Here is a 57381-nt window from a genome sequence, read left to right as displayed (position 1 = left end):
TACCGCGCGTGCTCTGGCTCGAAGAGGACCCCGAACCGCTCGGCGCCCCCTTCTTCGTGATGGCCCGGGCCGAGGGCCGGGTCCCGCCGGACGTCATGCCCTATACGTACGAGGGGAACTGGCTGCACGACGCGGACGACGCCGAACGCGCCCTGCTCGAATCCGGATCCGTCTCCGTGCTCGCCCGGCTCCACGACCAGTTCCCGGCGAAGGAGGCCGCGTTCCTGCTGCCGGACGGCGTGGGGACACCCCTGCGCCGCCACGTCGACGCCCAGCGTGCCTACTACGCCTGGGTGGTGGAGGGACTCGCCCCCTCGCCGCTCATCGAGTCGGCCTTCGACTGGCTGGAGACGCACTGGCCGGCCGACGAGGGCCCGGCCGTGCTCGGCTGGGGCGACGCGCGCATCGGGAACATCGTCTACGACGGATTCACCCCCGCCGCGGTCCTGGACTGGGAGATGGCGGCCTGTGTCCCGCGCGAGGTCGACCTCGGCTGGACGGTCTACCTCCACCGCTTCTTCCAGGACCTCACCGTCGGCTTCGGGCAGCCCGGGCTGCCCGGCTTCCTGCGGCGCGAGTCGGTCGAACGGCGCTACGCGGAACTGACCGGGCACACCCCGCGCGACATGGAGTTCCACACCCTCTACGCGGCGCTGCGGCACGCGATCGTCATGCTCAGGATCGCGTACCGGCAGGCCCACTTCGGCGAGGTCGAGGTGCCCGCGGACCCCGACGGCCTGATCCTGCACCACGCCACGCTCGCGGCGATGGTGCGGGGAAGCTACTGGTGAACGGAGGGGCCCGGAGGCCCCGCCCGGAAGGAACCTAGGCCGCGCGCCGCATCTGCGGCACCCGCAGCGGACGCGAGCCCGGACCGCCGACGTGCGAGAAGGGCTGCGTGCGCCAGTCGAGACCCTGGGGGAGCGTCAGGAGCAGCGCGGTGTCCTGCTCCTGGACCTCCAGGGTGTCGTCGGCCGGGCGGGCCCCGGTCGCCGACAGGCCCGTACCCGGGCAGACCGTCAGGACGAAGGGGTTCCACGGCGTCGGGCAGAGCGCGTGCTCCGGCAGCACGTCCTCGTCCGCGAGCAGCGCGATGGGCTGCACGCACTCCGGGCAGACGACCCGGAACATCTCAAAGGTGTCGTACGCGTCGAGCTCGTCGGACGTGTCGACCGAATCAACAGGCTCCTGCATGGAGAATCTCCCCCTCGGGTGGGTCGGCCGGATCTGTACGGCCTCGACCACAGCAAGCACTTCCCATACGGCCGTCCGCATAATCGTGTGGCACTACCTCAGGCCGGACGCAAACCTGTGGCGTTCATCACATGCCCTTCGCAGGTGCCCCGTGGCGGCCCATACCGCCTGATATTGGTCGACCTCGGCAGTGCCCCGTTCCTCCGGGAGCAATAGGGTCACCGCATGGAGGAGCTGGATCGTCAGATTGTCGAGTTGCTCGTCAAGGACGGGCGCATGAGCTACACCGACCTGGGCAAGGCCACGGGCCTGTCCACGTCGGCGGTGCATCAGCGCGTCCGCCGTCTGGAGCAGCGCGGAGTCATCCGTGGTTACGCCGCCGTCGTCGACCCGGAGGCCGTGGGTCTGCCGCTGACCGCCTTCATCTCGGTCAAACCCTTCGACCCCAGCGCCCCCGACGACACCCCCGACCGGCTCGCCGACATCCCGGAGATCGAGGCGTGCCACAGCGTCGCCGGTGACGAGAACTACATCCTCAAGGTCCGGGTCGCCACCCCGCTGGAGCTGGAGCACCTGCTCAGCCGCATCCGCTCCCAGGCTGGTGTCTCCAGTCGCACCACCGTCGTCCTCTCCACCCCGTACGAGGCCAGGCCGCCGCGCGTCTGACCCGCCGGCGGGGGGGGTCCGAGGCGCCCGGCGGGGAGTGCCGGGCCGCATCAAGGGGGACCTGCCGGACAAACCGGGTCCGGCCAGGTCCTAGCCTGGTCGCATGAGTGAGTCCATGTCTGCCGCGTCTCCCGCCGAACACTCCACCGTGCTGCTGCGCGGTGGAGAGGTCCACAGCCCCGCCGACCCCTTCGCCACCGCCATGGTGGTGGAACGCGGGCACGTCGCCTGGGTGGGTTCGGAAGGCGCGGCCGACGCCTTCGCCTCCGGCGTGGACGAGGTGGTCGACCTGGAGGGCGCGCTCGTCACCCCGGCGTTCGTCGACGCCCATGTGCACACCACCGCCACCGGGTTCGCCCTCACCGGGCTCGACCTGTCCACCGCCGCCTCGCTCACCGGGGCGGCGGAGCTGATCCGCGCCCATGCCGCCGCCCGCCCCGAGGACCGCATCCTCATCGGTCACGGCTGGGACGCCGCCCGCTGGCCGGAGCGCAGGCCGCTCACCCGCGCCGAGCTCGACGAACTCGCCGGCGGCCGCCCGCTCTACCTGACCCGGATCGACGTGCACTCCGCCGTCGTCACCACCGCCCTCCTCGACCTGGTCCCCGGCATCCGGGACCTGGACGGCTTCCACGACGGGCAGCGGCCCCTCACGGGCGACGCCCATCACGCCGTGCGCGCCGCCGCCTTCGGCGCCGTCTCCGCGCGCCAGCGCACCGAGGCGCAGCGCGCCGCCCGGAGCCGGGCCGCCTCCCTCGGCATCGGCACCCTGCACGAGTGCGGCGGGCCCCGGATCTCCTCCGAGGAGGACTTCACCGGCCTCCTGGACCTGGCCCGCGACGAGGCCGGGCCCCGGGTCGTCGGCTACTGGGCGGACCTCGACATCGAGCGGGCCCGCGCCCTCGGCGCCCTCGGTGCGGCCGGCGACCTGTTCGCCGACGGCTCCCTCGGCTCCCACACGGCCTGCCTCCACGAGCCCTATGCCGACCACGCCGACGCCGCCCACACGGGGGCCGTCCATCTGGACGCGGCCACCGTCGCCCTCCATGTCGTGGCCTGCACCGAGGCGGGCCTCCAGGCCGGTTTCCACGCCATCGGGGACGCCGCCGTGACGGCCGTCGTCGAGGGGGTCAGGGCCGCCGCCGAGAAGCTCGGCCTGGCCAGGATCCGGGCCGCGCGGCACCGCGTCGAGCACGTCGAGATGCTCACGCCGGAGACGATCGCCGCCTTCGCGGAGCTCGGCCTCACGGCCTCGGTCCAGCCCGCCTTCGACGCGTTCTGGGGCGGCGAGGAGGGGATGTACGCCGACCGGCTCGGTGCCGGGCGTGCCCGCACCCTCAACCCGTACGCGGCGCTGCTGCGCGCAGGCGTGCCGCTGGCCTTCGGCTCCGACAGCCCGGTCACGCCGCTCGATCCGTGGGGCACCGTCCGGGCCGCCGCCTTCCACCGCACCCCGGAGCACCGGATCTCCGTCCGGGCCGCCTTCACCGCCCACACCCGGGGCGGCTGGCGGGCCGTGGGCCGCGACGACGCCGGGACGCTGGTGCCCGGCGCACCCGCCGACTACGCGGTCTGGCGCACCGAGGAGCTCGTCGTCCAGGCGCCCGACGACCGGGTGGCCCGCTGGTCCACCGACCCGCGCTCCGGGACGCCCGGTCTGCCCGATCTGTCCCCCGGTGTCGCTCTCCCCGTCTGTCTGCGCACGGTCGTGCACGGGCAGCCGGTGTTCGTACGGCCGAACGAGTGATGTAGGGATATGTCCCCCTGGGACACCTGTTCCGTACGCTTGTCCCCGACCTGCGGATCTTCCCCTCCGGCCTGGCCTTTTGGGAAGTCTCCGCAGGTCAAGCGGGTGTTGACAGTCGCCGGTCACGGGCGGGTAGGTTCTCCGCGTCCACCACAGGACGTCCGACCGGACCGCACCCCCACGCTTTCGCCGAACGCCGCCCGCGCCTCGGCCGCGAGGGAAGGTTTCTCCGGCGGAAGGTGCGACCCGGGTGGGGCCCGGACGTTCAGTAGACAACGGCTCTCGGTCGATCCGCAGCCAGCGGATCCCAGGTCGGACCGAAGGACGACGGGCCCCGCACCGCACGTCCGCCCCTCACAGTCGACCCGCCGCGCCGGAGCACTCCGAGGACCTCGCTATGGTGGGGTCCTGCGTTTGTATCCGAAGGGGCAGTAGTGAACGACGGTGGCCAGAGGCGTTACGGCCCGCTCGGCAAGGCCTTGGTGATCATTCCGACCTACAACGAGGCGGAGAACATCAAGCCGATCGTCGCGCGGGTGCGGGAAGCCGTACCCGAGGCGCACATTCTCGTCGCCGACGACAACAGCCCTGACGGCACGGGCAAGTTCGCGGACGAGATCGCGTCCGAGGACGACCATGTGCACGTCCTGCACCGCAAGGGCAAGGAGGGGCTCGGCGCCGCCTACCTCGCCGGCTTCCGGTGGGGCATCGAGCACGGGTACGACGTCCTCGTCGAGATGGACGCCGACGGCTCCCACCAGCCCGAGGAGCTCCCGCGGCTGCTCACCGCCCTCAAGGGCGCGGACCTGGTCCTCGGCTCCCGCTGGGTGCCCGGCGGCCGCATCGTGAACTGGCCGAAGTCCCGCGAGTTCATCTCCCGCGGCGGCAGCCTCTACTCGCGCGTGATGCTCGACGTGCCGATCCGCGACGTCACCGGCGGCTACCGGGCCTTCCGCAAGGAGACCCTGGAGGGCCTGGGCCTGGAGGACGTGGCCTCGGCCGGGTACTGCTTCCAGGTCGACCTGGCCCGGCGCGCCGTCGCCGCCGGCTTCCATGTCGTCGAGGTCCCGATCACCTTCGTGGAGCGTGAGATCGGCGACTCCAAGATGAGCCGCAACATCGTCGTCGAGGCGCTGTGGCGGGTCACCGGCTGGGGCCTGTCGGCGCGGGCGGAGAAGGTCGGCAAGCTGCTCGGCCGGAAGTCCTCCTGACCCGTTCCCGCCCTTCCGTCTCCTGATCTCTCCTTTACGACGTTCCGGCGGGGCTCCAGGCACACTGGGGTCCATGACGACCGGCGCAACGCCTCCCCTCGCCCCGAAGCGCTCACGCGCGCGTACGTTCCTTCCGCTCGCCGTCGCCGCCTGGCTGGTCCTGGAGATCTGGCTGCTCACGGTGGTGGCGAACGCGGCGGGCGGACTGACCGTCTTCGCCCTGCTCGTCGGCGGCGCCGTGCTCGGTGCCGCCGTCGTCAAGCGGGCGGGCCGACGTGCCTTCCGCAACCTCACCTCGACCTTCCAGCAGGCCCAGGCCGCGGCGCAGGCCGGCGCGACGCCCCCGGCGCCCGACCGGACCGGCACGGAGGACCGCAACGGCTTCCTGATGCTCGGCGGTCTGCTCCTGATGATCCCCGGCCTCGTCTCGGACGCGGTCGGTCTGCTGCTGCTGATCCCCCCGGTCCGCTCCCTCCTCGGGCGGTACGCGGACAGGGCCGCCGCGCGCCGGATGGCCGCCGCGCCTCCCGGAAGCCTCCAGGACGCCTTCCAGCAGGCCCGTATCCACCGCCCCGACGGCAAGGTCGTCCAGGGTGAGGTCATCCGCGAGGACGCCGCTCAGGGCCCGCGTCGGGCCGATGGGCCCCGCCCGCCCCTGACGCCCTGATCGTTCCTCGTTCCTTCGTGCCCCGCCTCCCGGTGAACGGGAGGCGGGGCACGTCGTTCGGCCGGGTGACCCGAGCGCACGGTGGGAGACCCGCGCACGCTCGACGGTGGACCCCCGGGCACGGAAAACGCCGCGGGGCCCGGTACACAGTTCGTGTACCGGGCCCCGCGGCGTCGTGCGTCCGGTGGGTCCGCTAGGCGGACTTGCGGCTGTCGCGCGGATGCACGGCGATGTTCATGGCGCCGGAACGCAGGACGGCCAGCCTTTCGGCGAGGACCTCCTCCAGCTCCTCGCGGGTGCGTCGCTCCATGAGCATGTCCCAGTGCGTTCGCGCAGGCTTGCCCTTCTTCTCCTCAGGTCCGTCCCCATCCACGAGGAGTGCCTGGATTCCGCAGACCTTGCACTCCCACTCCGGCGGAATTTCCGCTTCCACCGAGAAGGGCATCTCAAAACGATGGCCCTTCTCGCATGCGTACTCCACGGCCTGGCGCGGGGCCAGATCGATGCCGCGGTCGGTCTCGTAGCTCGTCACCACGAGGCGCGTGCCGCGAAGAGCTCGCTCACTCATGAATCGTGCCTCCCGGGCTTGTCGCCCACAGGACAGGTGTCGCTGTCGTCGTTATCCGGTCAACGTCCGGTCGGCGGTAAAGATTCCCGTGCCGGGTCATGCGTCGCCCGTCGTGCCGCCCCTTGTTGTACCCACCAGTGCCCGTTTTGTCACATCTGACGGCAGATGTAACCCGGTGTCTTCACCAAAGCAGCACGCAGTAACGGTCCGCCTGGCAGGCCAAACGCGTACACTACCGCCCTTTCACTGCCACGTCTAAATTCGGTCCGGTATGGGGTTCCCCGCGGCTTCCACCGCGCGCCGCACCGGGACCCGGGCGAGGAGGATGAAGCCGACCACGAAGAAGATCACCAGGGAGATGATGGCATCCCGGTAGCTCCCGGTCAGCTGATACGCGAGACCGAACACGAGTGGACCCAGCCAACTGAGCCCCCGGTCGCTCATCTCGTAGGCCGAGAAGTACTCCGCCTCCTTGCCGCGCGGCACCAGATGCGAGAACAGGGAGCGCGACAGAGCCTGGCTCCCGCCGAGGACAAGGCCGATCGCGGCCGCCAGGGAGTAGAAGAAAACCGGCGCGTCGGCCGGCAGGAAATAGGCCGCCGCGAGGATCGCGGTCCACACCGCGAGCGAGCCGAGAATCGTCCGCTTGGCGCCGTGCGTCCGGGCGAGTCGCCCCATGCCGAGCGCGCCCGCCACGGCGAGCACCTGGACCAGGAGGACCGCCGTGATGAGCGTGGTCTGGTCGAGGCCCAGCTCCTCCGAACCGAACAGCGAGGCCTGGGAGATCACCGTCTGCACGCCGTCGTTGTAGATCAGGTAGGCGAGGAGGAAGGAGAGCGTCAGCGGATGCCGGCGCATGTCCTTGAGGGTCTCCCGCAGCTGACGCCAGCCGCTGCCGACCGGTTCCTCCCCGGCCGGGTCCCGGCCCTCCGCGGCGAGGCGCCGGTCGCGCAGCCGTCGCAGCGGTACGAGGGTGAAGGCGCCCCACCAGACACCGGCCGAGGCCAGGCAGATCCGGACCGCCTCGCCCTCCGTGAGGCCGAACGAGTCGTGGCCCGAGTACAGGACCAGGTTCAGGACCAGGACGAGCGCGCCCGAGGTGTAGCCGAAGGCCCAGCCGCGCGACGAGACCGCGTCCCGCTCGTCCGGCTCCGCGATCTGCGGCAGATAGGCGTTGTAGAGCACCATCGAGACCGAGAGCGAGGCGTTCGCCACGATCAGCAGGAACGCGCCGAGCAGATACCGGTCGCCCGCCAGGAAGAACATGCAGGCGGTCGCCGTCGCGCCCACGTAGGCCGAGGCCGCGAGCAGCGGCTTCTTCCGGCCCGTGCGGTCGGCGATCGCGCCCACCAGGGGCATCACCAGGACCGCGACCACGATCGATGCGGACACGGCGTACGCGAAGAGCGAGCCGGCCCGCACCGGTATCCCGAGCGGGTGCACGAAGCCCTCGGCGTCGGCGGCCGCTCGTGCCACCGAGGTCAGATAGGGGCCGAGGAACACGGTGACCACGCTCGTCGAGTACACCGAGCACGCGAAGTCGTAGAAGTACCAGCCCCGCTGTTCCCGTCTGCGCTCCGCGGGATCGGCGGCGTACTCCTCCGGTTCGGTGGTTTCAGCGGTCAAGGCCGCGCCCCCTCGTTCGTCCCCGTGATCGGGCTCGGTGATCCGGGCCCGACGGCACCGGGACGCGCGCTCAGACCCACTCACCCCGCTCGGTCAGCACCGAGCGCAGCGTCTCCAGTTGATCGGTCATGATGCCATCCACCCCGAGGTCGAGGAGAGCGTTCATCCGGGCCGGATCGTTCACCGTCCACACATGGACCTGGAGCCCGCGCGCGTGCGCCTCCCGCACGAAGCGGTGGTCGACCACCGGGACACCGCCCTGGCGCTCCGGAACCTGTGCGGCGATCGCACCGGCCCGTACCGCCGCCGGGATGCCGAACGAGCGCAGTCGCAGCCCGACCACCCCGCTCACCCCGTACGAGGTGGCCAGCTCGGGACCGGCCAGGCGCTGGGCCCGTGCCACGCGGGCCTCGGTGAAGGAGCCCACGCAGACCCGGTCCCAGGCGCGCCGCTCGCGGATCAGGTCCACCAGCGGGTGGAGGGCCGACTCGGCCTTGATGTCCACGTTCCAGCGGGCCTCCGGGAACTCGTCCAGGAGGTCGGCGAAGAGCGGCAGGGGTTCCTTGCCCGCCACCCGGGCCTCGCGGACCGCCGCCCAGGGCAGGTCGCGGATCCGGCCGGCGGTGTCCGTCACCCGGTCGAGGGTCGCGTCGTGGAAGGCGACGAGAGCGCCGTCGGCCGTCGTGTGCACATCGGTCTCGAAATAGCGGTAGCCCGCCGCGGCGGCCCGGCGGAAGGCCTCGGCGGTGTTCTCCAGGCCGTTGGCCGTGCCGCCGCGATGGGCGAACGGGAGGGGCGACGGGTGGTCGAGATAAGGGTGGCGTACGCGAGTCACCGCCGCAGTATGGCGTCTTCCGGTGGCGCGGGGGCGACCGAGGTGCTTCCGGAGTCCGGCTCCGGAACGGCGAACCGTCGGAGGAAGAACTGGGCGAGGGGTCCGATGGCCAGCGCGTACAGCACCGTGCCGACGCCGACCGAGCCGCCCAGCACGAAGCCGGTGGCGACCACCGCCACCTCGATCGCCGTCCGCACCAGCCGGATCGACCGGCCGGTGAGCCGGTGCAGACCGGTCATCAGGCCGTCCCGCGGGCCGGGGCCGAAGCGCGCCGCGATGTACAGGCCGGTCGCGACCCCGTTCAGGACGATCCCCGCCACGAGCAGCGGGATGCGCCCGGCCAGGCCGTGGACGTCCGGGACGAGCGCCAGGGTGCCGTCCATCGCCAGACCGATCGCGAACACGTTGGACACGGTGCCGAGCCCCGGCCGCTGCCGGATCGGGATCCACAGCAGCAGCACCACGGCCCCGACGATGATCGACACCACGCCGATGGTCAGACCGGTCTTCTCGGCGAGACCCTGGTGGAGGACTCCCCAGGGCTCCAGACCGAGACCGCTGCGCACCAGCAGGGCCGAGCTGACCCCGTACAGCGTCAGGCCCACATACAGCTGGACGAGCCGACGGGTGAGGTGCCGGCCGTGGCGGCCGGAGGCGATGGACAAGGGACTTCCCCCCAGGGTGGTGGTAGTGGACTGGCTCATGACACTCTGTGGCGGGAGAACGGGTGCCAACCATGGCCAATTCGAGGAAGGTGGACTGATTTCGATGGCCCAGTGGACTTCGGCGGTGGGGCCGGCGCAGCTCGCCCGGCAACTCCAGGCGCAGCAGCCGCGACCCGCCGGACCCGGCGCCAGGAAGCCGCCCGCCTACCGCGCCCTGGCCGACGGCATCCGTCTGCTCGTCCTGGAGGGGCGCGTCCCGGTCGCCGCCCGGCTGCCCGCCGAGCGGGAACTCGCCCTCGCCCTCACCGTCAGCCGTACGACCGTGGCGGCGGCCTACGAGGCGCTCCGCGCCGAGGGCTTCCTGGAATCGCGGCGCGGGGCCGGCAGCTGGACTGCCGTACCGGCCGGGAACCCGCTGCCCGCCCGTGGCCTCGAACCGCTGCCCCCCGAGGCCCTCGGTTCGATGATCGACCTCGGCTGCGCGGCGCTGCCCGCGCCCGAGCCCTGGCTCACCCGCGGCGTCCAGGGCGCCCTGGAGGAACTGCCGCCCTACGCCCACACCCACGGGGACTACCCGGCGGGACTGCCCGCGCTGCGGCAGATGCTCGCCGACCGGTACACCGCGCGCGGCATCCCCACGATGCCCGAGCAGATCATGGTCACGACCGGCGCCATGGGTGCCATCGACGCCATCTGCCACCTCTTCGCGGGGCGCGGCGAGCGGATCGCCGTCGAGTCCCCCTCGTACGCCAACATCCTCCAGCTGATGCGGGCGGCCGGCGCCCGGCTCGTGCCCGTCGCCATGTCCGAGGGCCTCGGGAGCTGGGACCTGGGCCGCTGGCGCCAGGTGCTGCGCGACGCGGCGCCCCGCCTCGCGTACGTGGTGGCCGATTTCCACAACCCGACCGGCGCGCTGGCCGACGAGGACCAGCGGCGGCAGCTCGTGGACGCCGCCCGCTCGGCCGGCACCGTCCTCGTCGTCGACGAGACCATGGCCGAACTGCGTCTGGACGACGACCTTGAGATGCCCCGGCCGGTCTGCGCCTTCGACCCGGCCGGTTCCACCGTCCTGACGGTCGGCTCCGCCAGCAAGGCCTTCTGGGCGGGCATGCGCATCGGCTGGGTCCGGGCGGCGCCCGACGTCATCCGCTCCCTGGTGGCCGCGCGCGCGTACGCCGACCTCGGCACCCCCGTCCTGGAGCAGCTCGGTGTGCACTGGCTCATGCGGACGGGCGGGTGGGAGGAGGCCGTGGCCCTCCGCCGCGACCAGGCCCGGGAGAACCGGGACGCGCTCGTCGCCGCGGTCCGCAGGGAGCTCCCCGAGTGGGAGTTCTCGGTGCCGCGCGGCGGCCTGACCCTCTGGGTCCGCACCGGCGGCCTCTCCGGCTCGCGGCTCGCCGAGGCGGGGGAGCGGGTCGGCGTCCGCGTCCCGTCCGGGCCGCGATTCGGTGTCGACGGGGCCTTCGAGGGCTTCGTCAGGCTGCCCTTCACGGTCGGCGGGCCGGTCGCCGACGAGGCGGCCGCCCGGCTCGCCGCCGCGGCCCGGCTGGTGGAGTCGGGCGCGGGCGGGGGCACGGAGCCGCCGCGGTCGTTCGTGGCCTAGCCGTCGCACACGGAAGAGGCCGGTACGGACCCGGGGGTCCGTACCGGCCTCCTCGCATGCGCGGTGTGCTCAGCCCTCCGCGGGGACGGGGGCGTGCAGCGGGGCGGGGCCGGGGTCCGGCTCTGCGCGGGGTGCCGGGGCCGGTTCGGGGCTCTTCACGGTGATCGTCTCGATCGCCATGGTCGTCGCCGCGTCGCGGCGCTCCGGGAGGAGTTCGAGAACCGCCTGCCGGTGCGCCTCGCTCGTCGCGTCGTCGTACGGGTCGGGCGTCGCCGGCACCTGGAGGCGCAGGACCGGTCCGGTGCCCAGGCGCGCGTAGCCGCGGCCGGCCGGGACCTGGGGCGTCGGGGTGGTGTGCGGCTCGGTACCGAGGACGGCCGCGATCTCCTCAGGGGCGGCGGGACCGAGCACGATCCGCGCCCTCGTGTGCGTCCGTACGGCCTCGCTCAGCGTGTCCGCGCTGTCGAACTGCTCGGCGACCACCACCGTGACCTGGGCCGCGCGCCCGTGCCGCAGCGGCACCTGGAGCAGCTCCTGCGGGTCGGGACGGCCGTCGGCGGCGGCCAGGTGGCCCAGGACGCTCGGCCGGTCCAGCAGGATCCACAGCGGCCGCCGGGTGTCCTCCGGCGCCGCGTGGCCGGCCTGCCGGGCTCGGTTGGCGGCGATCAGACGGCGCTCCGTCTCGTGCGCCGCCCACTCCAGGCTGGTCAGCGAGCCGGAGAGCCCGCACTCGACGGCCAGGACCCCGTCGCGGCCGGTGAGGCAGGCGTACTCGCCGGTGCCGCCGCCGTCGACGATCAGCACGTCGCCGTGCGGGAGGGCCTGGAGCGCGATCGAGCGCAGCAGGGAGGTGGTGCCGCTGCCCGGCTGGCCGACGGCCAGCAGATGCGGCTCGGCGGAGCGGGGGCCGGTGCGCCAGACCACGGCCGGCGCGTCCTCCGTACCGTCCGTCCCGACCACGGGCACGGTCCGCTGCACGGCGTCCGCGTCGGTGAAGCCGAGGACGGTCTCGCCCGGCACGGTGACGAAGCGCTGGGCGGCGATGGTGGTGGGCAGGGCGGGCAGCACGCTCATGACGAGCCGGTTGCCCTCCTCGTCCCAGTCGAAGCGGTACTCGCGGCCGCGCCCCGACTTGGCGTGCAGCAGCTGCTCGATCCGGGCGCGTGCCGCCGGCTCGCCGTCGGTGAAGTACGGGGGGTACGCGATCCTCAGGCGGGTGAGACGCCCGTCCTCGTCGAAGGCGTACTCCGCGAAGGCTCCGCTCCAGTCGCCGCCGTGGGCGAAGAGCGGGGAGGGGTCGTCGGGGACGGAGAAGTACGGCACGAGGGCCTCGTACAGGCCCTTGAGCCGGGCGACCTCCGCGTCGTCGGGCCCGGTCTTCACGACCGGGCGTTCGCGCCCCTTCCACGCGGCCGCGCCCATGAGCGTCACGAGCGCGAGGAGCGGCCCGTACGGCATGAGGGCGACGACGAGCACGCAGGCCGCGACCAGGAGCAGCGTGGGACCACGCCGCTCCTTGGGGGTCGCGGCCCACTTGGCGCGCGCGGTCGCGGCCAGCTTCCGCAGACCACGGGAGACCGTGATCAGCGGATGGAGCACGTCGGTGGCACTGTCGGCGGCCGTGCGCGCGATCTCTCGACTACGAGCGATCTGTGCGCTGCCGCTGCTCAGAATGCGGGGGAGTGGTCGCCGGGCCACGAAGTACTCCTGAAGTGGTGGAAGGGACGGAAGGGCGTCAGAACTTGATCCCGCCCAGGAGGCCGGCGAGGCTCTGCCCGCCCGCCGTGATGCTCGGGGCGATGGCGGTGCCCGCGAGGTAGAAGCCGAACAGCGCGCTGACGAGGGCGTGCGAGGCCTTCATCCCGTCCTTCTTGAAGAACAGGAAGCAGATGATGCCGAGCAGGACCACGCCTGAGATGGACAGGATCATTGGTTGTTCTCCTGGTTGAGGGGACAGTCACCATGAGTCCTTCCAAGTTCACAGCAAGTATCTATGTGACTAAAGGTGCATTAGGGTGAAAAACGGGTGATTTCACTTGACCGGCGGACGTCGAACGGACTGTCGGGTGGCGAAATGCCCGGCGTGCGCTAGAGGAGCGGCCGTGGGCGGACTGCCGTGATCTTTGCCTCGGTCGAGCGCGGTCATGTCACCGAACGGGCAGTACCCTGTCGATTCACTCGTACGGCCGCGCTTGCCGTGCACCGGCCGACAACGCAGGAGAGAGGCGGTCCCACCCGATGAGCGAGACTCCGGACCCCGAGGTCATCGAGCTGGCGTCCAAGGTCTTCGACCTCGCGCGCACCGGGGACGCCGACGCGCTGGCCGCCTACGTCGACGCGGGTGTCCCCGCGAACCTCACCAACGACAAGGGCGACTCCCTCGTCATGCTCGCCGCCTACCACGGCCACTCCGCCGCGGTGTCCGCCCTCCTCGCGCGCGGCGCCGACGCCGACCGCGCCAACGACCGCGGCCAGACCCCGCTCGCCGGCGCCGTCTTCAAGGGCGAGGACGCCGTGATCCGCGCGCTCCTGGCCGGCGGCGCGAATCCGGAGGCAGGGACTCCGTCCGCCGTCGACACCGCCCGGATGTTCGGCAAGACCGAACTCGTCGAGCTCTTCGGATCCCGGTGAACGGGTACTGAACCCCAGGTGAGAGCGGCGTCGTAAATGTGGTCGCGGTGGCGAAATGGGTGGGTCATCATGACGTCGGGCCCGGCAAAACGGGCCACCGACGAGAGGCTGAGGAAGATGGTCACTGGCAGGCGATGGACGACAAGCGGCCCGACATGTCGCCGCACGGCCTAGGCGTACGGGCGATGTACCGCCCGACCCGGGTCATCCCGGTATCCCCCGGTCGTGTCGACAGCTTGATGTGAGGCGTCTTCCCATGTTCGATCCAGTCATAGCGCCGAGCGGCACCCTGCTCGGCCTGCTGCAGCGGGGCCGCGGCGACGGCACCCTGCACGCACTCGCCGCGCCACGCGCCGAGGCCCTCGCGGCCCTCAACCACTGCGTCCTCGACGATCCCCGCCACGACTGGCAGGTCGAGAACCGCTCCCTCTACTACGCCCGTCTCTACCTGGACCTCCACGGCGGTCTCGAGGAGATCGAGGCGCACCTGTTCGGTGCCGAGGACCACCTCGACACCGAGGAGTCCCGCACCGGACTCGCGCTCGCCGTCCTCGGGCACCTCGCCTCCTACGGACGCCAGGACGCCCTGCTCGTGCTCCGCCGCTACGCGGCGACCGGCACGAACTGGGCCTGGGCCCTCGACGAGCTGGCGCTCCGCGACGACGACGCCGGACTCCGCGCGCTCGCCGGTCCCGTACTGGCCCGCTTCCCGGCCGACGCCGCGGGCGACGCCGAGCTGGCCGGCGTCGTGCGCGACGCCTTCGAGCCCCGTCCGTGGCGCCTGTGGGCCGAGGACCGGCGCGACGCCGTCGGCGCCCGGGTCAGGGCCGCCCAGGAACAGGGCTCCTTCGACCGCTGGCAGCGCCAGATGCGCCCCGCCGGGCCCCGCCCCGGCTGGAGCGTGCGCGCCGTCCTCGACTGGGCACAGGAGGGGTACGAGCGCGGAGCCGTGCTGTACGGCCCCGCCGCCCGCTGCCTCACCGCCGTCGCGGGACCCGAGGACCGGCCCGAACTCCTCGCCGCCGCCCGGCACGGCGCGGTGGGAGCCCGGGGCGCCGCCCTGCACCACCTCGCCGAGTCACGCGACCCCGCCGTCCTCGACCTCGTCGAGGCCGCCGCCGACGGTGACTCCCACGAGGTCGCCGAGGCCGCCATCGCCGCCTACCGGCGCATGTGCGGCGAGGACGCCGTCGCCCGGGCCCGTGCGTGGGTCCGCCGGACCGACGCCCTCGGCGCCGCCGCCGCCGACGTGCTCGCCTGCCGCGGCACCGCCCAGGACTCCCCCTCCGTCCTCGGCGCGCTCCGCGACACCATCCGCTTCGAAGGCCCCGACGCGCCCGTGCTCGGCGGGCTCGTGGACGGCGTCGGCCGCCTCGGCATCGCCTGCGCGGCCCCCGTACTGCGCCACGTCTACCGCGAGACGGCCTCGTCCCAGCTGCGCGGGCGCGTCGCCCGCGCCCTCGCCGCCACCGACCCCACCTTCGCGACCGGCTTCGCCGTCGAATGCCTCTGGGACTGCGAGGAGACCACCCGCGAGGTCGCGGCCCAGCACGCGGAGACCGGAGACGTCCGCGTCGCCGAACGATTGCGCCGCCTCGCCGCCGACCCGGCCGAGGAGGTCGAGGTCCAGACCGCGGTGCGCAACCGGATAGGGCCTGACCTCCAGGTCTGACCCCGGTCGGACCCGGGCCGGGCATCCGGCCCGATCGAGGTCCGGCCCCCCGGTCGGACCCGGTCACCCCGTCACCCGGCTCCGGGGCGGCGCGGCCCCCGGCGGAGAACCCGCCGAGCGAGGCCCCGCCCCGGAGCACCGGCCGGGCCACGGAACGATTCCTGCTCCGAGCCCTCCGGAGCCCTCCGGAGTCCCCGGAGTCCCCGAGGTCCCCGAGACCTCCGGGCCCACCGGCGCTCCCGCGCGAAACGCTCATGGGACGTTCCCTCCCCGTCCAGATCGACGTTGGCGGGGACACGCCGAGCGCGACGAGAACACCCGTATGCGTGTCGTCATCGTCACCGAATCCTTCCCTCCCGACGTCAACGGTGTGGCGCACTGCGCCCTGCAGACCGCGCGCCACCTCGTCCGGCGGGGCCACACCCCGCTCGTCATCGCCCCCGCCGTCGCCGACCCGGCCGCGGACGACGACGCCCCCTGCGCCGTCGTCCGGGTGCCCTCCCTCCCGCTGCCCGGCTATCCGCAGGTACGGGTCGCCCTGCCCAGCCGCCGCGTCGCCGCGGCCATCGCCGCCCACCGCGCCGACCTCGTCCACCTCGCCGGACCCTTCGTGCTCGGGGTACGCGGGATGACGGCCGCCGCACGGCTCGGCATCCCCGCCGTCGCCGTCTACCAGACCGACCTCGCCGGCTACGCCCGCACCTACGTGGGAACCGGCGAGGGCGCCGCCTGGCGTCGCCTCCGGGCCGTCCACGGAGCCGCCGACCGCACCCTCGCCCCGTCCTCCGCCGCCGTCCGCGACCTGGAGGCGCACGGCATCAGCCGCATCCGGCTCTGGGGCCGCGGGGTGGACACCGTCCGCTTCCGACCCGGACTCCGTGACGACGCGCTGCGCGCGGAACTCGCCCCCGAGGGGGAGCTCCTCGTCGGCTACGTGGGCCGTCTCGCCCCCGAGAAGCGCGTGGACCTCCTCTCCGGAGCGGGGAGACTCCCCGGCGTACGGGTGGTGGTCGTCGGGGACGGGCCGAGCGGGCCCGCACTGCGCACCGCGCTGCCGGACACCCTGTTCCTGGGCCGTCGCACCGGCGCGGACCTGGCACGGATCTTCGCCTCCCTGGACGTGTTCGCCCACACCGGACCGTTCGAGACCTTCTGCCAGACCGTGCAGGAGGCCATGGCCAGCGGCGTCCCGGTGATCGCGCCGGCCGCCGGTGGGCCGCTGGACCTGGTCGACCACGGGCGTACCGGGCTTCTCGTACCCCCGGAGGACCCGGACGCGCTGCGCGAGGCCGTCGCCGGGCTCGGCGCCGCGCCGGAGCTGCGCACGGCGTTCGGCCTCGCGGGGCGGGCCGCCGTCGAGGGCCGTACCTGGGAGGCGCTGGGCGACGAGCTGATCGGCCACTACCTGGAGGTCCTGCGCGAGCGGACGGCGGTGGCGGCATGAGCGCCGGGCGTGTTGACCGGGTTCACAGCGATAGCGGGACCGAAGCTGTTCACGGGCGTGAAGGGGAGGGGCTGCGGATCGTGCGGCTCGCCAACTTCGTGACCCCCACATCGGGCGGCCTCCGCACCGCCCTCGACCAGCTCGGCCGCGGTTACCGGGCGGCCGGCCACGAACCGGTCCTCGTCGTCCCCGGCGACGTGGCGAGCGACGTCCGCACCGAGCAGGGCCGGGTCGTCACCCTCCCCGGCCCCGTGCTGCCCGGCACCGGCGGCTACCGGGTCCTCGCCGACCGGCGCCGGGTGCGCCGCCTCCTCGACGCACTCGCCCCGGACCGGATAGAGGTCTCGGACCGGACGACCCTGCGGTGGACGGGGGAGTGGGCGCGGCGCGCCCGCGTGCCCTCCGTGATGGTCTCCCACGAGACCGCGGACGGCGTGCTGCGCACCTGGGGCGTGCCGCCCGCGGTCGCGGCCCGCGCGGCCGACCGGCTCAACCGCCGTACGGCGTGGGCGTTCGCGCGGATCGTCTGCACGACGGAGTGGGCGGAGCGCGAGTTCGTACGGATCGGGGCCCGCAACGTCGTACGGGCTCCGCTCGGCGTGGACCTGGACCGCTGCCGCCCCGGGCGTCGCAGCACCGTGCTGCGGGCCCGGCACACGGACGGGGAGCGGGTGCTGCTCCTGCTCTGCTCGCGGCTCTCCGTCGAGAAGCGGCCGGGCACCGCCCTGGACGCCCTCGCCGAGCTGCGGGACTCCGGGATCGCGGCGGCGCTCGTGGTCGCCGGTGACGGGCCGCTGAAGGGCGCCCTGGAGCGCCGGGCGCGGCGGCGGCGGCTCCCCGTGCGTTTCCTCGGGCACGTCGCCGACCGGGAGGCCCTGGCGGACCTCCAGGCGGCGGCCGACGTGTGCCTGGCCCCGGGGCCGGCGGAAACCTTCGGTCTCTCCGCCCTGGAGGCCCTCGCCTGCGGGACGCCGGTCGTCGTCAGCGCCTCCTCCGCCCTCCCGGAGGTCGTCGGCACGGCGGGGGCCTCCGCCGTCGACACCCCGGGCGCCTTCGCCTCGGCCGTACGCGGACTCCTCGCGGCCCCCGAGACCGCCCGCCGCAGGGCCGCACGCGCGCGTGCGGAGGTCTTCACCTGGGAGCGCTCCGTCACCGCCTTCCTCCGGGCCCACGACGCCGTCACGAGCCCCGCGGCACGCCGAGCCGAGGAGGTACGCCGATGACGCGGGACCAGGCGTCCGCGTCGGCTGTGGTCTCCGAGCCGGTCGTGGTCCCCGCACCGGTCGCGCCCTCCGCGTCGGCTGTGGTCTCCGAGCCGGTCGTGGTCCCCGTCCCCGCCGCGGTCCCTGGCCAGGGCACGACCTTCGTCCCCGCCCCCGTCCCTCCGACCCGACACGGTGCCGGTTCCGGTCGGGGCACCGGGACCGGGACCGGGATGGGTCCCACCGGCACCGTCCGCTTCGTCGTGCTCGGCGACTCGCTCAGCGAAGGCGTCGGGGACCGGGTGGAAGGGGCCTGGCGGGGGTGGGCGCCGCTGCTCGCCGAGGGGCTCGCGGCGGAGGGGCGGCGGACGGCCCTCCTGAACCTCGCCGTCAGCGGCGCCCTCAGCGGCGACGTCGCGAACCGGCAGGCCCCCCGCGCCCTCGCCTTCCGGCCGCACCTCGCCTCCGTCGTCGTCGGGGTCAACGACACCCTGCGCCGCACCTTCGACATCGGGCTCCTCGCCCACCACCTGGACCGGGTCCTCGCCGACCTCGACGCGGCCGGAGCCATACTCCTGACCGCCTGTCTGCCCGATCCCGGCCGGATGCTCGGTCTGCCGCCCCCGCTGGCGCGTCCGCTCGCCCGCCGCCAGCGGTCCGTCAACGCCGTCGTGCACGCCCTCTCCGTCCGGTACCGGGCCGTCCATCTGCACCTCGCCGGCGACACCTGGACCGAGGACCGCACCCTGTGGAGCGCCGACCGGCTGCACCCGGGCGAGCGAGGGCACCGGGCCGTGGCCGAGGGCTTCCACCGGCTCCTCGCCGACCGGGGACTCGCCCATGGAGCCGCACCCGAGCGGGAGCCCCTCCAGCCGCCGCCGACCCGCGCCGAGGCGGTGCTCTGGCTCGCCACCGCGGGCACCCGCTGGCTGCTGCGCCGCAGCCACGACCTGCTCCCGCAGCTTCTGCTGCTCGCCGGCGCGGAGCTGCGCCACTGGGCCGACGGCACCGGTCCCGCCCCGCTCGACGCGCGCGCGGACGACGCCCTCGCCGCCGCGCTCGCGGCCACAATGGGGAGATGAACGGGAGCTGGGAGTTCTGGATCGACCGGGGCGGCACCTTCACCGACATCGTGGGCAGGCGTCCCGACGGCCGGCTCGTCACCCGCAAGGTGCTCTCCCACGATCCCGCCCGGCGTCAGGACGCCGCCGTCGCCGGAATCCGTCTCCTCCTCGGCCTCGGGCCCGACGAACCCGTCCCCGCGGACCGGATCGCCGTGGTCAAGATGGGCACCACCGTCGCCACCAACGCCCTCCTGGAACGGCGCGGCGAACCGACCGTCCTCCTCGTCACCGAGGGCTTCCGCGACGCCCTCCGCATCGCCTATCAGAACCGGCCCCGGCTCTTCGACCGTCACATCGTGCTTCCCGAGGCGGTGTACGCGCGCGTGATCGAGGTCCCGGAACGCGTCGACGCCCACGGGCACGTCGTCCGGCCCCTGGACGAACCCGCCGTCGCCGAGGCGCTCGCCGACGCCCACCGCGAGGGCTTCCGCGCCGCCGCCGTCGTCCTCCTGCACGGGTACCGTCACCCCGCCCACGAGGCCCGGATCGCCGAGATCGCGCGCGCCACGGGATTCACCCAGGTCAGCTCCTCGCACGAGGTCAGTCCGCTGATCAAACTGATCCCGCGCGGGGACACCACCGTCGTCGACGCCTACCTCTCGCCGATCCTGCGCCGGTACGTCGACGAGGTGGCCCACGAACTCGCCGGAATCCGCCTGATGTTCATGCAGTCCAACGGCGGACTGCGCGAGGCCGCCCATTTCCGGGGCAAGGACGCCGTGCTCTCCGGACCGGCCGGCGGCGTCGTCGGCATGGCCCGCACCTCGGCCCGGGCGGGACACGACCGGGTCATCGGCTTCGACATGGGCGGCACCTCCACCGATGTGTCGCACTACGCCGGAGCCTTCGAGCGCGAACTCGGCACACAGGTCGCCGGGGTACGGATGCGGGCACCGATGATGAGCATCCACACCGTCGCGGCGGGAGGCGGGTCCGTCCTCCACTTCGACGGACGTCGCTACCGGGTGGGCCCCGACTCGGCGGGCGCCGTCCCCGGCCCCGCCTGCTACCGCCGTGGCGGACCGCTCACGGTCACCGACGCCAACGTCATGCTGGGCCGTGTCCAGCCCGCCCACTTCCCGGCCGTGTTCGGCGAGAAGGGCGACCTGCCCCTCGACGCCGACGTCGTGCGGGAACGGTTCACCGCCCTCGCCGAGGAGGTCGGCGGCGGCCGCACGCCCGAGGAGGTGGCCGCGGGCTTCCTGGAGATCGCCGTCCTCGACATGGCCAACGCCGTCAAGAAGATCTCCGTCCAGCGCGGCCACGACATCACCCGGTACGCCCTCACCAGCTTCGGCGGCGCCGGCGGTCAGCACGCCTGCGCCGTCGCCGACGCCCTGGGCGTCGACACCGTCCTCGTACCCCCGCTGGCGGGCGTCCTCTCCGCGTACGGCATCGGGCTCGCCGACGCCACCGCCATGCGGGAGCGGTCCGTCGAGGCCGAACTCGACGCGTCCGGCACCCTCGCGCGCGTGGAGGCGCTCTGCGCCGAACTCGCCGAGCGGACGCGCGCGGAGCTGCGCGCCGACGGCCTGCCGGACACGGCGATCACGACGCACGCGCGCGTGCTCCTGCGCTACGCGGGCACCGACGCGAGCCTCCAGATCGACCTCGCCCCCACCGAGGAACTGAGAACCGCGTTCACGGCCGTGCACCGCGCGCGGTACGCCTTCACCATGGACCGTCCGCTCGTCGTCGAGGCCGTCTCCGTGGAAGCCGTGGGCAGGGCAGGGCCGCACGGCCCCGTGCACGCCGGTCCCGCCGTCGGCCGGGACGAACGGGAAGGCCCGCCCGCCCCCCGCGCCACCGTCCGGATGCACAGCGCGGGCACGCCCCACGACGCCCCCCTCCACCGGCGCGAGGACCTGCGGCCGGGCGACACCGTGGACGGGCCCGCGATCATCGCCGAGGCCGACGCCACGACCGTCGTCGACAGCGGCTGGCGGGCCACCGCGACCGACACCGGACACCTCCTCCTGCACCGGGTCGGCCCCCGCCCCGCGCGCGTGGCCGCCGGCACGGAGGTGGACCCCGTCCTGCTGGAGGTCTTCAACAGCCTCTTCATGGCCATCGCCGAGCAGATGGGCGTCCGCCTGGAGAACACCGCACAGTCCGTCAACATCAAGGAACGCCTCGACTTCTCCTGCGCCCTCTTCGACGCCGAGGGCAACCTCATCGCCAACGCCCCCCACATCCCCGTCCACCTCGGCTCCATGGGCGAATCCATCAAAGAGGTCCTGCGGCGGCGCGGCGACGACCTGCGCCCCGGCGACGTGTACGCGATCAACGACCCGTACCACGGCGGCACCCACCTCCCCGACATCACCGTCGTGACCCCGGTGTTCGACGACTTCGCGGGCCCCCGGCGCCCGGCCCGCCCCGACGATTCCGCCGCCTCCGGCGCCCCCCTCCGCTTCCTGGTCGCCTCACGCGGCCATCACGCCGAGATCGGCGGGATCACCCCCGGTTCCATGCCGGCCTTCAGCCGGACCGTCGACGAGGAGGGCGTCCTCTTCGACAACTGGCTGCTCGTACGCGACGGGCGGCTGCGCGAGGCCGAGACGCGGGCCCTGCTCACCGGCGCCCGCCACCCCTCCCGCGACCCGGACACCAACCTCGCCGACCTGCGCGCCCAGATCGCCGCCAACGAGAAGGGCATCGAGGAACTGCGCCGCACCGTGGACGAGTTCGGACTCGACGTCGTCCGGGCCTATATGCGGCACGTCCGGGCCAACGCCGAGGAGTCCGTACGCCGCATCGTCGCGCGCCTGGACGACGGCGCCTACCGCTACGAGACCGACGGCGGCGCGGTCATCCGGGTCGCCGTCCGCGTCGACCGCGAAAGCCGGTCCGCCGTCCTCGACTTCACCGGCACCTCCCCGCAGCTGCCCGGCAACGCCAACGCGCCCACGGCCGTCGTCATGGCCGCCGTCCTGTACGTCTTCCGCACCCTCGTCGACGAGGACATCCCGCTCAACAGCGGCTGCCTGGAACCCCTGGAGATCCGCGTGCCGCCCGGCTCCATGCTCGCGCCCGAACCGCCGGCCGCCACCGTCGCGGGGAACGTCGAGACCTCCCAGGCCGTCACGGGCGCGCTCTACGCGGCCCTCGGCGTCCAGGCCGAGGGCTCCGGCACGATGAACAACCTCACCTTCGGCAACGCGCGCGTGCAGTACTACGAGACGGTCGCCAGCGGCTCCGGCGCGGGGGACGGCTTCGACGGCGCCGACGCCGTCCAGACCCACATGACCAACTCCCGGCTCACCGACCCCGAGGTCCTCGAATGGCGCCACCCGGTGCGGATCGACGCCTTCGCGGTACGGGAGGACGGCGGCGGGCGCGGCCGCTGGCGGGGCGGGCGCGGGGTGGAGCGCCGCATCCGGTTCCTGGAGCCGATGACGATCGCCCTCCTCACCGGACACCGCAGGGTCCCCCCGTACGGCATGGCGGGAGGCGAGCCGGGTGCGCTCGGCGAGAACCTGGTGGAACGCGCCGACGGCACCGTCGAGCACCTCGGCGGCGCCGCCACCACGGAGGTGGGCCCCGACGACGTGCTGGTCCTGCGCACCCCAGGGGGCGGCGGTTACGGCCCGCCGCCCGACGAGGACTGAGTGCCGGCACCGCACCGGCGCACCGGGACGTCCGCACCGAGCCGACGCACCGAGGCGGCGCACCGGGGGACATCCGCAGCGCCGGGCCGTGCCACCTCAGCGCACCGGCGTGAACCGCACCGGTGTCCCCGGCACGGCCTGCGCCGCCGCCCCCAGATCGGTCTCCCGGACCACTCCGACCACCGGGTAGCCCCCCGTCGTCGGATGGTCGGCGAGGAACACCACGGGACGGCCGTCGGGCGGCACCTGGACCGCGCCCAGAACCATGCCCTCGCTCGCCAGCTCTCCCGGCAGGGCCCGTTCGAGGGCGGGCCCTTCGAGGCGGAGTCCGATGCGGTTGCTCGCCGGGGACACCCGGTACGCGCGCGTGGCGAGGGTGCGCAGCGCCGCGGCGGTGAACCAGTCGTCGCGCGGCCCGAGCCGGACCCGCAGGACGAGTTCACCGGGCGGGCCGGGCCACGGAGGAGCGTCGACCGCTCCCCGTACGGCCGCGCCCGAGTCCGGCCCCAGCGGCAGGACCGTCTCGTCCGCCAGTGGCGGGGGCCCCAGTCCGGACAGCAGATCGGTGGAGCGGCTGCCCAGCACCGGTTCGACGTCGATCCCGCCGCCGAACGCCACGTACGCGCGCAGCCCGCGTACGGCCGCGCCGATCTCCAGGACGGACCCGGCCGGCACGCGGACCGCGGTACCCCAGGCGGCCGGGCCGCCGTCCACCCGGATCGGGCAGGGCGCTCCGCCCACCGCGACGGTGACCGCGCAACGGGGCCGCAGGGCGCAGCCGTCGACGGTGGTCTCCAGGACGGCCGCCGTCTCCGGGTTGCCGACGAGACGGTTGACGAGCCGTACGGCGGCCGGGTCGAGGGCGCCCGAGCGGGGCACGCCGAGATGGGCGTAACCGGTACGCCCCAGGTCCTGCACGGTGGTCAGCGCCCCGGCCCGGACGACGGCGACGGCTCGGTCGCTCATCGCCCGCCCTCCGCCGTGGACCCTTCGGGCGTGAACCGGACCCGGGCGCCGGGGGAGAGGAGCGCGGCCGGCTCCCGACCGGTGTCCCAGAGCACCGCGTCCGTGGTGCCGATCAACTGCCAGCCACCGGGGGAGGAACGCGGGTACACACCCGTGTACGGCCCCGCCAGCGCGACGGAACCCGCCGGGACGGCCGTACGGGGTGTGGCCCGCCGCGGCACCGTGTACCGCTCGCCGAGCCCCGTCAGATAGCCGAAGCCCGGGGCGAACCCGCAGAACGCGACCCGGAACTCGGTCTCCGTATGGATCCGCACCGCCGCCTCGACGGACACCCCCCACAGCGCGGCGACCTCCGCGAGATCGGGCCCGTCGTAGCGGACGGGTATCTCGATCGCCCCGCCCTCGCGCGCGGGGAGCGGCTCCACCGCCCAGCCGGTCAGCTCGGCCGCGAGCCGGTCCGGATCCGCCACGCCGTCCAGCAGCACCGTCCGCGCCGCCGGCACGATCTCCCGCACGGCGGGCAGCGCACCGGCCGCCCTCCGCCGCAGCAGCTCGGCGTGGAAGGCCTCCGTCTCCTCGCCCCCGGCAAGCTCCACCAGGAGCGCCCGCTCACCCACGCGCAACGCGCGCACGGCGGCGGGGCTCACGCGAACGCCTCCACCCGCACCCCGGAGGTCTCCAGGCGCTCCCGGACCTTCCGGGCGAGGTCCACCGCGCCCGGGGTGTCGCCGTGCAGGCACAGCGACCGGGGTCGTACGGCCACGGAACTCCCGCAGTGCGCGGTGACCACCCCGAACCGGGCCATGGCCACCGACCGTTCCACCACCGCGGCCGGGTCGCTGACGACCGCGCCCGCCTGCCCGCGCGGCACCAGGGAGCCGTCCGCCCGGTAGGACCGGTCGCCGAAGGCCTCGGGGACGACCGGAAGTCCGGCCGCCGTGGCCGCCTCGTGCAGCTGCGACCCGGGCAGCCCCAGGACCGGCAGGGCGCGGTCGGCGAGCAGGACGCCCTCGACCACGGCCGCCGCCTGTTCCTCGTCCCGGACGACCCGGTTGTAGAGCGCCCCGTGCGGCTTCACGTAGGCCACGCGCGCGCCGGCCGCGCGTGCGAAGACCTCCAGAGCGCCGATCTGGTACGCCACCTCGGCGGCCAGTTCGGCCGCCGGGACGTCCATCGAGCGCCGCCCGAAACCGGCCAGGTCGCGGTACGAGACCTGGGCCCCGATCCGTACCCCGCGCTCGGCCGCGAGCTCGCACACGCGCCGCATGGTGGCCGCGTCCCCGGCGTGGAAGCCGCAGGCCACGTTGGCGCTCGTCACGACGGACAGGAGCTGCTCGTCGTCGGTGAGCATCCAGCGGCCGAAGCCCTCGCCGAGGTCGGCGTTCAGGTCGATGGAGGACTCGCCCGAAGCCTTTCGCGAGGCGTCGGCCGGCTTCTGGTCCGGGGGCGTGGGCATCTGCACCTCGCGGGAGGGAGGAGGAGCGTGCCGGGGCGGCACGGGGACCGTACGATGCCGTCAACCTAGAGGATCGTTGAACGATCCGACAAGATGGTTGTCACCCGGCGCGGGTCGGCTCGTGCGTCGACCCGGCCGCGGACGACGGACCAGAGCGACGAACGAGAACGACGGACCAGAACGACGGACGACGGAGAGAGGGAACGCCGTGGCGACGAGCGAAGCCGGGGACCTGACCCACGACCGCGCGCTCCTCGGGCGCACCAGCACCGCGGAGCGGGTCGCGGACATCCTGCGCACCCGGATCGCGGAGGGCTACTTCCCGCCCGGCACCCGGCTCTCCGAGGACGGCATCGGCGGCGCGCTCGGTGTGTCCCGCAACACACTGCGCGAGGCCTTCAGGCTCCTCACCCACGAGCGGCTCCTGGTCCACGAGCTCAACCGGGGCGTCTTCGTCCGCGTCCTCGCCGTCGGTGACGTGGACGACATCTACCGCACCCGGCGACTCGTCGAATGCGCCGTCGTACGCGCCCTCGGGCAGCCGCCGTACGCCCTCGACGCCCTCGCCGGAGCCGTGACCGAAGGCGAGAGGGCCGCCGGGGCGGGCGACTGGCAGGCCGTCTCCACGGCCAACATCCACTTCCACCGCGAGCTCGTCGGCCTCGCCGGCAGCGCCCGCACCGACGAACTGATGCGCGGTGTCCTCGCGGAACTCCGACTCGCCTTCCACGTGGTCGGCGACCCCCGCGTCCTGCACGAGCCGTACCTGGCACGGAACCGGGAGATCCTGGACGCCCTGCGTGCCGGAGAGCGGACCGGGGCCGAGGACCTCCTGGCCCGCTACCTCGACGACTCCCGCACGGGTGTCACGGCCGCCTACGCACGGGCCGTCGGGACCCCGTCGGGCCCGGCGGCCTGACCTCCCCGATCTGCGCCGTTTCGACCGTTGTCAGTTCGAGGACCTAATCTGTGCACCGTGACTTCGCCTGCCTCGACGGACCTCGTTCCGCCCCAGCTCAGCGCGGGGCCGCGGCCCGCGCAGGGTCCGGCCGCCGACGAAGGGCTCGCGCGGCGCCTCCGCGCGCTCGCGTGCACCGCCCCACTCCACGATCTCGACGCGCGCAAGGCCAACCTGGCGGGCGAGTACACGATCTACGCGATGGCCGAGGTGGCCCTCGCCGCGATCGACCTCATCACGCTCAACATGGACTTCGACACCGGCGCCGACCACGAGCAGATCGTCGCCCGTCTGCTGCCCCGCGTCGCCGCCCAGGCGCCCACCCGCCCCGCCGCCGAGCACGAGCGCGTGGCCCGCTGGGTCCTGGAGAACCTGATCAACGTCGGCAGCGTCGACCGCGGCTTCCGCGCCGTCTACGGCACCTTCGGCGCCGACGGCGTGTACATCCGCAGGGACTACGACTTCAAGCTCATCGAGGAGGTCCCGGGGTACGGCGGCGGTGTGTACCTCCGCACCACCGACGAAGCCGTGAACGTCCTCGTCGGAGCCCTCGACACGGACGTCACCAGCGCCCAGATCGCCGCCGAGGTGAAGCTGGAGGTCCTCATCAACCGGGGCCGCCTCGCCGACGCCCAGCTCGCCGCCGAGCAGGCCCGGTACCGGACCGTGCAGTACGCCGAGACGCTCCGCAAGACCCTGGAGGCCACCCGGCGCAACGTCCGCGCCGTGGACTGGCTCAACGCGGTCCCGGACATGATCGCCGAGGCGCTCGACCACGTCGCCGACCGCTACCGCCACGAGAACGCGATTCTCACGAACATCCGCAAGGCCCGCGACGAGGCCGAGTCCACGTCCGACGCCAAGACGGCCGAGCACAAGCGGCGTGCCGCCGAGCTCGTCGACATAGTGAAGGACTGCATCCGGCGCCACACCCAGCTCCAGTCCCGTCTCCTGGACGCCGGGCCGCTCTTCCGGGCCGAGCAGGACCGCCAGGCCTTCGCCGCCCCCACCGCGTACACGGGGCTCGACCTGTACGGGCAGCTGGTCGCCCCGACCCTGACACTCCCCGTCGAACAGGCCGCCGGGGTCACCGACGCCTTCTTCGCCCGCGGCACCGGACTGCGCACCCCCGCCTCGGTACGCCTCGGCGACCTCGTCGACCTGCTGCTCACCCCGCCCGTGGAGCGCGAGCACCTCGGCGCGGAGATGCCCGAACCCGACCTCATCGCCACCCCAGACGACTCCCGCTTCAGCGAGGCGCAGCTCGCGAGCGCCCTGCGCCTGCTCGACCTGGAGCACGACGCCCCGCGCCGTCTCTCCGGTCTGCTCGCCGAGGCCCGTGAGCTCGACGGCGACCTGCCGTACCTCGTCGCCCTGCTGGCCGTCCACGCGGCGAGCCCCCCGGTCGGCACCGCCTACCGCCAGGGCGAGGAGCGCCTTCTCTTCGCCGTCGACGACGGCACTCCGCTCGACGACCCCGAGTTCGGCGGCGCCGACCTCATCGTCGGTACGGCGCTGCTCGACGCGGCGGGCATGGCAGCCGACCGCTCGGAGGCCTCGTGACCCTGGTGCCACCCGCCCCGGCGACCGTCCCCGCGGACGTCGCCGTGCCGCCCGCCCGACCGGGCGCGCCGGGACCGAACCCCATGACCGCCGACCGTACGGATCCGGCGGACACCGGCGTACGCGACACCTCCACGCCCGTGCCCGCCCCGGCGACGGAACCGGACCGTACGGCCCCGCACCCGGAGCTCGACCCGTCGCACCCGGAGCGGGCAGCCGCCGAGCCGGATGCGCGGGTCACACTTCCGGACCCGCAGTACCCGCATCCGAACCCGCAGGACCCGCACCCCGAACCGGAGTACGCGCACCCCGAGCCGCCTCAGGACCCACCTCCCGAGCCGCCGCAGGACGCCTACCCCGAGTCGGCCCCTGAGCGGAATCCCGATCCGGCCGCCGATCCGGCCCCTGAGCGGGATCCCGATCCGGCCTCCGAGCCCGAGTCGCCGTACGCGGAACCCGATCCCGCCCCCGCCGCCCACCGGACCCGCACCACTCCCGGCCCCCGCGTACGCCCCGTCCGCGTCGACCCGCCGGCCGGCGCGTCGCGCGGTGACGGCGCGGACCGCCCCGCGCGGGCGCCCGGTACCCCGCCCCGGTTCGGGGTCGTGGCCGTGCCCGAGCCGTCCCGTACGGCCTCGTCCCGGCGCGGCGGTGTTCCCTCGGTGCGCGCCGTGCGCCTCACCGACGTACCGGCCACGCGCGCGGACCGACCCGTGGACCGCCCGACGGACCGCCCCGCCGACCGCGCCGCCCGCCCGGCCGTCACCCCGGCGGCCGTCACCCCGGTCCCGCTGCCCGTCCCCCGACCCGCCACCCCCGTCGTCCCGACATCGACCGAGAGCCGTACCGAGGAGCCCCAGCCGTGAGCGAAACCCACGCCGAGTACGCCGACGCGTGGGGCGAGCAGGAGCCCCCGCAGCCCCCGGTCGCCTCCACCGGCGGCGCCTCGCCCGTCACCCCCGCCGACGCCTCCGACGCGGCCCGGCTCGTCTCCTTCGGGCTCCAGCCCAAGCTGCTCCCGGCCCGCGACGCCGAGTACGGGGAGCTGCTCCGCCGCTACCGCGAGGACCCCGCCTTCGCGCGCCTCGCCGACGCCGTCGCGACCGGCCTCGGTCTCGTCGTCCTGGAGGTCTCCCCGCGCGCGGGGATGGCCGTCACCGCCGGTGAGGACTCCGTCTTCGCCGTCCGCATGGGTGACTACGCCCGCCGCGCCTCCACGGACTCCGCCGACCGCTTCCTGCACGGCCTGGCCCACCTCGCCGTCGCCGCCATGGCCTTCCCCCGTCCCGAGGACCTCGCGGACGACGCGTACATCGGCCGTCTCACGGTCAACGGCGTCGACGCGTTCGTACGCCAGGCGTGTCTGCGTCTGGAGCAGCGGGCCGAGGAACTGGGCGAGAACACCGACCCGGCGTCCGACGCCCCCGGTCTGGAGGCCGCCTGGCGGATCTACGCCCGCCGCAGCGCCACCGGCGCCACGAAGGACGCCCGCCGCCTGGCCGGATCCACCACCGGCATCGTCGGCAAGGCGGCCGCGTTCCTGACCGACTCCGGCTTCCTCCAGCGCACCGGCGACGAGGGCGGCGGCTCCTACCGCACCACGGCCCGCTACCAGCTCCAGGTCCGTGACATGGCCGGTTCCGCCGCCATGGCCGAGCTCCTGGAACTGGGCGTCGTCCCCGTCAGCGACGGCTCCGCGACCCTCCTACCGCCGCCCGAGGGCGACGACCTGGAGCTCGCCGCCGACGCGGGCCTGCCCTTCCACGCGTCACCGTCCGCGTAACCGCCCCGCGTAACCGTTCTTCCCGAGCACGAGAGCACGAGAGTCCCTCGCCATGTACGAGCTGTCCCGGGTCCGCCTGTACTCCATCGGTCCCGCCGGTGCGCGCTACGCCGACACCGTCCTGGACCTGCGCGGGGTCGGCGCGCCCGTGCCCCACCCCGCCCCCACCCAGGCGGAGTTCTTCCAGGAGGAGCCGGTCGGACCGCCGCGCCGGCCCGCCCCCGCGGGTGTGCTCTTCCTGGAGAACGGCGGCGGCAAGTCCGTCCTCCTCAAGCTGATCTTCTCGGTCATGCTCCCCGGTCACCGCAACACCCTGGGCGGCGCGAGCTCCGGCGTCCTGCGCAAGTTCCTCCTCGCCGACGACTGCGGGCACGTCGCCCTGGAGTGGCAGCACACCCTCACCGGCGAGCTCGTCGTCGTCGGCAAGGCCAGCGAGTGGCGCGGCCGGCAGGTCTCCTCCGACCCGCGGAAGTTCGCCGAGGCCTGGTACTCCTTCCGTCCCGGCCCGGGGCTCAGCCTGGACAACCTCCCCGTCGCCGAGGCGACCTCCGTCCGTCCGCCCGTCGAGGGCGCCTCCGGAGCGACCGGCCGCCGCCGCACCATGAAGGGCTTCCGCGACGCGATCACGGACGCCGGCAAGGCGTACCCGCACCTGGAGGTCTACTGGGAGGAGATCCACGACCGCTGGAACGAGCACCTCGGCGAACTGGGTCTCGACCCCGAACTCTTCCGCTACCAGCGTGAGATGAACGCCGACGAGGGCGAGGCCGCCGGCCTCTTCGCCGTCAAGAAGGACTCGGACTTCACGGACCTGCTGCTGCGGGCCGTCACCGACACCCGGGACACCGACGGCCTCGCCGACCTCGTCGGCGGCTTCGGCAACAAGCTCGGCCGCCGCGCCGAACTGACCGCCGAACGCGAGTTCACGGCCGGCTCCGTGGACCTCCTCAACCGGATCGTCGAGGCCGCCGGGACCCGCTCCCACGCGCGCGAGATCCACACGGCGGCCGAGCGCCGCACCCGCACCCTGGCGCGCCGGCTCTCCGCCCGCGCCGCCGTGGAGCGCGCCCGCGGGACCGAACTCGCCCAGCAGGTCACCTCCGCGGGCCACGCCGTCGCCGAGGCCGAGACCGCGCGCGGGCGCGCCGCCCTCATCGCCGCCGAACTCGCCTACCGGCACGCCTCCCTGGCGCTGACCGCGGCCGAGAAGGGCGCGGCCTCCCAGCGCCGCGAGCTCACCGACGCCCGCACCATGCACTCCGCCTGGCAGGCGGCCGAGGTCGTCCTGCGCCACCGCGCCGCAGGCGACCGTTCCGCGCGCGTGGCCGCCGCCATCCGCGAGGCCGAGCGCGACGCCGCCCCGGCCCTCGCCGCCCGCGCCGAGGCCGCCGCCGACCTCGTACGGGCCCTCGCCGCCGCCGCCGAGGAGGGCGAGCGCCACGCGGCCGAGGAGGAGGAGCGCTCCACCGCCCTCCAGGACGCCGGCGAGACCGCCCACCGCGACGCCACGGCCGCCGCGACCGAGGCCCAGCGCGCCCGCAGCGAGGCCGGCCACCTGCGCCAGCGCCTCGCCGAGGTCGAGCAGGAGACCGCCGAGGCGGTACGGGCCGGCTGGCTCGACGACTCCGCGCCCGACGCCGACCCGGCCCGCGCCGCGCTCGCCGCGAGCGACGCCGAGAAGACGACGGTCGCCGCCTGGGACACGGCCCGCGAAGCCGCCCGTACGACCATGGAACGCGCGCGTGAGGCCGCCGGGGCGGAGTCCCGCGCCGAACTCGCCGCAGCCCGCGCCTCGGACGCCGCCGAGGCCGCCGGAAACGCCTACGACGCGGAGCGCCGCGCCGCCGAGGTCCTGGCCGCGGAGGAGCGCCTCGCCGAACTCCTGAGCCTCCCGGCCACCGGCTCGCACCTCCCGGCCCCCGGCTCGCCCCTCCCGGGGCAGCGCGCCGCCACCCCCGACGCCCAGGAGGCGCCCGGGGTGGACGCGGGCACCGCGCCCCAGGGCCCGCTCACCGTCACCGAGTTCGACCGGTACGCCGACGAGCTGCGCGGCATGCTCGACCAGGCCGTCACCTCCGCCGAGCGCCAGCTCTTCGAGCTGCGCACCGCCGCGGCCGACGACTCCCGCATCCTCGGCGCCCTCGGCGACGGCGGCCTGCTGCCGCCGGGTCCCGATGTCCTCGCCACCGTCGAGTACCTCGGCGAGCACGGCATCCCCGCCCTCCCCGGCTGGCGGTACCTGGCCCAGGCCGTGGACCCGGCCGACCACGCCCGCGTCCTCGCCGCGCGCCCCGAGCTCGTCGACGGTGTCGTGATCACCGACCCGGTCTCGTACGGACGCGCCCGCGAGGTCCTCGGCACCGCCGCCCTGCTGCCGCGTTCCGCCGTGGCCGTCGGCACCGCCGCCGCTCTGCTCGCCCCCGTACCGGCGCAGGACACGTCGGAGGACACCGGGGTCTTCCTCGTCCCGCCGAACCCGGCCATGCACGACGAGCACGCCGCCGACGAGGAGCGGCACGCCCTGCGCGCCCGCGCCACCGCACGCGACGAGGAGATCCGCACCCTCGCCGCCCGCCTCGCCGGCGACCGCTCCCTCGCGGCCCGGATCGGCTCCTGGCGTGCCGACTGCCCGCCCGGGATGCTCGCCGAGCTCGCGGCCGTCGCCACGACCGCCCGCGAGACCGCCGAGGCCGCGTCCGCGACCCTCGACGAGGCCCGTTCGGTACGCGCGGAGGCCGACGAGGCCGCCGCCGAGGCGACGCAGGTGCGGGACGAGCGTCAGGAGGCCGCCCAGCGCGCCCGCCGGGTCGCCGACGCCCTCGCGGGCCTGGCGTTCCGGCTGCGCGAGCGGTCCGCCTGGCAGGCGAAGCTGCGTGAACTCGCCGACGACGCCGCCGAGGCCGAGGCCCGCGCCCAGACCTGTCTGGAACGCGCGCGTGCCGCCGACGAGGACCGCCGGGCGACCCAGCGTTCCGCCGACGACGCCCACCGCACCGCCCGCGCCCTGCGGGCCGAGCGCGCCGAGATCGCCGGCGCCCCCGACACCCTCCCCGACGACGCGCCCGCGCCCCGGGCCGCGCTCCCCACCCTGCGGGAGGCCTACCGGGCCGCTTCCCAGCTGTACGAGAAGGTCGGCGTCGGCGCCGATCTGCGGGCCGAGCAGGCCCGCGCCGAGGGCGACGAGTCCGCCGCCCTCGCCGAACTCGACCGCCTCACCAACAAGGTCCGCACCCGCGCCGAGCAGCTCCTGGAGTCCACCGACGGCGCCGACGGCCCGTCCCGCCAGGCGGCGGCCGCCCGCGCCGAGTCGCTCGTGCAGATGCTGGAGACCCGCGCCTCGGAGGCGAGCGAGAAGCTCGGCCGACTGCGCGGCGAGTCCGAGCGCCTCGCCCCCGAGGACGGCGGGGCGCACACCGAGCTGCCCGAGGAGCTGGTGCCCGCCGACTCCGAGCGCGCCCAGGTCCTGCTCCGTACCGCCACCGTCGAACTGGCCACCCGTACCGACGCCCTGGAGGCGGCCCGCGCAGCCCACACCGGCCTGCTCCGGGACCACCGGGCCGCCGAGGACGCGGCGGGCGGCTTCGACGAGACCGCCGCCCTGCTGCGGGACCTGCTGCGCGACCACACGGACGAGGAGCGCGAGGAGTCCGAGCCGTACCCCGGCACGCTGGAGGAGGCCCGGACGACGGCCGCCGAGGCGCGCCGCTCGCTGCGCGGCTGCACCGCCGAGCTGTCCGCGGCCGACGCGGCCGTGCGCGAGGCGAGCGACATCCTCGTACGGCACGCCAACTCCACCCGCTACGAGCAGGTCCGCACCCCGGCCCGCCAGCAGATCCGCGAACTCCCGGCGTCCGCGCTGCCCGAGCACGCCGCCAAGTGGGCCGAGGCCTTCGCGCCGCGGCTGCGGGTCCTCACCGACGAGCTGGAGCAGCTGGAACGCAACCGCGACTCGATCGTGGACCGGCTCCGTGGCCTCGTGGAGTCCTCGCTCACGACGCTGCGGTCCGCGCAGCGGCTCTCCAGGCTCCCCGAGGGGCTCGGCGAGTGGTCGGGGCAGGAGTTCCTCCGGATCCGCTTCGAGGAGCCGGACCAGGCCACCCTCGCGGAGCGGCTCGGGGAGGTCGTCGACGAGGCGACCCGCGCGGCCGTCAAGAAGAACTCCGATCTGCGCCGCGACGGTATGTCCCTGCTGCTCCGGGGCGTGCAGGCGGCCCTCGAACCCAAGGGCGTCTCCGTCGAGATCCTCAAGCCGGACGCGGTGCTGCGCGCCGAGCGGGTGCCTGTCGGGCAGATGGGCGACGTCTTCTCCGGTGGTCAGCTGCTCACCGCGGCGATCGCGCTGTACTGCACGATGGCGGCGCTCCGCTCCAACGACCGGGGCCGTGACAAGCACCGGCACGCGGGCACGTTGTTCCTGGACAACCCGATCGGCCGCGCCAACGCCACGTACCTCCTGGAGCTCCAGCGGGCCGTGTCGGACGCGCTGGGTGTCCAGCTGCTGTACACGACGGGTCTGTTCGACACGACCGCGCTCGCCGAGTTCCCGCTGGTGATCCGGCTGCGCAACGACGCCGATCTGCGGGCAGGGCTCAAGTACATCAGCGTGGAGGAGCACCTGCGTCCGGGACTGCCGCAGTCCGGCGGGGAGGGCGAGACGATCCACGGCGAGATCACGGCGACGAGGATGTTCCGGCGCCACGCGTCCGACGAGCCGGCCCGGGCGGGGTCCCTCTAGCGCAACGGTGAGCGGCCCGGCCCCCTCGACAGGGGGCCGGGCCGCTCAGTGTTCTCCCGGGTGCCTCAGGCCGCCTCGGAGAGCGATGCCGTCTCCGAGCGGTCCTCCTCGTGCTTGGCACGGAGCGGCGGACGCGCCGTGCTGCTCGGTTCCGACACCACGCCGTTGCGCTGACGCCACACCTGACGGGTGATCCAGACGTCGAGGACACTCCAGGTGGCCACGACGGTGGAGACCACCGCGCTGACGGTCACCGGGAACGCCATCCACGAGCCCGCCACGGAGCAGAAGAACGCCACCACTCCCTGGATGAGCGTCACCGATGTGATCATCATGGCCCGCACCGCCGCGGTGCGCACCGGGTCGGGCATCCGCCGTCGGGCCCGCTCGTCCTCCACCCACAACTGCCGTGCCGACCGCGCCTCGTGTTCCATTGTCCTGTCACTCCCCACCACCGAACGACTTAAGGAGCGGCTGCCCGTCTTGAGCGCCTTTACGCGGACAGAACCCTCCCCGTACTTATTGACGCACGAGAGAGGGAAAAGGTTTCGCCCGACCTGGGGTGAACGCCACTCGACAGGGACCGGAACAGACAGTTCCAGCCATCTCCGCAGGCCGGAGAAATGGCGCATCATCAGGTGTCCTACGCCACATTGACCAATCCCAACTCCCCGAATACCAGGACATCTCATGATCAACACTCACTCGACAGGCTGAAAATAGCCCGGACATGCCTTCGGGATGTCCGTGATGCAGTAGTAGGCTCACGCCGCCGTTTGTTGAAACTCAAGGTTGACGCCGGGTGTTGACGCCGGACGTCACGAACGTGAAGGACCTCCGTGGCCGCGGAGGCCGAGCTGGGGGAGGCCATGCGCTTTCGCGGGAAGTCCATCCGCCGGAAGATCGTGGCGTTGCTCCTCGTACCGCTCGTCTCCCTGACGGGCCTGTGGGGCTTCGCCACGGCCCTCACCGGTCGCGAGGCCGACCAACTCCTCGACGTCGGCTACATCGTCGACAAGGTCGGCTACCCCCTGGAGGACACCGCCCGGGTCATCCAGCTCGAACGCCGCCAGTCGCTCATCTACCTCGCCGACCCGCGGGGCTCCGAGACCCTCGGCTCCCTGCGCGAGACCCGCCGGGCCACCGACCGCCAGATCGCCCGCATCCGCGCCAACGCCAAGGACCCCGGCGTCCGTGAGGAGATGCGCCCGGTCACCGCCCAGCGGCTCACCTCACTCCTCGAAGCGCTCGACGGCCTCGCCTCGCTGCGCCGCTCCGTGGAGAAGCGCGACATCGGCCGGATGCAGGCCCTCGACTTCTACAACCGGCTCGTCGACCCCTGCTACAGCTTCCTCATCACCCTCCACGCCCTCGAGAACGTGGAGATGGACAAGCAGGGCCGCGCCCTCGTCGGCATCACCCGCGCGCGTGAGCTGCTCTCCCGCGAGGACGCCCTCGTCCTCTCCGCGCTCGTCGCCGACCGCGTCACCACGGAAGAGATCCGCGAGATATCCAACCTCGTCGCCAACCGCGAGCAGTTCTACGAGGTCAACCTCGAACTCCTCCCGGCGGCCGAGCGCGAGCACTTCGAGAAGTACTGGCGCAGCCCCGACAGCCAGGCGCTGCGCACCGCCGAGCACGCGATCGTCGAAGAGGGCGCCACCGACAACCCGCGAGCCGTCACCCCCGTCTACTGGCAGGAGAACGCCAGCCCCGTCCTCGACGACCTGGCCCGCGAGAACACCGCGGCCGGCGACCGCTACCAGGACCGGGTGCAGCCCGCCGCGTACAGCGTCCTCCTCAAGGCGGGCGTCGCCGGAGTCCTCGGCTTCCTCGCCCTGCTCGCCTCGATCATCATCTCCGTCCGCATCGGCCGTGTCCTCGTCCGCGACCTCCGCCGCCTCCAGAAGGAGGCCCAGGAGGTATCCGGCGTACGCCTGCCCAGCGTGATGCGCAGGCTCGCCGCGGGCGAACAGGTCGACGTCGGCACCGAAGTGCCCCACCTGGGATACGGCCAGGACGAGGTCGGCCAGGTCGGCCAGGCCCTCAACACCCTCCAGCGCGCCGCCGTCGAGGCCGCCGTCAAGCAGGCCGAACTGCGGCGCGGCGTCTCCGAGGTGTTCGTCAACCTCGCCCGCCGGAACCAGGTCCTGCTGCACCGTCAGCTCACCCTCCTCGACACCATGGAACGGCGCACCGAGGACACCGACGAGCTGGCCGACCTGTTCCGGCTCGACCACCTCACCACCCGTATGCGGCGGCACGCCGAGGGCCTCGTCATCCTCTCCGGCGCGGCGCCCTCCCGGCAGTGGCGCAAGCCCGTCCAGCTCATGGACGTGGTCCGCGCCGCCGTCGCCGAGGTCGAGGACTACGAGCGGATCGAGGTACGCCGACTGCCCCGGCTCGGCGTCGGCGGCCCCGCCGTCGCGGACCTCACCCACCTCATCGCCGAACTCCTCGAGAACGCCACGGTGTTCTCGCCCCCGCACACCGCCGTCCAGGTCCTCGGCGAGCGGGTCGCCAACGGCTTCACCCTGGAGATCCACGACCGCGGCCTCGGCATGAACCCCGACGCCCTGCTCGACGCCAACCTCCGGCTCGCCGAGACCCCCGAGTTCGAGCTCTCCGACACCGACCGCCTCGGCCTCTTCGTGGTCAGCCGGCTCGCCCAGCGTCAGAACGTCCGCGTCTCGCTCCAGACCTCCCCGTACGGGGGGACCACCGCGGTCGTCTTCATCCCGGCCGCGCTGCTCACCGACGCGCCCGAGACCCAGGGCGCCGGCTTCCGCCTGGACCGCAAGACCCTGGAGCACGGCGGCCCGGCCGACGAGGAGACGGCCGACGGCGGCGTCCTGCCCAGCCGCCGCCCGGCGCTCGCCAGGGTCCCGGACGTGACCGAGGGCCCCGGCCCGCTCGACGGCCCCGTCGAACTGGAGGGGCCGATCGGGACCGAGGACTTCGACGGCCTCCTCGACCGGTCCGCGGATCTCCTCGACACCGAGAGCGAACGCGGCGGTCTCTTCCTGCCCCGGGGCAGGCGCCGCACCGGACTCGCGCCGGCGGGCGAGCAGCACACGCAGCCCACGGACCGGTCCGACGGCCGCGGCGATGACGAGAAGCCCGCCGACGGGGGAGTCGTCGGCCCCGTGCCGCTGCCCCGCCGCCGCACCACCCCGACGCTCGTGGTGGACCACGGCCGGCGCGTCGACGAGCCGGGGCGCGGCCGCGCCTTCCCCGACCGTACGCAGCCGCTCCCGGACCGCCCGCACCAGCTCCCGGACCACGGCGCCTCCGGTCGTCCGGACCGGACCCACGCGCTCCCCGACCTGGACCAGCCGCCGGCCGGCCGCGCGCACCCCGCCCCGGGCCGGGTGACCGAGGACCACGGCGTCCTGGGCCACCACGCCCACGGCACCGGCCGAAACGACCCGCCCGCACCCCAGCGCGGTGCCGGGGGCCGGGACGACCTGCCGGTACCCCCGCGCGGAACCGCCGGGCGGGACGACACTCCCGTACCCCCGCGCGGGACCGGACCCACCCTCGTCCCCGTACCGCCGGAGGGTCCCGTGCCGCCGGAGAGCCCCGAGCCGTTCGGCGGACTGCCCCGACGTGTCCGCCAGGCCAGCCTCGCGCCGCAGCTGCGCAGGACCGACGGCTCGGCCGACCGTGGCACGGGCGGACGCGCCGACGACGGTACGAGCGGCGGCGCCACCCCCGCGGACCCCGATTCCTTCGAGCGCGACGCCGAGGAGGTACGCGCCCGCATGGCCGCCATGCAGCGCGGCTGGCAGCGCGGGCGACGGCACAACGCCGACCCTGACGACCCGACAGCACCTGGAACGACACCCGAGGGGGACGGTCGATGACCGCACCGAACGCCGCAGCACCCAGCAGCACCTCCGGCCACGGAAACGGCGAACTGAACTGGCTCCTCGACGAGCTCGTCCAGCGCGTCCGCTCCATCCGCAAGGCCCTGGTGCTCTCCAGCGACGGCCTCCCCACGGGCGCCTCCCAGGACCTGACGCGCGAGGACGGCGAGCACCTGGCCGCCGTGGCCTCCGGCTTCCACAGCCTCGCCAAGGGCGTCGGCCGCCACTTCGAGGCGGGCAAGGTCCGCCAGACGGTCGTCGAGCTGGAGGACGCCTTCCTCTTCGTCACGGCCGCCGGTGACGGCAGCTGTCTGGCCGTGCTCGCCGACGCCGACTCCGACGTCGGCCAGGTCGCCTACGAGATGACGCTGATGGTGAAGCGGGTCGGGGCCCACCTCACGACGGCCCCCCGGACCGGCCTGCCCGCGGGAGGGTGAGTGGGACGGCATGAGTGACGCAGCCGAGCGGAACCAGCTGAACCAGCAGCGGAACGAGGGCCCGGCCCCGGGCCACCACCACTGGTTCGACGACGAGGCCGGACCGGTGGTCCGTCCGTACGCGATGACCCGCGGCCGGACGAGCGCCGCCACCCGCCACCGGCTCGACCTGATCGCGGTGGTCGTTCCCGAGCCCGCCGCCGACGATCCGGGCCGGGACCAGACGCTCTCTCCCGAGCACGTGGAGATCGTCGAACGCTGCTCCGAGCAACCCCAGTCGATCGCCGAGCTCGCCGCAGGACTCGACCTCCCCGTCGGGGTGGTCCGGGTGCTCGTCGGTGATCTCGTCGAGGACGAACTCGTCCATGTGACCCGCCCCGTTCCGCCGGCCGAGCTGCCGGACGTGAGCATTCTCCGCGAGGTGATCAATGGCCTTCGGGCGCTCTAGCCGCAAGAAGCCCTACGTCGAGCCGGTGACCCTGAAGATCCTCGTCGCGGGCGGGTTCGGGGTGGGCAAGACGACGTTGGTGGGCGCGGTCAGCGAGATCAGGCCCCTGCGGACCGAGGAGATCCTCAGCGAGGCGGGGCGGCCCGTCGACGATCTGCACGGTGTCGAGGCCAAGACGACCACCACGGTCGCCATGGACTTCGGCCGGATCACCCTCCGCGAGGACCTCGTCCTGTACCTGTTCGGTACCCCGGGACAGGACCGCTTCTGGTTCCTGTGGGACGAGCTGGCGCAGGGCGCGCTCGGCGCGGTCGTCCTGGCGGACACCCGTCGTCTGGAGGACAGCTTCGCGGCCATCGACTACTTCGAGCGGCGTGGCATCCCGTTCACGGTGGCCGTCAACTGCTTCGAGGGCGCGCAGCGCTTCCCCGCCGAGAGTGTGCGCGGGGCGCTCGACCTCGATCCCGAGGTCGAGCTGCTGATGTGCGACGCCCGGGACCGCGAGTCCGTGAAAAACGTCCTCGTGGCCGTCGTCGAACACGCCCTGGTCCTCGCGGACCGGAGCCACGCGGCCGCGACGACCTGAGGGGCCCACCGCCCGGCCGGGCGGTGGGAGAGGACCGACGGCGTCCGCGGGCAACGGCGCCCGGGGGCGCGGCGCACCGCCGTCGTGCCCTCGGCGCACCGCCACCGCTGTCGTGCCCTCGGCGCCCTCAGCGCACCGCCACCACCGCGGACCCGTGCCCGAACAGGCCCTGGTTCGCGGTGATGCCGACCCGCGCCCCGGGCACCTGCCGGCCGCCCGCCGTGCCCCGCAGCTGCCAGGTCAGCTCGCAGACCTGGGCGATCGCCTGGGCGGGCACGGCCTCACCGAAGGAGGCCAGCCCGCCGCTGGTGTTGACGGGCAGGCGTCCGCCGAGGGCGGTCGCCCCGTCCCGGAGCAGCTTCGCGCCCTCGCCCGCCGCGCACAGCCCGATGTCCTCGTACCACTCCAGCTCCAGGGCGGTGGACAGGTCGTACACCTCCGCCAGGGACAGGTCCTCGGGTCCGATCCCCGCCTCCTCGTAGGCGGCGCGCGCGATGGAGGCGCGGAAGGAGTGCGGGGCCGGGGCGACGGCCACCGCCGAGTCCGTCGCGATGTCCGGGAGGTCGAGCACCGACCTGGGGTACGTGGGGGAGACCGTCGACACCGCCCGGACCCGCACCGGGTCGGGGTGCCCGTGGCGGCGAGCGAACTCCATGCTGGACAGGACGAGCGCGGCGCCGCCGTCCGAGGTGGCGCAGATGTCCAGCAGTCGCAGCGGATCGGCGACGACGGCCGAGGCCGCGACCTGCTCGGCGGTCACCGGGGAGCGGTAGCGGGCCAGCGGGTTGAGCGCGCCGGCCGCCGCGTTCTTCACCTTCACCTGGGCGAAGTCCTCGGGTGTGTCGCCGTACAGGGCCATCCTGCGGCGCGCGTACAGCGCGAAGTACGCGGGGTTGGTGGCCCCGAGCACCCGGAAGCGCAGCCAGTCGGGATCGTCGGGGCGCTCGCCTCCTGCGGGGGCGAAGAACCCCTTGGGCGTGGAGTCCGCGCCGACGACGAGGACCACGTCCGCGAGCCCGGACAGAATCTGCGCCCGCGCGGTCCCGATCGCCTGGGCGCCCGAGGCGCAGGCCGCGTACACGCTGGTGACCCGCGCTCCCTGCCACCCGAGCGCCTGGGCGAAGGTCGCCCCGGCCACGTATCCCGGGTATCCGCAGCGCATGGTGTCCGCGCCGACGACGGAACCGACGTCCGTCCACCGCAGGCCGGAGTCGGCGAGCGCCGCGCGTGCGGCGGCGGTCCCGTAGCCCACGAAGCTCTGACCCCACTTGCCCCACGGGTGCATCCCGGCCCCGAGGACGGCGATGTCGTTCACGACTGCTCCTCCCGTGCGACGGGCTGTGCGGTGGACCGTGTGGCGGGCTGCGCGACGGGCCGCCAGTTCCAGGTGGTCCAGATGTGCTCGTCGTCCTCGTTGAGGACTCCGGGCACCACCTCGACCTCCGTCCCGACGGCCAGATCGGCCGTGGTCACCCCCGGCGCGGCCTGCCCGAGGACCACCATCGCCTCGGCCGCCAGCTCGACGACGACGAGGGTGTACGGCTCCCAGGGCGTGTCCGGATCGGAGACGTACGGGGCGGGCGGACGGTAGCGCCCGTCGGTGTACGACCAGACGCGGCCGCGCGGTGAGAGCGGCACTTCGGCGAGCTGCCCGCCTCCGGGGCAGACCGGATTGCGGCACCCGTCGTCCGCGCGCGGGAAGAAGACCGACGCGCAGGCCGTGCAACGGGTGCCCAGCAGCCGGAACTCCGCCTCCGGCACGGTGTCGTCCGTGAACCACCCGGCCACCACAGGTCTGCGCGTCCGTGCCATCAAGGCCTCCCGTACCACCGATCACCACGATCACCACTGATCTGACGAACCGTCAGGAGTGTGTCACGGGAGATCCGGACGCGGAAGACTCAGTGCCCGGCCACCGACCTCCGCGCCACCGGGAAGTCGAAGAACGTACTCGGGAACGGCTCCGGCTTGAAGGTGAAGTGCCACCACTCCTCCGGCAGGTTCACGAACCCCTGCTCGACGAGTGCCCCCTTGAGCAGCTGCCGGTTGGCCCGCTGCACACCCCCGACCCGCGGGTCGTCCGTGTGCGAGAGCGTGTCGAAGCAGTCGTACCCGGTCCCCATGTCCACGGAGTTGTCCGGGAAACGCTCCGCGCGCGGCGCGTAGCACTCCGTCAACCTCTCGCCCGGCACGTACGCGCGCGTGGGCACCGCCGGCAGCCGCACGATCGTCAGATCCACCGTCGAGCCCCGGCTGTGCCCGGACTTCTCGGCGATGTAACCGTCCGCGAACAGCCTCGACTTGTCGACGAGCGGATAGAACTCCTTCTTCATCCCCTCGTCCTCCAGGTCCTTCGCCCAGCGCACGAAGTGGTCGACGGCCCGCTGCGGGCGGTAGCAGTCGTAGACCTTCAACGTGTACCCCCGGGCGAGCAGCCGCACCTGGGCGCGGTGCAGCGCCTCGGCCGCTGGCCGGGTCAGGATGCACAGCGGCTGCCGGTAGCCGTCCACCGGCCCACCCACGAAGTTGTGCGGCGTCGTGTAGCGCATCTCCTGAAGAATCGTCCGGTCCACGGAACTCAGGGCCACGAACTCCCGTGGCGCCTTCGGCTCCGGCGCGGCCGACGCCGGGGGAGCGGGGGCGGCGACGCGCCCGTGACGGCGAGCAGCCCGGCCGCGGCCGCGACGGCGAGGGTACGGATGGCGGAAGCAAGTCCTGTCATGCGCACCGTCTATCAGTTCCGGCAGCGGCGGGAAAGGGCGATCGCATACGGTCGGCCCGTGAAGGACTCCCAAGGCACCTCCTCCGGCCCGTCCCGCGGCACCTCGCACTGCACCGCCTGCGGCGCCGCCCACCCGGCCGACGGCTGGCCCCGCACCTGCCCGGCCTGCGGCCACACCGCGTACCGCAACCCGCTGCCGGTCGCCGTCGCCCTCCTCCCCGTCACGGACGGAACGGGAACCGGACTCGTCGTCATCACCCGCACCATCGAGCCCGCGCGGGGCGGGGTCGCCCTGCCCGGCGGCTTCATCGACCACGGCGAGGACTGGCGTGCCGCCGTCGCCCGCGAACTCCGTGAGGAGACCGGGATCACGGCCTCCGCCGAGGAGGTCGGCCTCGCCGACGCCATGAGCTCCCCGGCCGGCCACCTGCTCCTCTTCGGCCTCCTCCCGTCCCGCCCGGCGACCGAACTCCCGCCCTCGGCCCCGACGAACGAGACGAGCGGCCACCATGTGCTCCGCGCACCGGAGGAGCTGGCCTTCCCGCTGCACACGGAGGCGGTACGGAAGTGGTTCGCGGGGGCGTACGGCTGAGGTCCCGGCCGGCGGAGCGGGGCGCCCATCTGCGGGGGCCGCGCCCTGAGGTACCCGGCGGGGCACCCGACCCGTACCCCGCCGCCTCACCAACCCCCGCTCCTCACATCCCCCGTACCCGCACCGGCAGCCCGGCCTCCTCCACCCCGTCGTCCGTCACCCGCTCCACGACCACCAGCCCGTCCACGAGCCGCGACTGGTACCGCTCGATCTCGGCCGTCTCCCAGCCGTCCCCCGTGTCCCGTACGACGAGACCCCCGCCCGTCCGTCCCGCGGCGGGCGCCCACACCTCCAGGGAGAGCTCGCCGTCCTCGCCGCGCACCGGGAGCACCGCCCCCGCCCGCGCCAGGACCGGCAGCCGGGAGAGCGGCGCGTCCAGCAGCACCTGACCGGTTCCCTCGTACGCCTGCTCCGTCGCCGTGTCGTACCAGCGGCCGCGCGGCAGCCGCACCGCCCGCCGGTCGGCACCCGCGGTCAGGACGGGTGCGACGAGCAGCGCGTCGCCCAGCAGGAAAGCGTCCTCGCAGTCGCGCAGCACCCGGTCCTCGGGCGTCCCCCACCACACCGGGCGTACATAGGGCGCTCCCGTCATCCGGGCGAGCCGGGCCAGCGTCGTGAAGTACGGCCGCAGCCGTTCCCTCTCGGCCAGGGCCACGCGCGCGTGCTCCAGCACCTCCGGACCGAACTCCCAGGGTTCGCGCCGCCCCGCGTCGATCGCCGCGTGGGTACGGAACAGCGGCAGCCATGCCCCCAGCTGGTACCAGCGCAGGAACAGCTCCGGCGTCGGACTGCCGTCGAAACCGCCCACATCGGGCCCCGAGTACGGCACCCCGCACAGTCCGAGCCCCAGGACCAGGGCGAGCGAGGCCCGCAGCCCCGGCCATCCCGTCGACACATCGCCCGACCAGGTGCCCCCGTACCGCTGCATGCCCGCCCAGCCCGAACGCGAGAAGAGGAAGGGCCGCTCGGCGGGCCGCAGCCTGCGCAGCCCCTCGTACCCGGCCCGCGCCATCGTCAGCCCGTAGACGTTGTGCGCCTCACGGTGGTCGCCTCCCCGGCCGTCCAGGTCGTGCCGTGCCGACCGGGGCAGCGTCGTGTCGCCGAAGGGGGCGAACGACACCGGCTCGTTCATGTCGTGCCACACGCCGGAGAAGCCCTGGCGGAGCCGTTCCTCGTACAGCTCGCCCCACCACTCCCGCACGGCGGGATCGGTGAAGTCCGGGTAGGCGCACTCGCCCGGCCACACCACCCCGTGGACCTCGTCGCCCCGGGCGTCCCGGACGAAGGCCCCCGCCGCCCGCCCACCGTCGTACACCGGGTTCCCCGGTTCGGCCTTCACCGCCGGGTCCACGATCGACACGAGCCGCACGCCCTGCTCCCGCAGCTCGGCGGCGAGCCCCGGAAGGTCGGGGAACCGCTCCCGGTCGACGGTGAACACCCGGTGGCCGTCGTAGTGGTCGATGTCCAGATGGACGGCGGACAGCGGAAGACCGCGCTCCCGGTATCCGGCCACGATCCGCCGGACCTCCCGCGCGCTGCCGAACCCCCAGCGCGCGTGCTGCGGTCCGAGCGCCCAGTCCGGCGGCAGCGCGGGCGCGCCCGTCAGCGCCGCCCAGCCGTGCAGTACGCGCGCGGGGGTGCCGACGACCACCCAGCAGCGCAGCGGTCCGCCGTCCATCCGGACCTCGCTGGTGCCCGGCCGGTCGTGCCCGGACCCCGCGCCCTCCTCGCCCTCGGCGAGGGTGACCCGCCCGTCCCAGGAGTTGTCGTGGAAGGCAAGGTGCGTCCCCGCGTCCGAGACGACGAACTGCACGGGCATGGTGAGGTAGAGGGGATCGTCCCCGGGGCCGAAGCTCCCCTTGGGGTCGGTGTTCCACAGCCGGTACGAGCCGTCCCGCAGCCGTGGCCCCGCCGACCGCCCGCCGAGCCCGAAGAACCGCGCGTCCGCCGGCACCTCACTGCGCTGCACCCACCGCGCCGCGCCCGCCGCCGCTTCCGTGCCCGCTTCCGCGCCCGCCGCCGCTTCCGTGCCCGCCTGTGCCACCGGCTCCCACCAGCGCGGCGGCAAGTCGCGGCGCAGCATCACCCCGCCCGGTGTCCGGATCTCCACCGCCCCGTGCCGGGAGACCGCCACCGTCACCCGCTCGGACACGATCCGCCAGCCGCCGTCCGTGTCCGGTTCCAGGGAGGCCCGCGGATCCGGATCGGGCGCCTCACCGGCAAGGGCGTACGAGGGCAGCGGCTCGGCCCCGTCCCACCCCCAGAACACGGTGCCGCCCGCCGACACCCGGATCCGCAACGAGGACCGGGCGAACCGGATGGTCCCTCCACCGGGCGCCGCCTCCGCCCCCGTCGCGTGCCCCGGTACGCGGGCCCGTTCCGCCCCCTTCGGCGGCAGCCCCCACGCGTCCGTACGACGCTGCCGCCACGCCGCCCGTACCGTCCGCAATCCCTGCACCGAGCCGAACACCTTCATCGAGCGCACCAGTTCACGACCGTCCATGCGGCTCACCCTGCCACCCACCAGGGGCGGAACAGGCTCCGTTCAACTGGCGTTCACCCGTGGTGGGAGCACATATTCAACTCCCCGACCATGGGCGGGCAGCCCTGGTGCGAATGACGATCACATGGCATCGTCCTGTCAGCCGCGTCGCGCGCACACCCCAGCACGTGCGCGGGACACACGCAGACCCCGCGTACAGCCAGGGAGCCGCCCCAATGACATCAGCGCAGACCGATCCGCTCTGGCAGCCGGACGACGAACGCATCGCCACGGCCGCCGTCACCCGCTTCCAGAGCTGGGCCGCCGAACACCACGGCGCCCCTGCCGACGGCGGGTACGCGGCACTCCACCGCTGGTCGGTCGACGAGCTCGAAGCCTTCTGGCAGGCGGTCGTCGAGTGGTTCGACATCCGCTTCTCCACCCCGTACGAGCGGGTCCTCGGCGACCGCTCGATGCCCGGCGCCGACTGGTTCCCCGGGGCCACCCTCAACTACGCCGAGCACGCCCTGCGCGCCGCCGACGAGCGCCCCCATGACACGGCTCTGCTCCATGTGGACGAAACACATGAGCCCACGCCGGTCACCTGGGGCGAGCTCCGCCGCCAGGTCGGATCGCTCGCCGCCGAACTCCGCGCCCTCGGCGTACAGCCCGGCGACCGGATCAGCGGCTATCTGCCCAACGTCCCGCAGTCCGTCGTGGCCCTCCTCGCCACCGCGGCCGTCGGCGGTGTGTGGACCTCCTGCGCCCCGGACTTCGGCGCCCGCAGCGTCCTCGACCGCTTCCAGCAGGTCGAGCCCGTGGTCCTCTTCACCGTCGACGGCTACCGCTACGGCGGCAAGGAGCACGACCGTCGCGACACCGTCGCCGAACTGCGCGCCGAGCTCCCCACCCTCCGGGCGGTCGTCCACATCCCGCTGCTCGGGACCCCGGCCCCCGAGGGCACCCTCGACTGGGCCGACCTCGTCGCCGCCGACGTCGAGCCGGTCTACGAGCAGGTCCCGTTCTCGCACCCGCTGTGGGTCCTGTACTCCTCCGGCACGACCGGTCTGCCGAAGGCGATCGTCCAGTCCCAGGGCGGCATCCTCGTCGAGCACGTCAAGCAGCTGGGCCTGCACTGCGACCTCGGGCCCGACGACGTGTTCTTCTGGTACACCTCCACCGGCTGGATGATGTGGAACTTCCTCGTCTCCGGCCTGCTCACCGGCACGACCGTCGTCCTGTACGACGGAAGCCCCGGCTACCCGGACACCGCCGCGCAGTGGCGCGTCGCCGAACGCACCCGAGCCACCCTGTACGGCACCTCCGCCGCGTATGTGATGGCCTGCGCCAAGGCGGACGTGCACCCCGGCCGCGACTTCGACCTCTCGTCGGTGAAGTGCGTCGCCACCACCGGCTCCCCGCTGCCCCCCGACGGCTTCCGCTGGCTCCACGACGAGGTCCGCGAGAACCTCTGGATCGCCTCCGTCAGCGGCGGCACCGACGTCTGCTCCTGCTTCGCGGGCGCCGTCCCCACCCTCCCGGTCCACATCGGGGAACTCCAGGCGGCGGGTCTCGGCACCGACCTCCAGGCCTGGGACCCCTCCGGCAAGCCGGTGATCGGCGAGGTCGGCGAACTCGTCGTCACCAACCCCATGCCGTCCATGCCGATCCACTTCTGGAACGACCCCGACGGCAGCCGCTACCGCGACAGCTACTTCGAGATGTTCCCGGGTGCCTGGCGCCACGGCGACTGGATCACGATCACCGACCACGGTTCCGTCGTCATCCACGGCCGTTCCGACTCCACCCTGAACCGTCAGGGCGTACGGATGGGGAGCGCCGATATCTATGAGGCCGTCGAACGCCTCCCGGAGATCCGCGAATCCCTCGTGATCGGCCTGGAGGAGCCGGACGGCGGCTACTGGATGCCGCTCTTCGTGCACCTCGTCGAGGGAGCCACCCTCGACGAGGAGCTGATCGCCCGCATCAAGCGGACGATCCGCACCGAACTCTCCCCGCGCCACGTCCCCGACGAGATCATCGAGGTCCCCGGCGTCCCGCACACCCTCACGGGCAAGCGCATCGAGGTCCCGGTCAAGCGCCTCCTCCAGGGCACCCCCCTGGCCAAGGCGGTCAACGCCGGCTCGGTCGACGACCTCGGCCTCCTGCACTTCTACGAGTCCCTGGCGGCCTCCCGCCGGGGCTGACCGGAGCGCCCCGCCGCGCGGGGCCGCCCCCGCTAAGCCCTCGGTGCCCCCGGCAGCTCGCCGGGGGCGCCGACGCACGCCTTGGCGAGCACCGCCGACACCCCGAGGACCGTGCCCGCGGATCCGGCCGTCGTCGTTCCGGTGAGGACCGTGCGCTCCCCGAGGAACACCGAGGTCGTACGGTCGAAGATCCACTGCGTCTGCTCGCCGTACGCGGTACGGGCGACGGCGACGCCCTCGCGACCGGCCGCGTCCTTCGCGGACGGCACCACGGTGACCCCGGGGATCCGTGCCGCGGCCTCGTACAGGGCGGCGGTGACCTTCGGGGGAGCCCAGGTCTCGGCGAGCAGGGTCCCGATCGCGGTGAAGGCCCGCTGGTCCGGATCGCCCCCGGACCGACGGGTCTCGTCGCGGATCAACCGCAGGAGCGCCTCAGGGTCCGTCGGAAGCGTCGCCACGTACGCGTGGGTCGGGTTCGTGACGGAAGGCGGCTCCGCCCCGGCGGTGGACATCCTCGGCGCGGCCCCCCGGTGGTCCAGCTCGTACACGGGCAGCGGGGGACCGAGCGGGGTGTCGGCGGAGCCGGGCTCGCGCAGCAGACCGGGACGGCTGCCGTCGGCCGAAAGCCACACCTCGCGCCGATGGGCACGGGGCAGTGTCGCCGAGCCACCCGAAGCACTGCGCCCGGCATGGGCGACGAGGCTCTTCACATAGACGTACCCGTCGGGCCCGGCATCCGGCGCGGGCGCGGCCGCGGCGGCGAGCGCCGCTCGGGACAGCACCCGCACGGCGCCGGGCGAGGCCTCCTGACCGGCCGTGACACGCCCCGTGCCCGGGGGCCCGGCCGGCGCCTCGCGGGGCGCGAGGACGGCGACACCGGCCACGACCGCGCAGGCGGCCATCGGTGCGGCGATCCAGCCGAGCCGGAGCCCGGCGCGCCCCCGGCGCTCACGGGACGGACGGGCGACCGCGCCGCCCTCGGAGGCGAGGGCGGCCCTCAGGACGGTGTGCCGCAGGTCGCGGTCCCGGTCCGGCGCGAGCGGGGGCACCGGCGGCGGGGGCAGCAGCTCGGCGAGCTCGGCACGCAGAGCCTCGTCGGTGTGGGCGTGCTGGTGCGGCGTGCGGGGGGCGAAGGCGTTCATGCCTGGTTCTCCGGGATCGATCGGGGCACGAGAGCGGGACGGACGACGGACCGGGCGGACACGGCTCCGGCGACGGGATCTGCGGCGGTTCGTTCTGCGGCGCTCGGCTTCGCCGCGGCTCCGGCAGCCGTACCGGGACGGAGGGCGGGACCGACACCGGCACGGCTGCCGGCACCGCTGCCGGCGGAGGGCCGTGCCACCGCCGGTACCACCACGCCGGAGGACGACCGCACGGCGGCGACGGCCGCCCGCTCCTTCCGCCGCGAGGCCCGCAGTTCGGCGTCGGCGAGCTTCCGGAGCCGTTCACGCGCCCGCGAGAGCCGGGACCGCACGGTCCCGACCGGAATGCCCAGCGCCTCCCCTGCCGCGGCGTAGTCGAGCCCGGCCCACACCACGAGCGTGAAGACCTCGCGCTCGCGCCGCCGCAGCTTCCCGAGGGCGGCCCGGGCGGCCCGTACCTGCTCCCCGTCCGTCATCCTGGCGAGGACGTCGTCGGCGAAGTCCGGCAGGACACCGCGCTCCGGCATCCGGGCGAGGGCCGCGTCCCGCCGCCGTGCCTCACGCGCCGCGCCCCGCATGATGTTGGTCGCGATGCCCAGCAGCCACGGGCGAAGGCTTCCGCCGTCGGCGTGCACTCTTCCGCGACAGCGCCAGGCTTCGAGGAACGCGGCGGAGACCACGTCCTCGGCCGCCGTCCGGTCTCCGCAGACCCGGAAGGCGTAGTGGTACAGCACGCGGGCGTGCTCGTCGTACGCCTCGCCGAGCGCGGAGGGGTCTCCGGCCCGGAAACGATCTCTCATAGGTGATTCCACATCTGGCACTGGGCGCCGGTTCGTCCGGGTTCCCGTGACCCGCGCCACACCGCGAGGCCTGTGACCCGGGTCACGGGAACGCCCCGCCCGTCGTGAGCAGTGCTTGGCATGAACGATTCCTCGCCACTCCGCCGCACGGCCCCGGGTACGAGCCGCCGCACGATCCTGCGCTCGCTGGCCCTGGCCGGGGTCCTCGCCGGGACCTCCCTCGCGACGACGTCGCCGGCCGCCGTCGCGAACGGCGCCCCCGAGACGTACACCCTGACCATCCGTCATCTCGACCGGGAAGGAGCCGCCACCGGCGGCTACCGGACCCACCTCACCGGCATCTCGGGCCCCGGCGCCTCGGAGGAGGCCACGCCCTACGACGAGTCCGGCACGGTCACCGTCCGGCTGCCCGAGGGCCGCTATCTGCTCGACTCCACCCTGGGCGGAGCCGACGGGGCCACCGGAACGGACTGGATCGTCCAGCCCCGCCTGGACCTGAACCGCGACACGACGGTCACCGTCGACGCCCGCACGACCGCGCCGGTGGACGTCCGTCCGCCGGAGTCGGGCGCCCGCTACCTGAACAGCCTCGGGTTCGTCGAGGTCACCCACGAGGGGACGACCCGCTCCGCGAACATCATGACGGCGAGCCCGGGCCTCCGCGTGGCCCACCTCGGTCCCGCGGCCGAGTCCGGCTCGGTCAGGGAGTGGTTCGACACCTACTGGTCCGGCGCGACAGCCGACTACGCCCTCGGCTACACCTTCACCTCCGAGCGCGCCCTGACCGGCCTCGTCCGGCACCCGGCGGCGGCCTCACTGGCCACCGTCAAGATCCGCGCAGCCGCCCCGGAGGGCACGACCGGAACCGGGTTCGTCTCGATCCAGCCCAGCGCCGGCCCCACCGTCGGGCTCGTCCAGCCCCTTCGGCTGCCCGGGACCGCGACCGTGCTGGTGACCCCCGAGCGAGGCCGGTGGGACGTCGAGTACACCGGCCCCGCCGCCCCCGGGACCCCGCCCAACCGCTACCTCGCACCCGGCTTCCCGGTCCGCGCGGGCGCCACCACCACCCACACCTTCGACAACGCCGTCTTCGGCCCCGCCCTCGACCCGGCACCCGGCGCCCGCCCCGCGGGCGTCCGTGACGGCGACACCCTCGCCCTCGACCTCCCGCTGCTCGCGGACGGCGACGGCCACGTGCCCACCGCACCCCACTTCCACGGCGCCACCACCACGCTCCACCGCGACGGGGTCCTGATCTGCACCCGACAGGGCGACCCCGGCCGTGCCACGTTCACCACCACCCCCGGACGGGCCTCTTACCGGCTCACCGCCACGGCGACCCGCGGCGACGGCTCCCCGACGAGCGGGCGGGTCACCGCGGCCTGGACCTTCACCTCGGCGGCCGCGCCCCGCCCCGCCGCGCTGCCCCTCAGCACCGTCCGCTTCGCCCCGGCCCTCGACCTCGACGGCACCACCCCGGCGGGGACCGCGGTACGCGTACCGGTCACCGTCCAGGGAGCGGCGGCCGAGACCGGAGTCCGGTCGCTCACGGTGTCGGTGTCGGCCGACAACGGCACCACCTGGACCCGTGTCCCCGTCGTCGACGGCAGGGCCGCCTTCCGCACTCCCGGCCCCGGCCGCTCCGTCTCGCTCCGCGCCGAACTCACCGACGCCCGGGGCAACACCCTCACCCAGACCCTGAGGAACGCCTACCGGACCCGATGAACCCCGGCCGCCCCGGCACCGACCCGTACGCGGCGACACCGAACGCTCCGGGGAAGACCTTTCCCCGGAGCGTTCGGCGGCTTTCCGCGGGTGTCATCCTCCGTACGTCGCCTGCGCGTCACCCAGTACCTCCGCGAAGTCCGCCGCGAGGCGCTCCGCTTCGCCGGGTGCGAGCGTCGCCGTCGTGATCCGTACGGCCGGCGGAGCCGCGATCCGGAACCGCGCCCCCGCGGCGACCCACCAGCCCTGGGTCCGCAACCCGTTGACGACCGCCGACTCGTCCCGCACCGGCACCCATACGTTCAGCCCGCTCGCCCCGACCGCCCGGATCCGGTGCTTCCCGAGCGCGCCGATCAGAGCCGCCCGCCGCTCCGCGTACGCCGACTCGCCCGACGCCACGAGCCCACGGACCGCCCCGTCACCGAACAGACCGGCCACCGTCTCCTGGAGCACGTGGCTGACCCATCCCGAGGTCATCAGCATCCGCCCGTCGTGCCGCGCGAGGGTGACCGCGTCGCACGCGACCCCGGCCCACCGCAGGTCGATCCCGAGGTGCTTCGACACGGTCCGCACCTGCGCCCACCGGTCGAGCCCGGCCGCCGCGAGCGTGTACGCCGCCGCCCCGCCGACCTCCGCGTTGTGGTCGTCCTCGACGACGAGCACCTCCGGGAACTCCCGGAGCACCGCCACCAGTTCGTCCCGTCGCGACCGGGTGAAGAAGGCCCCGGTCGGGCACTGCCCCCGAGGGCTGCACACCACCGCGCGCACCCCGCTCCGGAGCGCCGTGCGCAGCGACTCCGGTACGAGCCCCTCGCCGTCCACGGCCACCGGGACCATCCGCAGTCCCAACGCGGGCACCAGGTCGAGGAGATGGTGGAAGCCGGGATCCTCCACGGCCACCGCGTCACCCGGCCGCAGCTCCGTCGAGAGGAGCCGCGCGATGCAGTCGAGCGCCCCGTGCGCGAACGTCACGTGCCGCGCGGGCACCCCGTCCCGCTCGAACCACGCCCGGGTCACCTCCTCGAGCGCCGCGAGGCGCGGCGCGGCGCGGTGGGAGCCGTACACCGGGGGGACCGCCGAAGGCGGCCGCAGTACGGGGAGGAAGGCCGGGTCCGGATGCCCGCCCGCCAGGTCCACCAGGCCCCCCGGCACCCGTGGCGGACGCCGGGAGGCCACCGACGGGACCTCCGCCACCACGGTTCCGCCCCGGCCCCGCGTGACGATCAGCCCCCGCTGCCGCAACTCCTTGTAGGCCGTCGCGACGGTCCCGGGGCTCACCCCCAGCGCGTCGGCGAGCCGCCGCACGGGCGGCAGGGCGTCACCCGGGGCGAGTCCGCCCTCGGTCACGCCCCGCTCCACGGACGCGGCGATCCCCTTGGCCGTCGTACCTTCGATCGCATATTGTGCTGCCACGTAATCAAATATGTATCAATACAAAGCAGTTGGCAAGGGGGACCCATTGAGCCGCTCCACCCGCTCCACCCGGACAGCCTTCGAGGACCGCATCCCGGGCGGCGCCGACGGCCGCCGCATGCTCGTCATCGGGTTCATCGACAAGTGCGGCACCGGACTCTGGTCCACGGCCATGGCCCTCTACTTCACCTACGTCACCGGCCTCGGCCTGGGCCAGGTCGGCCTTCTCATCGCCGTATCGGGCGCCGCCGGCATCGCGGGCGCCCCCCTCGGCGGCCGACTCGCCGACCGTTTCCCGCTCGTCCGCGTCATCATCTGCACCCAACTGCTGCGCGCCGCCGCCCTCCTCGCCCTCCTCACCACCGACGACTACCTGCTGCTCGTCCTCTTCTCGGCCGCCGGCGCGCTCCCCGACCGCGCCACCAACGTCCTCACCAAGCTCTACGCGGCCCGGGTCGCCGGCCCCGACCGCATCCGGTACCAGGCCATCAACCGCACCACCTCCAACCTCGGCTGGACCCTCGGCGGCCTCGGCGCCGCGGCCGCCCTCGCGGTCGGCACCAGCACCGCCTTCCACCTCCTCCTCGTCGGCGACGCCCTGTCGTACCTGGTGATGGCCGCGCTCACCCTCCGCTGCGCCGAACCGCCCGCCCCCACCTCCCGGGTGGCCGCCTCCTCCACCGACCCGGCCCCCGTCACCAAGCCCTCCAACCCCTGGCGCGACCGGGGCTTCCTCGGCTTCACCGCCGCCGATTCGGTCTTCTTCCTCCACGACTCGATCCTCCAGGTCGCCCTCCCCCTCTGGATCGTCCACGCCACCGACGCCCCCGTCGGCCTCGCCCCGCTCCTGATGGTCGCCAACAGCGCCCTCGTCGTGATCTTCCAGGTCCCGCTCTCGCGCTACGGCTCCTCCACCGAGGCCGCACGCCGTCTGCTCGCCCCGATCGCCGGACTCTTCGCCGTCGGCACGCTCGCCCTGGCCGTCTCCGCCCTCGGCGGCAGGACCCTCTCCATCGCCGCCCTGATCACCGCGGCCGTCGTCCTCACCTTCGCCGAGATGATCCACACCATCGCGTCCTGGGAGATCTCCGTCGCCCTCGCCCCCGACGACGCCCAAGGCGCCTACCTCGGCGTCCACGGCCTCGCCCAGTCCACCCAACGCTTCGTCGGCCCCCTCCTCATGACCGGCATCGTCTCGGCGGGCCCCCTGGCCTGGCCAGCCCTCGGCGCCGTCCTCGTCGCCACCAGCGCCGCCCAGAACCGCCTCGTCCGCCGACGCCTGCCCGCGACGTCACTGTCAGTGGCGAAGGTTACGGTGAGTGAGCACTGATAGGACCGTCACCAGGGGGAGACATGACACGGACCGGCACCACCCACGCACACCTCCGCCGCGCCCTGCGCCGCGAAGTCCCCAGCACCGTCGGCCTCCTCGCCGACGAGCACGACTTCACGGCCATGCGCCAGTACCGGACCTTCGCCTTCGACGACCACACCACCTACCTCCGGCAGGTCGAGGCCCTGCTCAAGACCCTCGCCGGCCAGGGCGGCCACACCACCGTCACCCTCTTCGACCCCGAGGAGTACGCGGCCTACTGCGCCGAGACCGCCATCGACCCCGACCACCCCACGAGCCGCAGCCGCTTCACCGCACACCTCGCCGCGACCGGCGCCCGGATCACCTACACCGGGCAGCCCCTCAGCACCCTCCTCCCCGAGCTCGTCGACACCGCCGTCCGCCACGCCACCTGGGAGTACGCCACCACCGTCCTCGCCACCGCGGGCGACTGCGCCACCTGCGGCAAGGACATCGGCAGGGCCGCCTTCGAGCGGGCCGCCCGACTCCTCACCCGGCTGCTCGACGCCGCGGGCCCCGGCGCCCACCACCTGGTGTGCAGTGTCCGGGCGGCCGACGACCAGCTGCTCGCCGTCCTCCACGCCCATGGCACCACCGGGCCCGCCGCAGCCGTCGACGACGCGGCGGCCGCCGAACTCACGGCCGTCCTCGCCACCGGCATCGCCCTCGACGCCCCCGGCGGACTCGTCCTGCGCACCACCGCCCCCGGCGACCGCGACCGACTCCACGGCTGGCGCCTCACCGGCGGCACGCTCGTCCCGCTCACCGAGGCCGAGGTCTTCGCCGCCTACTGCACCGACGCCACCACCGGAGAACCCCTCTCACCGGAACCCGGCGTCGACCACCGCGCCGGTTTCCCCCTCGCGCCGGACCCCGACGACGACTGGACCACCCACCACTGACCCCGGACACGCCGAAGGGGCTCCCCGTCACCTGCGTGACGGAAAGCCCCTTCGGCGAGCACGGCCGGGAATCACTCCCCGGACAGCACCGCCTGAGCGGCCACACGCGCCTCGTGCGCCGTGTCGGCGGCACGCGCCGCGGCGGCGGCCCGCTCACACTGCGCCAGCGTGTACTTGGCGAGCATCGCCCGCACGTACGGAATGGAAGCCGCACCCATCGAGAGCGAGGTGACACCCAGACCCGTCAGCACACAGGCGAGCAGCGGGTCGGCGGCCGCCTCGCCACAGACACCACAGCTCTTGCCCTCGGCCTTGGCGGCCTCGGCGGACAGCGCCACCAGGTCGAGCAGCGCCGGCTGCCACGGGTCCTGGAGCCGGGACACCGCACCGACCTGGCGGTCGGCCGCGAAGGTGTACTGCGCCAGGTCGTTGGTTCCGAGCGACAGGAACTCGACCTCCTGGAGGATCGAGCGGGCCCGCAGCGCGGCCGAGGGGATCTCGACCATCGCACCGAACTTCGCCCGCAGCCCCGCCTCACGGCACGCGTCGGCGAAAGCCTTCGCGTCCGTACGGTCGGCCACCATCGGCGCCATGACCTCGAGGTACACCGGCAGACCCTCGACCGCCTTCGCGAGCGCGGTCAGCTGCGTCCGCAGCACCTCCGGGTGCTCCAGCAGCGACCGCAGACCCCGCACGCCGAGCGCCGGGTTCGGCTCGTCCACCGGCGTCAGGAAGTCCAGCGGCTTGTCGGCACCGGCGTCGAGCACCCGCACCACGACACGGCCCTCGGGGAAGGCCTCCAGCACCTTGCGGTAGGCCTCGACCTGCTTCTCCTCGGACGGAGCCTGCTTGCTGTCGTCCAGGAAGAGGAACTCCGTACGGAAGAGACCGACACCCTCCGCACCGGCCTCCACCGCCGCCGGCACGTCCGCCGGACCGCCGACGTTGGCCAGCAGCGGCACCTTGTGGCCGTCCGAGGTCGCACCCGGACCGCTGGACGTGGCCAGCGCGGCCTTGCGCGCGGCGGCGGCGTCGGTCAGCTCCGCCTTCTTCTCCTCGCTCGGGTCCACGAAGAGCTCACCGGTCGAACCGTCGACCGCGATGAGCGTGCCCTCGGCGATCTCACCCGCGCCCGGCAGCGCGACGATGGCCGGCACACCCAGCGCCCGCGCGAGAATCGCGCTGTGGCTGGTCGGCCCGCCCTCCTCGGTCACGAACCCGAGCACGAGCGTCGGGTCGAGCAGCGCCGTGTCGGCGGGCGCCAGGTCCCGCGCGATCAGCACGTACGGCTCGTCGCTGTCCGGCACGCCGGGCATCGGCACACCGAGCAGCCGCGCCACGATCCGGTTCCGCACGTCGTCGAGGTCGGCGACGCGCCCGGCCATGTACTCGCCGGCACCGGCGAGCAGCTCGCGATAGTGCGAGAAGGCGTCGTAGATACCGCGCTCCGCCGTGCTGCCCACGGCGATCCGGCGGTCCACGTCGGCGATGAGCTCCGGGTCCTGGGCGATCATCGCCTGGGCCTCCAGCACGTGCTGGGCCTCACCACCGGCCAGGTTGCCGCGTGCATTGAGGTCGGCGGCCACAGCTTCGACGGCCTGACGGGCGCGCCCCTGTTCGCGCTCCGCCTCGTCCGCCGGAATCTGCTTGGCCGGCGGTTCGAGAACCGCCGTGCCCATGTGCCGGACCTCGCCGATCGCCACACCGTGGCTGACGCCGACGCCTCGCAGCGTTGTCTCCATCTCACCCGTCTCCGATAGAGCGGCGGCACCTGCCGCCGCGTTGAATGTCGAACTCGCGGTCGTCACGGGGACGAACCGGCTCAGCTCCAGCCGAAGAGCTGGTCGCCGGCCTTCACGTCGCCGTCTTCAACGACGGAGGAGAGCGAGTCCGCAGTGGCCTCCAGGGCCACGATGGGACAGATGGGGGACTTGCCGGCGGCCTCGACCGCAGCGGGGTCCCAGCGCACGACGGCCTGGCCCCGCGTCACGGTGTCACCCTTCTTCACGAGGAGCTCGAAGCCCTCCCCGTTGAGCTGAACGGTGTCGATGCCGAGGTGGGTCAGCACACCGTGTCCCTCGCCGTCGACGACGACGAACGCGTGCGGGTGCATGGAGACGATGACCCCGTCGATGGGGGAGACGGCCTCAGAGGGCTCACGTACGGGATCGATGGCGGTACCGGGACCGACCATCGCACCGGAGAAGACCGGGTCGGGAACTGCGGCGAGACCGATGGCGCGTCCAGCAAGCGGCGACGTCACGGTTGTCATGGGAAGCCTCCCAGGGGCGGAGATTGTGTAGGCGCCGTCACTACCTGTCCTGGACGGCGTACTGTTCTGAAGCGTAAGTCATAAGAAGTCCTAGTTCCGCCCGGGACGTACCAGTTGGACGGAGCTAGGGACTACCGGAAACGATTTGCCTCAACTGACGGTGGGATGTACTGTCGTACTCCTGCCTGACCCCAACGCGGCCTTGAGTCGCGGGTCGGCAGCACCTATCAAGCCAGATCCTAACCCCAGTGGTCTACACCTCTGCATGCTCGCAGGGGATGTGGTCGGGGGGACCGAGAAAGCCTGGTAGTGTTTGACCCCGCCGGGAACGGAAAAGCGAAAGCGAATTCCAATCCCAGCAGCCCGCTCCAGCGGGTGGCAGAAACGGGAAATCGGATCTGCTAGGCTGGAAACACGAAATACCGAAGGGAAGCCCGGAGGAAAGCCCGAGAGGGTGAGTACAAAGGAAGCGTCCGTTCCTTGAGAACTCAACAGCGTGCCAA

General features: G+C 73.8%; 45 protein-coding genes and 1 pseudogene (1 of these 46 only partly in view). 26 read left to right on the top strand and 20 right to left on the bottom strand.

Annotated features, from left to right (window positions below):
* A protein-coding gene (locus tag ACH4MY_RS28270; protein ID WP_398006569.1) for a phosphotransferase family protein crosses the window boundary here: on the top strand, positions 1–791 show its 3' portion. The gene continues 298 nt to the left of window position 1, outside the view; only the last 791 of its 1089 coding nucleotides appear in the window; its start codon lies off the left edge, out of view; its stop codon occupies positions 789–791.
* A gap of 34 nt (positions 792–825) precedes the next feature.
* Here ACH4MY_RS28270 and ACH4MY_RS28265 read toward each other — a convergent pair whose 3' ends face one another.
* On the bottom strand, positions 826–1194 hold the full coding sequence (locus ACH4MY_RS28265) for a hypothetical protein (protein ID WP_398006568.1): 369 nt from the start codon (positions 1192–1194) through the stop codon (positions 826–828).
* A gap of 225 nt (positions 1195–1419) precedes the next feature.
* Between ACH4MY_RS28265 and ACH4MY_RS28260 the strand changes: the two genes are divergently transcribed.
* The 4 genes from ACH4MY_RS28260 (at position 1420) to fxsA (ending at position 5485) form a co-directional block, all read left to right on the top strand.
* The gene (locus ACH4MY_RS28260) at positions 1420–1860 is read left to right on the top strand and encodes an Lrp/AsnC family transcriptional regulator (RefSeq protein WP_015032222.1); all 441 of its coding nucleotides are present in this window, start codon (positions 1420–1422) and stop codon (positions 1858–1860) included.
* 103 nt (positions 1861–1963) lie between these two features.
* Positions 1964–3607: an amidohydrolase gene (locus ACH4MY_RS28255; RefSeq protein WP_398006567.1), complete on the top strand. Its 1644-nt coding sequence runs from the start codon at positions 1964–1966 to the stop codon at positions 3605–3607.
* Positions 3608–4041: 434 nt separating this feature from the next.
* Complete coding sequence (locus ACH4MY_RS28250; RefSeq protein ID WP_398006566.1) at positions 4042–4818, top strand: polyprenol monophosphomannose synthase; 777 nt, start codon at positions 4042–4044, stop codon at positions 4816–4818.
* Between the two features lie 73 nt (positions 4819–4891).
* Entirely contained in the window at positions 4892–5485 is a 594-nt protein-coding gene (fxsA, locus tag ACH4MY_RS28245) for an FxsA family membrane protein (protein ID WP_398006565.1), read from the top strand.
* 193 nt (positions 5486–5678) lie between these two features.
* On the opposite strand, the gene ACH4MY_RS28240 is transcribed toward fxsA, so the two are convergent.
* The 4 genes from ACH4MY_RS28240 to ACH4MY_RS28225 form a co-directional block, all read right to left on the bottom strand.
* A complete protein-coding gene (locus ACH4MY_RS28240; protein WP_015032218.1) occupies positions 5679–6053 on the bottom strand; it encodes an RNA polymerase-binding protein RbpA in 375 nt (124 codons plus the stop codon).
* Between the two features lie 255 nt (positions 6054–6308).
* Positions 6309–7679, bottom strand: a complete 1371-nt coding sequence (locus tag ACH4MY_RS28235) for an MFS transporter (RefSeq protein ID WP_398006564.1) — start codon at positions 7677–7679, stop codon at positions 6309–6311.
* 70 nt (positions 7680–7749) lie between these two features.
* Positions 7750–8514, bottom strand: coding sequence for a glycerophosphodiester phosphodiesterase (locus ACH4MY_RS28230; protein WP_398006563.1), 765 nt, complete (start codon positions 8512–8514; stop codon positions 7750–7752).
* Positions 8511–9218: a YitT family protein gene (locus tag ACH4MY_RS28225; protein ID WP_398006562.1), complete on the bottom strand. Its 708-nt coding sequence runs from the start codon at positions 9216–9218 to the stop codon at positions 8511–8513. Before ACH4MY_RS28225 ends, ACH4MY_RS28230 begins: the two co-directional genes overlap by 4 nt.
* A gap of 64 nt (positions 9219–9282) precedes the next feature.
* Here ACH4MY_RS28225 and ACH4MY_RS28220 point away from each other — a divergent pair, with 64 nt between their 5' ends.
* A complete protein-coding gene (locus tag ACH4MY_RS28220; protein ID WP_398006561.1) occupies positions 9283–10782 on the top strand; it encodes a PLP-dependent aminotransferase family protein in 1500 nt (499 codons plus the stop codon).
* A 69-nt stretch (positions 10783–10851) separates the two neighbouring features.
* Here ACH4MY_RS28220 and ACH4MY_RS28215 read toward each other — a convergent pair whose 3' ends face one another.
* Both ACH4MY_RS28215 and ACH4MY_RS28210 read right to left on the bottom strand, forming a co-directional pair.
* Positions 10852–12480 (bottom strand): hypothetical protein, encoded by a 1629-nt coding sequence (locus tag ACH4MY_RS28215; protein ID WP_398006560.1) that lies wholly within the window; start codon positions 12478–12480, stop codon positions 10852–10854.
* 37 nt (positions 12481–12517) lie between these two features.
* Positions 12518–12712: a hypothetical protein gene (locus ACH4MY_RS28210; protein WP_015032212.1), complete on the bottom strand. Its 195-nt coding sequence runs from the start codon at positions 12710–12712 to the stop codon at positions 12518–12520.
* A 308-nt stretch (positions 12713–13020) separates the two neighbouring features.
* On the opposite strand from ACH4MY_RS28210, the gene ACH4MY_RS28205 reads away from it, so the two are divergent.
* From ACH4MY_RS28205 to ACH4MY_RS28180, 6 genes are all read left to right on the top strand, one after another.
* Positions 13021–13413, top strand: a complete 393-nt coding sequence (locus tag ACH4MY_RS28205) for an ankyrin repeat domain-containing protein (protein WP_398006559.1) — start codon at positions 13021–13023, stop codon at positions 13411–13413.
* A 256-nt stretch (positions 13414–13669) separates the two neighbouring features.
* A complete protein-coding gene (locus ACH4MY_RS28200) occupies positions 13670–15085 on the top strand; it encodes a HEAT repeat domain-containing protein (RefSeq protein WP_398006558.1) in 1416 nt (471 codons plus the stop codon).
* A 322-nt stretch (positions 15086–15407) separates the two neighbouring features.
* Entirely contained in the window at positions 15408–16529 is a 1122-nt protein-coding gene (locus tag ACH4MY_RS28195; protein ID WP_398006557.1) for a glycosyltransferase family 4 protein, read from the top strand.
* Positions 16526–17752, top strand: coding sequence for a glycosyltransferase (locus ACH4MY_RS28190; RefSeq protein WP_398006556.1), 1227 nt, complete (start codon positions 16526–16528; stop codon positions 17750–17752). Before ACH4MY_RS28195 ends, ACH4MY_RS28190 begins: the two co-directional genes overlap by 4 nt.
* Positions 17749–18813 carry an SGNH/GDSL hydrolase family protein gene (locus ACH4MY_RS28185; protein WP_398006555.1) on the top strand — a complete coding sequence of 355 codons (1065 nt, stop codon included), beginning with the start codon at positions 17749–17751 and terminating at the stop codon, positions 18811–18813. The genes ACH4MY_RS28190 and ACH4MY_RS28185 overlap by 4 nt, the downstream gene beginning before the upstream one ends.
* The gene (locus ACH4MY_RS28180; RefSeq protein WP_398006554.1) at positions 18810–22466 is read left to right on the top strand and encodes a hydantoinase B/oxoprolinase family protein; all 3657 of its coding nucleotides are present in this window, start codon (positions 18810–18812) and stop codon (positions 22464–22466) included. Before ACH4MY_RS28185 ends, ACH4MY_RS28180 begins: the two co-directional genes overlap by 4 nt.
* Before the next feature lie 96 nt (positions 22467–22562).
* Here the strand turns inward: ACH4MY_RS28180 and ACH4MY_RS28175 are convergent, their stop codons facing one another.
* From ACH4MY_RS28175 to ACH4MY_RS28165, 3 genes are read right to left on the bottom strand one after another with little or no spacing between them, the layout of a single operon-like run.
* Entirely contained in the window at positions 22563–23432 is an 870-nt protein-coding gene (locus ACH4MY_RS28175) for a biotin-dependent carboxyltransferase family protein (protein ID WP_398006553.1), read from the bottom strand.
* Positions 23429–24064 (bottom strand): 5-oxoprolinase subunit PxpB, encoded by a 636-nt coding sequence (pxpB, locus tag ACH4MY_RS28170; RefSeq protein WP_398006703.1) that lies wholly within the window; start codon positions 24062–24064, stop codon positions 23429–23431. Before pxpB ends, ACH4MY_RS28175 begins: the two co-directional genes overlap by 4 nt.
* 11 nt (positions 24065–24075) lie before the next feature.
* Entirely contained in the window at positions 24076–24888 is an 813-nt protein-coding gene (locus tag ACH4MY_RS28165) for a LamB/YcsF family protein (protein ID WP_398006552.1), read from the bottom strand.
* Between the two features lie 208 nt (positions 24889–25096).
* Between ACH4MY_RS28165 and ACH4MY_RS28160 the strand changes: the two genes are divergently transcribed.
* Genes ACH4MY_RS28160 through ACH4MY_RS28140 form a run of 5 tightly spaced genes read left to right on the top strand, consistent with a single transcriptional unit; the run spans position 25097 to position 33927 of the window.
* Positions 25097–25807 carry a GntR family transcriptional regulator gene (locus ACH4MY_RS28160; protein WP_398006551.1) on the top strand — a complete coding sequence of 237 codons (711 nt, stop codon included), beginning with the start codon at positions 25097–25099 and terminating at the stop codon, positions 25805–25807.
* Between the two features lie 57 nt (positions 25808–25864).
* The gene (locus tag ACH4MY_RS28155) at positions 25865–27409 is read left to right on the top strand and encodes a hypothetical protein (RefSeq protein ID WP_398006550.1); all 1545 of its coding nucleotides are present in this window, start codon (positions 25865–25867) and stop codon (positions 27407–27409) included.
* Positions 27406–28275 (top strand): hypothetical protein, encoded by an 870-nt coding sequence (locus ACH4MY_RS28150; protein ID WP_398006549.1) that lies wholly within the window; start codon positions 27406–27408, stop codon positions 28273–28275. Before ACH4MY_RS28155 ends, ACH4MY_RS28150 begins: the two co-directional genes overlap by 4 nt.
* On the top strand, positions 28272–29192 hold the full coding sequence (locus ACH4MY_RS28145; protein ID WP_398006548.1) for a hypothetical protein: 921 nt from the start codon (positions 28272–28274) through the stop codon (positions 29190–29192). The genes ACH4MY_RS28150 and ACH4MY_RS28145 overlap by 4 nt, the downstream gene beginning before the upstream one ends.
* 52 nt (positions 29193–29244) lie before the next feature.
* Positions 29245–33927 carry a hypothetical protein gene (locus ACH4MY_RS28140; protein WP_398006547.1) on the top strand — a complete coding sequence of 1561 codons (4683 nt, stop codon included), beginning with the start codon at positions 29245–29247 and terminating at the stop codon, positions 33925–33927.
* Between the two features lie 65 nt (positions 33928–33992).
* Here ACH4MY_RS28140 and ACH4MY_RS28135 read toward each other — a convergent pair whose 3' ends face one another.
* Complete coding sequence (locus ACH4MY_RS28135; RefSeq protein WP_398006546.1) at positions 33993–34361, bottom strand: hypothetical protein; 369 nt, start codon at positions 34359–34361, stop codon at positions 33993–33995.
* 405 nt (positions 34362–34766) lie between these two features.
* Between ACH4MY_RS28135 and ACH4MY_RS28130 the strand changes: the two genes are divergently transcribed.
* Genes ACH4MY_RS28130 through ACH4MY_RS28115 form a run of 4 tightly spaced genes read left to right on the top strand, consistent with a single transcriptional unit; the run spans position 34767 to position 39267 of the window.
* Entirely contained in the window at positions 34767–37793 is a 3027-nt protein-coding gene (locus ACH4MY_RS28130; RefSeq protein ID WP_398006545.1) for a nitrate- and nitrite sensing domain-containing protein, read from the top strand.
* Positions 37790–38233, top strand: a complete 444-nt coding sequence (locus ACH4MY_RS28125) for a roadblock/LC7 domain-containing protein (RefSeq protein WP_398006544.1) — start codon at positions 37790–37792, stop codon at positions 38231–38233. The genes ACH4MY_RS28130 and ACH4MY_RS28125 overlap by 4 nt, the downstream gene beginning before the upstream one ends.
* A 10-nt stretch (positions 38234–38243) precedes the next feature.
* Positions 38244–38681 carry a DUF742 domain-containing protein gene (locus ACH4MY_RS28120; RefSeq protein ID WP_398006543.1) on the top strand — a complete coding sequence of 146 codons (438 nt, stop codon included), beginning with the start codon at positions 38244–38246 and terminating at the stop codon, positions 38679–38681.
* Positions 38662–39267 carry a GTP-binding protein gene (locus ACH4MY_RS28115; RefSeq protein WP_398006542.1) on the top strand — a complete coding sequence of 202 codons (606 nt, stop codon included), beginning with the start codon at positions 38662–38664 and terminating at the stop codon, positions 39265–39267. The genes ACH4MY_RS28120 and ACH4MY_RS28115 overlap by 20 nt, the downstream gene beginning before the upstream one ends.
* Before the next feature lie 127 nt (positions 39268–39394).
* On the opposite strand, the gene ACH4MY_RS28110 is transcribed toward ACH4MY_RS28115, so the two are convergent.
* The 3 genes and pseudogenes from ACH4MY_RS28110 to ACH4MY_RS28100 form a co-directional block, all read right to left on the bottom strand.
* Positions 39395–40552 carry a lipid-transfer protein gene (locus ACH4MY_RS28110; protein ID WP_398006702.1) on the bottom strand — a complete coding sequence of 386 codons (1158 nt, stop codon included), beginning with the start codon at positions 40550–40552 and terminating at the stop codon, positions 39395–39397.
* A 26-nt stretch (positions 40553–40578) separates the two neighbouring features.
* Positions 40579–41079 carry a Zn-ribbon domain-containing OB-fold protein gene (locus ACH4MY_RS28105; protein ID WP_398006541.1) on the bottom strand — a complete coding sequence of 167 codons (501 nt, stop codon included), beginning with the start codon at positions 41077–41079 and terminating at the stop codon, positions 40579–40581.
* Positions 41080–41168: 89 nt separating this feature from the next.
* Positions 41169–41989: pseudogene (locus ACH4MY_RS28100) on the bottom strand (M15 family metallopeptidase).
* Between ACH4MY_RS28100 and ACH4MY_RS28095 the strand changes: the two are divergent.
* Positions 41988–42581 (top strand): NUDIX domain-containing protein, encoded by a 594-nt coding sequence (locus ACH4MY_RS28095; protein ID WP_398006540.1) that lies wholly within the window; start codon positions 41988–41990, stop codon positions 42579–42581. The pseudogene ACH4MY_RS28100 and the gene ACH4MY_RS28095 overlap by 2 nt on opposite strands.
* A gap of 103 nt (positions 42582–42684) precedes the next feature.
* Here the strand turns inward: ACH4MY_RS28095 and ACH4MY_RS28090 are convergent, their stop codons facing one another.
* Positions 42685–45084 (bottom strand): TIM-barrel domain-containing protein, encoded by a 2400-nt coding sequence (locus tag ACH4MY_RS28090; RefSeq protein ID WP_398006539.1) that lies wholly within the window; start codon positions 45082–45084, stop codon positions 42685–42687.
* 215 nt (positions 45085–45299) lie between these two features.
* Between ACH4MY_RS28090 and ACH4MY_RS28085 the strand changes: the two genes are divergently transcribed.
* The gene (locus tag ACH4MY_RS28085) at positions 45300–47270 is read left to right on the top strand and encodes an acetoacetate--CoA ligase (RefSeq protein WP_398006538.1); all 1971 of its coding nucleotides are present in this window, start codon (positions 45300–45302) and stop codon (positions 47268–47270) included.
* A gap of 32 nt (positions 47271–47302) precedes the next feature.
* On the opposite strand, the gene ACH4MY_RS28080 is transcribed toward ACH4MY_RS28085, so the two are convergent.
* Complete coding sequence (locus ACH4MY_RS28080) at positions 47303–48412, bottom strand: CU044_5270 family protein (RefSeq protein ID WP_398006537.1); 1110 nt, start codon at positions 48410–48412, stop codon at positions 47303–47305.
* A complete protein-coding gene (locus ACH4MY_RS28075) occupies positions 48409–49212 on the bottom strand; it encodes an RNA polymerase sigma factor (protein WP_398006536.1) in 804 nt (267 codons plus the stop codon). Before ACH4MY_RS28075 ends, ACH4MY_RS28080 begins: the two co-directional genes overlap by 4 nt.
* 120 nt (positions 49213–49332) lie before the next feature.
* Here ACH4MY_RS28075 and ACH4MY_RS28070 point away from each other — a divergent pair, with 120 nt between their 5' ends.
* A complete protein-coding gene (locus tag ACH4MY_RS28070) occupies positions 49333–50937 on the top strand; it encodes a serine protease (RefSeq protein ID WP_398006535.1) in 1605 nt (534 codons plus the stop codon).
* Between the two features lie 93 nt (positions 50938–51030).
* Here the strand turns inward: ACH4MY_RS28070 and ACH4MY_RS28065 are convergent, their stop codons facing one another.
* Positions 51031–52350, bottom strand: coding sequence for an aminotransferase class I/II-fold pyridoxal phosphate-dependent enzyme (locus ACH4MY_RS28065; RefSeq protein ID WP_398006534.1), 1320 nt, complete (start codon positions 52348–52350; stop codon positions 51031–51033).
* A gap of 46 nt (positions 52351–52396) precedes the next feature.
* Between ACH4MY_RS28065 and ACH4MY_RS28060 the strand changes: the two genes are divergently transcribed.
* On the top strand, positions 52397–53680 hold the full coding sequence (locus tag ACH4MY_RS28060; RefSeq protein ID WP_398006533.1) for an MFS transporter: 1284 nt from the start codon (positions 52397–52399) through the stop codon (positions 53678–53680).
* Positions 53681–53703: 23 nt separating this feature from the next.
* Complete coding sequence (locus ACH4MY_RS28055; protein ID WP_398006532.1) at positions 53704–54606, top strand: hypothetical protein; 903 nt, start codon at positions 53704–53706, stop codon at positions 54604–54606.
* Between the two features lie 71 nt (positions 54607–54677).
* Here ACH4MY_RS28055 and ptsP read toward each other — a convergent pair whose 3' ends face one another.
* Both ptsP and ACH4MY_RS28045 read right to left on the bottom strand, forming a co-directional pair.
* Entirely contained in the window at positions 54678–56348 is a 1671-nt protein-coding gene (gene ptsP / locus ACH4MY_RS28050; RefSeq protein WP_398006531.1) for a phosphoenolpyruvate--protein phosphotransferase, read from the bottom strand.
* 80 nt (positions 56349–56428) lie between these two features.
* Entirely contained in the window at positions 56429–56878 is a 450-nt protein-coding gene (locus ACH4MY_RS28045; RefSeq protein ID WP_398006530.1) for a PTS glucose transporter subunit IIA, read from the bottom strand.
* Positions 56879–57381 lie beyond the last annotated feature (503 nt).

It is taken from the genome of Streptomyces sp. NPDC017246 (assembly GCF_044331325.1).
GTDB lineage: Bacteria > Actinomycetota > Actinomycetes > Streptomycetales > Streptomycetaceae > Streptomyces.
Note: the sequence above shows the minus strand (reverse complement) of the source record. Positions and strands in the feature narration are given on the sequence as shown.

What these genes read in the sequence shown, in the direction of transcription:
- fxsA (WP_398006565.1), top strand. Translation starts at nt 4,892, where the DNA reads ATGACGACCGGCGCAACGCCTCCCCTCGCCCCGAAGCGCTCACGCGCG.
- ACH4MY_RS28175 (WP_398006553.1), bottom strand. Translation starts at nt 23,432, where the DNA reads ATGAGCGACCGAGCCGTCGCCGTCGTCCGGGCCGGGGCGCTGACCACC.
- ACH4MY_RS28055 (WP_398006532.1), top strand. Translation starts at nt 53,704, where the DNA reads ATGACACGGACCGGCACCACCCACGCACACCTCCGCCGCGCCCTGCGC.
- ACH4MY_RS28190 (WP_398006556.1), top strand. Translation starts at nt 16,526, where the DNA reads ATGAGCGCCGGGCGTGTTGACCGGGTTCACAGCGATAGCGGGACCGAA.
- ACH4MY_RS28140 (WP_398006547.1), top strand. Translation starts at nt 29,245, where the DNA reads ATGTACGAGCTGTCCCGGGTCCGCCTGTACTCCATCGGTCCCGCCGGT.
- ACH4MY_RS28165 (WP_398006552.1), bottom strand. Translation starts at nt 24,888, where the DNA reads ATGCCCACGCCCCCGGACCAGAAGCCGGCCGACGCCTCGCGAAAGGCT.
- ACH4MY_RS28240 (WP_015032218.1), bottom strand. Translation starts at nt 6,053, where the DNA reads ATGAGTGAGCGAGCTCTTCGCGGCACGCGCCTCGTGGTGACGAGCTAC.
- ACH4MY_RS28095 (WP_398006540.1), top strand. Translation starts at nt 41,988, where the DNA reads ATGCGCACCGTCTATCAGTTCCGGCAGCGGCGGGAAAGGGCGATCGCA.
- ACH4MY_RS28180 (WP_398006554.1), top strand. Translation starts at nt 18,810, where the DNA reads ATGAACGGGAGCTGGGAGTTCTGGATCGACCGGGGCGGCACCTTCACC.
- ACH4MY_RS28200 (WP_398006558.1), top strand. Translation starts at nt 13,670, where the DNA reads ATGTTCGATCCAGTCATAGCGCCGAGCGGCACCCTGCTCGGCCTGCTG.
- ACH4MY_RS28195 (WP_398006557.1), top strand. Translation starts at nt 15,408, where the DNA reads ATGCGTGTCGTCATCGTCACCGAATCCTTCCCTCCCGACGTCAACGGT.
- ACH4MY_RS28260 (WP_015032222.1), top strand. Translation starts at nt 1,420, where the DNA reads ATGGAGGAGCTGGATCGTCAGATTGTCGAGTTGCTCGTCAAGGACGGG.
- ACH4MY_RS28185 (WP_398006555.1), top strand. Translation starts at nt 17,749, where the DNA reads ATGACGCGGGACCAGGCGTCCGCGTCGGCTGTGGTCTCCGAGCCGGTC.
- ACH4MY_RS28210 (WP_015032212.1), bottom strand. Translation starts at nt 12,712, where the DNA reads ATGATCCTGTCCATCTCAGGCGTGGTCCTGCTCGGCATCATCTGCTTC.
- ACH4MY_RS28080 (WP_398006537.1), bottom strand. Translation starts at nt 48,412, where the DNA reads ATGAACGCCTTCGCCCCCCGCACGCCGCACCAGCACGCCCACACCGAC.
- ACH4MY_RS28265 (WP_398006568.1), bottom strand. Translation starts at nt 1,194, where the DNA reads ATGCAGGAGCCTGTTGATTCGGTCGACACGTCCGACGAGCTCGACGCG.
- ACH4MY_RS28255 (WP_398006567.1), top strand. Translation starts at nt 1,964, where the DNA reads ATGAGTGAGTCCATGTCTGCCGCGTCTCCCGCCGAACACTCCACCGTG.
- ACH4MY_RS28045 (WP_398006530.1), bottom strand. Translation starts at nt 56,878, where the DNA reads ATGACAACCGTGACGTCGCCGCTTGCTGGACGCGCCATCGGTCTCGCC.
- ACH4MY_RS28105 (WP_398006541.1), bottom strand. Translation starts at nt 41,079, where the DNA reads ATGGCACGGACGCGCAGACCTGTGGTGGCCGGGTGGTTCACGGACGAC.
- ACH4MY_RS28220 (WP_398006561.1), top strand. Translation starts at nt 9,283, where the DNA reads ATGGCCCAGTGGACTTCGGCGGTGGGGCCGGCGCAGCTCGCCCGGCAA.
- ACH4MY_RS28085 (WP_398006538.1), top strand. Translation starts at nt 45,300, where the DNA reads ATGACATCAGCGCAGACCGATCCGCTCTGGCAGCCGGACGACGAACGC.
- ACH4MY_RS28205 (WP_398006559.1), top strand. Translation starts at nt 13,021, where the DNA reads ATGAGCGAGACTCCGGACCCCGAGGTCATCGAGCTGGCGTCCAAGGTC.
- ptsP (WP_398006531.1), bottom strand. Translation starts at nt 56,348, where the DNA reads ATGGAGACAACGCTGCGAGGCGTCGGCGTCAGCCACGGTGTGGCGATC.
- ACH4MY_RS28225 (WP_398006562.1), bottom strand. Translation starts at nt 9,218, where the DNA reads ATGAGCCAGTCCACTACCACCACCCTGGGGGGAAGTCCCTTGTCCATC.
- ACH4MY_RS28115 (WP_398006542.1), top strand. Translation starts at nt 38,662, where the DNA reads ATGGCCTTCGGGCGCTCTAGCCGCAAGAAGCCCTACGTCGAGCCGGTG.
- ACH4MY_RS28135 (WP_398006546.1), bottom strand. Translation starts at nt 34,361, where the DNA reads ATGGAACACGAGGCGCGGTCGGCACGGCAGTTGTGGGTGGAGGACGAG.
- ACH4MY_RS28090 (WP_398006539.1), bottom strand. Translation starts at nt 45,084, where the DNA reads ATGGACGGTCGTGAACTGGTGCGCTCGATGAAGGTGTTCGGCTCGGTG.
- ACH4MY_RS28075 (WP_398006536.1), bottom strand. Translation starts at nt 49,212, where the DNA reads ATGAGAGATCGTTTCCGGGCCGGAGACCCCTCCGCGCTCGGCGAGGCG.
- ACH4MY_RS28125 (WP_398006544.1), top strand. Translation starts at nt 37,790, where the DNA reads ATGACCGCACCGAACGCCGCAGCACCCAGCAGCACCTCCGGCCACGGA.
- ACH4MY_RS28120 (WP_398006543.1), top strand. Translation starts at nt 38,244, where the DNA reads ATGAGTGACGCAGCCGAGCGGAACCAGCTGAACCAGCAGCGGAACGAG.
- ACH4MY_RS28110 (WP_398006702.1), bottom strand. Translation starts at nt 40,552, where the DNA reads ATGCACCCGTGGGGCAAGTGGGGTCAGAGCTTCGTGGGCTACGGGACC.
- ACH4MY_RS28070 (WP_398006535.1), top strand. Translation starts at nt 49,333, where the DNA reads ATGAACGATTCCTCGCCACTCCGCCGCACGGCCCCGGGTACGAGCCGC.